Annotated in this window: 50 protein-coding genes (1 of these 50 cut by a window edge); 27 read left to right on the top strand and 23 right to left on the bottom strand. The window is 70.0% G+C overall.

Features of this window, described 5'->3' with window-relative positions; genetic code table 11:
* The 4 genes in view from ACK4JY_RS11250 to ACK4JY_RS11235 are tightly spaced (at most 37 nt apart) and all read left to right on the top strand, a layout consistent with a single transcriptional unit that may run on beyond the window.
* Positions 1-30 carry the end of a threonine/serine dehydratase gene (locus tag ACK4JY_RS11250; RefSeq protein ID WP_409605709.1) on the top strand. Its footprint begins 963 nt before the window's first position, so 30 of the gene's 993 nt are visible here — the last part of the coding sequence; its start codon lies beyond the left edge, outside the window; its stop codon occupies positions 28-30.
* Between the two features lie 13 nt (positions 31-43).
* Positions 44-517 (top strand): MaoC family dehydratase, encoded by a 474-nt coding sequence (locus ACK4JY_RS11245; protein WP_409605707.1) that lies wholly within the window; start codon positions 44-46, stop codon positions 515-517.
* Between the two features lie 37 nt (positions 518-554).
* Complete coding sequence (locus ACK4JY_RS11240; protein ID WP_409605705.1) at positions 555-815, top strand: type II toxin-antitoxin system Phd/YefM family antitoxin; 261 nt, start codon at positions 555-557, stop codon at positions 813-815.
* On the top strand, positions 812-1,195 hold the full coding sequence (locus tag ACK4JY_RS11235) for a type II toxin-antitoxin system VapC family toxin (protein ID WP_409605703.1): 384 nt from the start codon (positions 812-814) through the stop codon (positions 1,193-1,195). Before ACK4JY_RS11240 ends, ACK4JY_RS11235 begins: the two co-directional genes overlap by 4 nt.
* Positions 1,196-1,199: 4 nt before the next feature.
* On the opposite strand, the gene ACK4JY_RS11230 is transcribed toward ACK4JY_RS11235, so the two are convergent.
* Both ACK4JY_RS11230 and ACK4JY_RS11225 read right to left on the bottom strand, forming a co-directional pair.
* A complete protein-coding gene (locus ACK4JY_RS11230; RefSeq protein WP_409605701.1) occupies positions 1,200-2,135 on the bottom strand; it encodes a Gfo/Idh/MocA family protein in 936 nt (311 codons plus the stop codon).
* Between the two features lie 10 nt (positions 2,136-2,145).
* Positions 2,146-3,303, bottom strand: coding sequence for a DegT/DnrJ/EryC1/StrS family aminotransferase (locus tag ACK4JY_RS11225; RefSeq protein WP_409605699.1), 1,158 nt, complete (start codon positions 3,301-3,303; stop codon positions 2,146-2,148).
* A 142-nt stretch (positions 3,304-3,445) separates the two neighbouring features.
* Here ACK4JY_RS11225 and ACK4JY_RS11220 point away from each other — a divergent pair, with 142 nt between their 5' ends.
* Together ACK4JY_RS11220 and ACK4JY_RS11215 are read left to right on the top strand one after the other, a co-directional pair.
* Entirely contained in the window at positions 3,446-3,958 is a 513-nt protein-coding gene (locus tag ACK4JY_RS11220; RefSeq protein ID WP_409605697.1) for a D-glycero-alpha-D-manno-heptose-1,7-bisphosphate 7-phosphatase, read from the top strand.
* Positions 3,959-4,011: 53 nt separating this feature from the next.
* Positions 4,012-4,887 carry an alpha/beta fold hydrolase gene (locus ACK4JY_RS11215; protein ID WP_409605695.1) on the top strand — a complete coding sequence of 292 codons (876 nt, stop codon included), beginning with the start codon at positions 4,012-4,014 and terminating at the stop codon, positions 4,885-4,887.
* Positions 4,888-4,996: 109 nt separating this feature from the next.
* On the opposite strand, the gene ACK4JY_RS11210 is transcribed toward ACK4JY_RS11215, so the two are convergent.
* Positions 4,997-7,054 carry an NAD(+) synthase gene (locus ACK4JY_RS11210; RefSeq protein WP_409605693.1) on the bottom strand — a complete coding sequence of 686 codons (2,058 nt, stop codon included), beginning with the start codon at positions 7,052-7,054 and terminating at the stop codon, positions 4,997-4,999.
* Between the two features lie 206 nt (positions 7,055-7,260).
* Here ACK4JY_RS11210 and ftsY point away from each other — a divergent pair, with 206 nt between their 5' ends.
* From ftsY to ACK4JY_RS11195, 3 genes are all read left to right on the top strand, one after another.
* Positions 7,261-8,196, top strand: coding sequence for a signal recognition particle-docking protein FtsY (gene ftsY, locus ACK4JY_RS11205; RefSeq protein WP_409605691.1), 936 nt, complete (start codon positions 7,261-7,263; stop codon positions 8,194-8,196).
* Positions 8,197-8,199: 3 nt separating this feature from the next.
* Entirely contained in the window at positions 8,200-8,901 is a 702-nt protein-coding gene (locus ACK4JY_RS11200; protein WP_409605689.1) for an inner membrane-spanning protein YciB, read from the top strand.
* Between the two features lie 88 nt (positions 8,902-8,989).
* Positions 8,990-9,583: a MarR family winged helix-turn-helix transcriptional regulator gene (locus tag ACK4JY_RS11195; RefSeq protein ID WP_409605687.1), complete on the top strand. Its 594-nt coding sequence runs from the start codon at positions 8,990-8,992 to the stop codon at positions 9,581-9,583.
* Positions 9,584-9,742: 159 nt separating this feature from the next.
* On the opposite strand, the gene ACK4JY_RS11190 is transcribed toward ACK4JY_RS11195, so the two are convergent.
* From ACK4JY_RS11190 to ACK4JY_RS11180, 3 genes are all read right to left on the bottom strand, one after another.
* The gene (locus tag ACK4JY_RS11190) at positions 9,743-11,959 is read right to left on the bottom strand and encodes a prolyl oligopeptidase family serine peptidase (RefSeq protein WP_409605685.1); all 2,217 of its coding nucleotides are present in this window, start codon (positions 11,957-11,959) and stop codon (positions 9,743-9,745) included.
* A gap of 153 nt (positions 11,960-12,112) precedes the next feature.
* Complete coding sequence (locus tag ACK4JY_RS11185; protein WP_409605683.1) at positions 12,113-14,278, bottom strand: prolyl oligopeptidase family serine peptidase; 2,166 nt, start codon at positions 14,276-14,278, stop codon at positions 12,113-12,115.
* Between the two features lie 233 nt (positions 14,279-14,511).
* Positions 14,512-15,333, bottom strand: coding sequence for a potassium channel family protein (locus ACK4JY_RS11180; protein WP_409605681.1), 822 nt, complete (start codon positions 15,331-15,333; stop codon positions 14,512-14,514).
* A 56-nt stretch (positions 15,334-15,389) separates the two neighbouring features.
* Here ACK4JY_RS11180 and dapF point away from each other — a divergent pair, with 56 nt between their 5' ends.
* On the top strand, positions 15,390-16,274 hold the full coding sequence (dapF, locus tag ACK4JY_RS11175; RefSeq protein ID WP_409605679.1) for a diaminopimelate epimerase: 885 nt from the start codon (positions 15,390-15,392) through the stop codon (positions 16,272-16,274).
* Between the two features lie 1,276 nt (positions 16,275-17,550).
* A complete protein-coding gene (locus tag ACK4JY_RS11170; RefSeq protein ID WP_409605677.1) occupies positions 17,551-19,833 on the top strand; it encodes an NADP-dependent malic enzyme in 2,283 nt (760 codons plus the stop codon).
* 28 nt (positions 19,834-19,861) lie between these two features.
* Here ACK4JY_RS11170 and ACK4JY_RS11165 read toward each other — a convergent pair whose 3' ends face one another.
* The 7 genes from ACK4JY_RS11165 to rsmI form a co-directional block, all read right to left on the bottom strand.
* Entirely contained in the window at positions 19,862-21,607 is a 1,746-nt protein-coding gene (locus ACK4JY_RS11165) for an AmpG family muropeptide MFS transporter (RefSeq protein WP_409605675.1), read from the bottom strand.
* 34 nt (positions 21,608-21,641) lie between these two features.
* Positions 21,642-23,189, bottom strand: a complete 1,548-nt coding sequence (locus ACK4JY_RS11160) for a response regulator (protein ID WP_409605673.1) — start codon at positions 23,187-23,189, stop codon at positions 21,642-21,644.
* 81 nt (positions 23,190-23,270) lie between these two features.
* The gene (locus tag ACK4JY_RS11155; RefSeq protein ID WP_409605671.1) at positions 23,271-24,857 is read right to left on the bottom strand and encodes a YifB family Mg chelatase-like AAA ATPase; all 1,587 of its coding nucleotides are present in this window, start codon (positions 24,855-24,857) and stop codon (positions 23,271-23,273) included.
* A 62-nt stretch (positions 24,858-24,919) separates the two neighbouring features.
* Entirely contained in the window at positions 24,920-25,876 is a 957-nt protein-coding gene (gshB, locus tag ACK4JY_RS11150) for a glutathione synthase (protein WP_409605669.1), read from the bottom strand.
* 77 nt (positions 25,877-25,953) lie between these two features.
* Positions 25,954-26,769 (bottom strand): SirB1 family protein, encoded by an 816-nt coding sequence (locus ACK4JY_RS11145; RefSeq protein ID WP_409605667.1) that lies wholly within the window; start codon positions 26,767-26,769, stop codon positions 25,954-25,956.
* Entirely contained in the window at positions 26,759-27,205 is a 447-nt protein-coding gene (locus tag ACK4JY_RS11140; RefSeq protein WP_409605665.1) for a YraN family protein, read from the bottom strand. Before ACK4JY_RS11140 ends, ACK4JY_RS11145 begins: the two co-directional genes overlap by 11 nt.
* Entirely contained in the window at positions 27,202-28,074 is an 873-nt protein-coding gene (gene rsmI / locus ACK4JY_RS11135; RefSeq protein ID WP_409605663.1) for a 16S rRNA (cytidine(1402)-2'-O)-methyltransferase, read from the bottom strand. The genes ACK4JY_RS11140 and rsmI overlap by 4 nt, the downstream gene beginning before the upstream one ends.
* Before the next feature lie 176 nt (positions 28,075-28,250).
* On the opposite strand from rsmI, the gene ACK4JY_RS11130 reads away from it, so the two are divergent.
* On the top strand, positions 28,251-28,406 hold the full coding sequence (locus tag ACK4JY_RS11130) for a hypothetical protein (RefSeq protein WP_409605661.1): 156 nt from the start codon (positions 28,251-28,253) through the stop codon (positions 28,404-28,406).
* Here the strand turns inward: ACK4JY_RS11130 and hemW are convergent.
* Both hemW and rdgB read right to left on the bottom strand, forming a co-directional pair.
* Positions 28,395-29,558 carry a radical SAM family heme chaperone HemW gene (gene hemW / locus ACK4JY_RS11125; RefSeq protein WP_409605659.1) on the bottom strand — a complete coding sequence of 388 codons (1,164 nt, stop codon included), beginning with the start codon at positions 29,556-29,558 and terminating at the stop codon, positions 28,395-28,397. The two genes, ACK4JY_RS11130 and hemW, sit on opposite strands and share 12 nt — an antisense overlap.
* The gene (gene rdgB, locus ACK4JY_RS11120) at positions 29,551-30,153 is read right to left on the bottom strand and encodes an RdgB/HAM1 family non-canonical purine NTP pyrophosphatase (RefSeq protein ID WP_409605657.1); all 603 of its coding nucleotides are present in this window, start codon (positions 30,151-30,153) and stop codon (positions 29,551-29,553) included. The genes hemW and rdgB overlap by 8 nt, the downstream gene beginning before the upstream one ends.
* A 487-nt stretch (positions 30,154-30,640) precedes the next feature.
* Here rdgB and ACK4JY_RS11115 point away from each other — a divergent pair, with 487 nt between their 5' ends.
* The 3 genes from ACK4JY_RS11115 (at position 30,641) to ACK4JY_RS11105 (ending at position 32,077) form a co-directional block, all read left to right on the top strand.
* On the top strand, positions 30,641-31,213 hold the full coding sequence (locus ACK4JY_RS11115; protein WP_409605655.1) for a DUF2975 domain-containing protein: 573 nt from the start codon (positions 30,641-30,643) through the stop codon (positions 31,211-31,213).
* Between the two features lie 61 nt (positions 31,214-31,274).
* Positions 31,275-31,535 (top strand): helix-turn-helix domain-containing protein, encoded by a 261-nt coding sequence (locus ACK4JY_RS11110; protein WP_409605653.1) that lies wholly within the window; start codon positions 31,275-31,277, stop codon positions 31,533-31,535.
* On the top strand, positions 31,532-32,077 hold the full coding sequence (locus tag ACK4JY_RS11105; RefSeq protein ID WP_409605651.1) for a Smr/MutS family protein: 546 nt from the start codon (positions 31,532-31,534) through the stop codon (positions 32,075-32,077). The genes ACK4JY_RS11110 and ACK4JY_RS11105 overlap by 4 nt, the downstream gene beginning before the upstream one ends.
* Here ACK4JY_RS11105 and ACK4JY_RS11100 read toward each other — a convergent pair.
* On the bottom strand, positions 32,074-33,093 hold the full coding sequence (locus ACK4JY_RS11100) for an adenosine kinase (protein ID WP_409605649.1): 1,020 nt from the start codon (positions 33,091-33,093) through the stop codon (positions 32,074-32,076). The two genes, ACK4JY_RS11105 and ACK4JY_RS11100, sit on opposite strands and share 4 nt — an antisense overlap.
* A gap of 131 nt (positions 33,094-33,224) precedes the next feature.
* On the opposite strand from ACK4JY_RS11100, the gene ACK4JY_RS11095 reads away from it, so the two are divergent.
* The gene (locus tag ACK4JY_RS11095) at positions 33,225-33,935 is read left to right on the top strand and encodes a hypothetical protein (RefSeq protein ID WP_409605647.1); all 711 of its coding nucleotides are present in this window, start codon (positions 33,225-33,227) and stop codon (positions 33,933-33,935) included.
* A complete protein-coding gene (locus ACK4JY_RS11090; protein ID WP_409605645.1) occupies positions 33,932-34,801 on the top strand; it encodes a RimK family alpha-L-glutamate ligase in 870 nt (289 codons plus the stop codon). Before ACK4JY_RS11095 ends, ACK4JY_RS11090 begins: the two co-directional genes overlap by 4 nt.
* A 292-nt stretch (positions 34,802-35,093) precedes the next feature.
* Here ACK4JY_RS11090 and nth read toward each other — a convergent pair whose 3' ends face one another.
* Together nth and ACK4JY_RS11080 are read right to left on the bottom strand one after the other, a co-directional pair.
* On the bottom strand, positions 35,094-35,828 hold the full coding sequence (nth, locus tag ACK4JY_RS11085) for an endonuclease III (protein WP_409605643.1): 735 nt from the start codon (positions 35,826-35,828) through the stop codon (positions 35,094-35,096).
* 63 nt (positions 35,829-35,891) lie between these two features.
* Positions 35,892-36,290, bottom strand: coding sequence for a DUF3617 domain-containing protein (locus tag ACK4JY_RS11080; RefSeq protein WP_409605641.1), 399 nt, complete (start codon positions 36,288-36,290; stop codon positions 35,892-35,894).
* 292 nt (positions 36,291-36,582) lie between these two features.
* On the opposite strand from ACK4JY_RS11080, the gene ACK4JY_RS11075 reads away from it, so the two are divergent.
* Positions 36,583-37,332, top strand: a complete 750-nt coding sequence (locus tag ACK4JY_RS11075; RefSeq protein WP_409605639.1) for a creatininase family protein — start codon at positions 36,583-36,585, stop codon at positions 37,330-37,332.
* Positions 37,333-37,359: 27 nt separating this feature from the next.
* Complete coding sequence (locus ACK4JY_RS11070) at positions 37,360-37,863, top strand: phasin (protein WP_409605637.1); 504 nt, start codon at positions 37,360-37,362, stop codon at positions 37,861-37,863.
* Positions 37,864-37,999: 136 nt separating this feature from the next.
* Here ACK4JY_RS11070 and ACK4JY_RS11065 read toward each other — a convergent pair whose 3' ends face one another.
* From ACK4JY_RS11065 to ACK4JY_RS11055, 3 genes are all read right to left on the bottom strand, one after another.
* On the bottom strand, positions 38,000-39,457 hold the full coding sequence (locus ACK4JY_RS11065) for an AMP nucleosidase (protein ID WP_409605635.1): 1,458 nt from the start codon (positions 39,455-39,457) through the stop codon (positions 38,000-38,002).
* A gap of 75 nt (positions 39,458-39,532) precedes the next feature.
* Positions 39,533-40,390: an alpha/beta hydrolase gene (locus ACK4JY_RS11060; protein WP_409605633.1), complete on the bottom strand. Its 858-nt coding sequence runs from the start codon at positions 40,388-40,390 to the stop codon at positions 39,533-39,535.
* Positions 40,391-40,426: 36 nt separating this feature from the next.
* The gene (locus ACK4JY_RS11055; protein ID WP_409605631.1) at positions 40,427-42,454 is read right to left on the bottom strand and encodes an AsmA family protein; all 2,028 of its coding nucleotides are present in this window, start codon (positions 42,452-42,454) and stop codon (positions 40,427-40,429) included.
* Between the two features lie 188 nt (positions 42,455-42,642).
* Here ACK4JY_RS11055 and ACK4JY_RS11050 point away from each other — a divergent pair, with 188 nt between their 5' ends.
* Positions 42,643-42,981, top strand: coding sequence for a hypothetical protein (locus ACK4JY_RS11050; protein ID WP_409605629.1), 339 nt, complete (start codon positions 42,643-42,645; stop codon positions 42,979-42,981).
* An 81-nt stretch (positions 42,982-43,062) separates the two neighbouring features.
* Here ACK4JY_RS11050 and ACK4JY_RS11045 read toward each other — a convergent pair whose 3' ends face one another.
* Positions 43,063-45,177: a prolyl oligopeptidase family serine peptidase gene (locus tag ACK4JY_RS11045; RefSeq protein WP_409605627.1), complete on the bottom strand. Its 2,115-nt coding sequence runs from the start codon at positions 45,175-45,177 to the stop codon at positions 43,063-43,065.
* 127 nt (positions 45,178-45,304) lie between these two features.
* Between ACK4JY_RS11045 and ACK4JY_RS11040 the strand changes: the two genes are divergently transcribed.
* The 7 genes from ACK4JY_RS11040 to trxA all read left to right on the top strand — a co-directional run bounded on the left by ACK4JY_RS11040 (position 45,305) and on the right by trxA (position 55,453).
* A complete protein-coding gene (locus ACK4JY_RS11040; protein ID WP_409605625.1) occupies positions 45,305-46,183 on the top strand; it encodes a GNAT family N-acetyltransferase in 879 nt (292 codons plus the stop codon).
* Between the two features lie 7 nt (positions 46,184-46,190).
* Positions 46,191-46,667 (top strand): tRNA (adenosine(37)-N6)-threonylcarbamoyltransferase complex ATPase subunit type 1 TsaE, encoded by a 477-nt coding sequence (tsaE, locus tag ACK4JY_RS11035; RefSeq protein WP_409605623.1) that lies wholly within the window; start codon positions 46,191-46,193, stop codon positions 46,665-46,667.
* Positions 46,660-47,745, top strand: coding sequence for an N-acetylmuramate/N-acetylglucosamine kinase AmgK (gene amgK / locus ACK4JY_RS11030; RefSeq protein ID WP_409605621.1), 1,086 nt, complete (start codon positions 46,660-46,662; stop codon positions 47,743-47,745). Before tsaE ends, amgK begins: the two co-directional genes overlap by 8 nt.
* Positions 47,742-48,485, top strand: a complete 744-nt coding sequence (murU, locus tag ACK4JY_RS11025) for an N-acetylmuramate alpha-1-phosphate uridylyltransferase MurU (protein WP_409605619.1) — start codon at positions 47,742-47,744, stop codon at positions 48,483-48,485. Before amgK ends, murU begins: the two co-directional genes overlap by 4 nt.
* Positions 48,482-51,556, top strand: a complete 3,075-nt coding sequence (gene addB, locus ACK4JY_RS11020) for a double-strand break repair protein AddB (protein ID WP_409605617.1) — start codon at positions 48,482-48,484, stop codon at positions 51,554-51,556. The genes murU and addB overlap by 4 nt, the downstream gene beginning before the upstream one ends.
* A complete protein-coding gene (gene addA, locus ACK4JY_RS11015; RefSeq protein ID WP_409605615.1) occupies positions 51,553-55,017 on the top strand; it encodes a double-strand break repair helicase AddA in 3,465 nt (1,154 codons plus the stop codon). Before addB ends, addA begins: the two co-directional genes overlap by 4 nt.
* A 100-nt stretch (positions 55,018-55,117) precedes the next feature.
* Positions 55,118-55,453, top strand: a complete 336-nt coding sequence (gene trxA / locus ACK4JY_RS11010) for a thioredoxin (RefSeq protein ID WP_409605613.1) — start codon at positions 55,118-55,120, stop codon at positions 55,451-55,453.
* A 38-nt stretch (positions 55,454-55,491) separates the two neighbouring features.
* Here the strand turns inward: trxA and ACK4JY_RS11005 are convergent.
* Positions 55,492-56,258, bottom strand: a protein-coding gene (locus ACK4JY_RS11005) for an IS5 family transposase (RefSeq protein WP_409605611.1) whose coding sequence is annotated in 2 segments (ribosomal slippage) — positions 55,492-55,910 and positions 55,910-56,258 — 768 coding nt in all. Because the reading frame shifts where the segments join, the coding sequence is not laid out codon by codon here.
* Positions 56,259-56,458 lie beyond the last annotated feature (200 nt).

Below are 56,458 nucleotides of genomic sequence, written 5' to 3'. Positions count from 1 at the left end.
ATCGAAGACCGTTTCACCCCGATCGCCTGAGGAGGCCGACACCATGACCGAACGCCAGGGAACGCCCACCCCCGTCGCCGACCTGCCCGGCCTGGTCGGACAGGAGGTCGGCGTCAGCCGCTGGATCACCGTCGACCAGGCCCGCATCGACGCCTTCGCCGAGGTCACCGAGGATCGCCAGTTCATCCACATCGATCCGGAGGCGGCGAAGGCCACCCCGTTCGGCGGCACCATCGCCCACGGCTTCCTGACCCTCAGCCTGCTGTCGGCCATGACCTACGATGCTGTTCCCCCGTTGGAAGGGGTGGTGATGGGCGTCAACTACGGCTTCGACAAGATCCGTTTCCTCGCCCCGGTCCGCGCCGGCTCGAACGTCCGCGGCCGCTTCAAACTGCTCTCGGTCGAGGACAAGGGCGGCGGCCGCTGGCTGCTGAAACACGAGGTCACCGTCGAGATCGACGGGGCCGACAAGCCGGCCTTGGTGGCGGAATGGCTGGGGATGCAGGTGGTGGGGTGACGTTGAAATGGACCATCGATTGGTCCATATTTCTTCCATGACCCATGTCGCCATCTCTGAAGCCAAGACTCACCTGACCGACCTGGTTCGTCGCGCGGAAGGCGGGGAAGACGTGGTCCTGACGCGCCATGGCAAGGAGGTCGTTCGCCTGGTGCCCGTTCGGCGCCCCGGCAAGCTGCGCGAACATCGGGCGGCGGCGATCCGCGCCGCCCAGGCCCTCGTGGGCGATCTGCCGCCGGACTTCGACGCCGCCCGTAGTCAGGACTTCCTCTATGACGATGAGGGTCTGCCGGCTTGATCGCCGTCGACACCTCGGCCCTGATCGAGGTCCTGGCGCGCCAGCCGCTGGGGCCGCGCTGCATGGATGTGCTGCTGGACAACCGGCTGATCATCTCGGCGGCGACCTTGACGGAAACTCTGATCGTCGGCTCTCGCGAGGAGTTCAGATCGGCGATCCGGCCGTTCCTCGCGGAACTGAACCTCGAAGTGATCCCCGTGGATCAGGTCTTCGCCGAGCGCGCCGCCGACGCCTATCGTCGCTGGGGCAAGGGATTCCACGCCGCCTACCTGAACTATGGCGACAGCTTCAGCTATGCGCTGGCGGAGATGTACGGCTGCCCGTTGCTCTACGTCGGTAACGACTTTGCGCAGACCGATGTGGTCAGCGCATTGGCCTGAGCCGTCACCCCTCCCCCAGACACCGCAGCGCCACCTCGAGATTCCGCAGTCCGTCCTCGCCCGTCACCGCCGGCGGCTCGCCCGTGCGGATCGCGTGGGCGAAGGCTTCGAGCTCCTTCTTCAGCGGCTCGGCGGGCCAGCTGTTGACGGCGCGGGTCTGGTAGGAGCCGTCGGCCTGCTGGCCGAAATATTCGGTGACCTGGCGGGTGATCAGATCGGCGACCACGAACTTGTTCCGCGTCGCCACCTGCAGGGTGCGGACCTTGTAGGGGGTGACCCAGTTGGTGGTGATGTGGGCGATGACCCCGTTGGCCAGCCGGAACTGCAGCAGGGCGGTGTCCTCACGATCGGCGCGGGTGCGGGCCAGCTGCGGCTGGACCTCGACGATCTCGCTGTCGGTCAGGTGGCGGATGATGTCGATGTCGTGCACCGCCAGGTCGATGACCACCCCGACCTCGCCCATGCGCGGCGGGAAGGGGCCGACGCGGGTGATCTGGATCGAGATGATGTCGTCGCCGTCGATGGCCTGCTTGACCGCGCCCACCGCCGGATTGAAGCGCTCGACCTGGCCGACCATCAGCACCCGGTCGTTCGCCTTCGCCGCGTCGATGATGCGCTGGGCGTCGGCGACGGTGGCGGCGATCGGCTTTTCGACCAGCACATGGACCCCCGCCTCCAGCAGGGCGACGCCGAGGTCGGCGTGGTGCCGGTTGGGCGTGGCCACCACGGCGGCCTCGAGGCCCGAGGCGACGAAGGCCTCGGCCGTGGTGAAGGCCGTGGCGTCGTACAGACCGGCGACCCCCTCGGCCGTGGCCGCGTCGGGGTCGAACACGGCGGTCAGCTGGAAGTCGCGGATGTCGGTCAGAACGCGGGCGTGGTTGCGGCCCATGACGCCGACGCCGGCGACGCCGGCCCTGAGCGGGGGAAGGGATTGAGTCATACGCGAACCCTTAGCGGAAGCCGGCGACCGCCGCGATGATCCTGTCCTGGGTCGCCTCGTCGAGGTCGGCGTGCATCGGCAGGCTGATCACCCGGTCCTTGAGCCGCTCGGTCACCGGCAGGCCCTGCGGTCCGCGCGGGTACATGTCATAGGCCGGCTGGAGGTGCAGCGGGATCGGATAATAGACCGCCGTCGGCACGCCCTGTTCCTTCAGATGCGCCGCCAGGCCGTCCCGGTCGTCATGCTCGATGGTGTACTGGGCCCAGTTGGAGACATTGCCGGCGGGCACGTCCGGCACCGCGGCGACATGGGCGCGCAGGCCGTCGTTGTAGCGGGCGGCGATGCGGTTGCGCCATTCGATCTCCTGACCGAACACCTTCAGCTTCTCTATCAGGACGGCGGCCTGGATGGTGTCCAGACGGCTGTTCAGCCCGATGCGCATGTTCAGATATTTGGGATCGTGGTCGAAAGTCTGGCCCTCCAGATCGCGCGCCACCGCCTTGCCGTGCACGCGGAGGGAGTCGATCAGCTGGGCCAGGTCGTCGTCATCGGTCAACACCGCTCCGCCATCGCCGTAACAGCCCAGCGGCTTGGCCGGGAAGAAGCTGGTGGTGGTGATGTCGGCCCATGTCAGCGGATGGTCGCCGTCGATGGTGCAGCCGAAGCCCTGGGCCGAATCGGCGATCAGCTTGAGGCCATGTTTGTCGCAGATCGCCTTGATCGCCGGATAGTCGGCCGGCTGGCCGAACAGGTCGACGGCGATGACCACGCGCGGCTTGAGCCGGCCTTCCTTCAGCGTCGCCTCGATGGTCGCCTCGAGATGGCCGGGATCCATGTTGTAGGTCTTCGCATCGACATCGATGAACACCGGCTCGGCGTCGAACCACGGCACGATCTCGGCCGTGGCGGCGAAGGTGAAGCTGGGCGTGAAGACCGCGTCGCCCCGGCCCACGCCCCAGGCCATCAGCGGCAGGGCCAGGGCGTCGGTGCCGTTGGCGCAGCCCAGCGCGTGTTTCGCCTGACCGAAGGCGGCCAGATCGGCCTCGAACTGGCGCACCTGCGGCCCCATCACCCAGGCGCCGCCGACCACCGCCGCCTGCACCGCCGCCTCGATGGCGCCGTCCAGTCGCAGCCGCTGGGCCTGAAGATCGATGAAGGGGATGGTCATGCCGGACAGTCTCCGTTCGCGCGGTCACGTCGCGCCGGGGCAGGCCTCCCTACCAAATCGTCCGCGGCAACGCCAAATCGGGCGGAGTCACTTCCCGTGACGGCTTGCAACCACTGTGTACGGCGCCGTATGCCCGGGCATCATGACATCCGGCGTTCCCGCCGTCTTCCTCGATCGCGACGGCGTGCTGATCGAGGACGCCGGCTATCCCCATCTGGAAGAGCATTTGCGCCTGCTACCCGGCGCGCCCGAGGCCGTGCGCCGGCTGACCGGCCTCGGCTATCTGTGCGTCATCGTCACCAACCAGCCCGGCGTCGCCCGCGGCCTGTTCACCGAGGCGCAGCTGACGGCGTTCAACGCCCTGCTGGTGCGTCGGCTGGCGGCCAACGGGGCGGTGATCGGGGCGGTCTATGCCTGCCCCTTCCATCCCGAGGCGATCGACGAACGCTATCGCCACCCCGACCATCCCGACCGCAAGCCCAATCCCGGCATGATCCTGCGCGCCATCGCCGAGCACAGCATCGATCCCGCCCGATCCTTCCTGATCAGCGACCAGGCCGCCGGGATCGAGGCGGCGCGCCGCGCCGGCGTCCCCGGCTTCCGCTTCGAGGGCGGAAACCTCGATCATTTCGTCAAAGACCTGCTCGGCCACTGAAGCAATTCGTCCGGTGATGAATTAAGCTCCGGACGCCTTCCCGGAGCCGCCGCATGACCCAGACCTTCGCCGATCGCCGCTGGACCAGTCCCGACGGGCTTTCCCTCTACGCGCGCGACTACGCCGCCGCCGCCGGGCCGGCGAAACTGCCGGTCATCGCCATCCACGGCCTGACCCGCAACTCGGCCGATTTCGGCGCCATCGCCCCGCTGATCGCCCAGAGCGGCCGCCGGGTGCTGGCGCTCGACGTGCGCGGTCGCGGCCTGTCTGACCGCGCCCCCGATCCGATGACCTACCAGCCGCTCAACTACGCCCAGGACGTGCTGGCGCTGATGGAGCAGGCCGGGATCGCCCGCGCCGTATTCCTCGGCACCTCGATGGGCGGGCTGATCACCATGGCCTTGGCGGCGATCCGCCCCAAGGCCGTCGCCGCCGCCATCCTCAACGACATCGGCCCGGAGGTGGCGAAGGAGGGTCTGGCGCGCATCGCCGCCTATTCCGGCCAGCCGGTCGACACCCCCGGCTGGGCCGAGGCCGCCGCCTATGTGAAGCTGCACAACGCCGTCGCCTTCCCGCACTACACCGACGCCGACTGGGACGCCTTCGCCCGCCGCGTCTTCCGCATCGGCACCGAGGGGTCGCCGGTGCTGGACTATGATCCCGACATCGCCGTGCCGATCCGCGCCGCCGGGACCCGGGCCCTGGTCCCCAATCTGTGGCCGATGTTCGGGCGGCTGGCCCGGGCCCGTCCCGTGTTGCTGGTGCGCGGCGAGACCTCCGACCTGCTCAGCGCGGCCATCGCCGCGAAGATGAAGAAGCGCGCGCCGAAGATGGACCATGTCGAGGTCCCCGGCGTCGGCCACGCGCCCATGCTGGACGAGCCCGAGGCCAAGGCGGCGATCTTTCCGTTTCTGGGGGAGGTGGACTGAAGTGATTAGTGGTTAGTGGTTAGTGGTTGCCGCCTCGCCGCCTGCGGAAGGGCGTCGCCGACCGCGCCACCGCACAGGCGCCGGCCAGCCACTAATCACTAACCACTAATCACTCGCCCGGAACATTCCCCTCCAGCTCATCCAGCCACACCCGCGCCGTGGCGTCCGACGGCGCCCGCCAGTCGCCGCGCGGCGACAGCGAGCCGCCGGTGACCACCTTGGGCCCGTTCGGCATGGCCGAACGCTTGAACTGCGAGGTCTGGAAGAAGCGCACCAGAAACTTCCGCAGCCAGTGTTTGATCGTCGCGAGGTCATATTCGACCTTCTCGTCGTCCGGCGTGCCGGCCGGCCAGTGGCCCACCCCGGCATCCTTCCACGCCTGATGCGCCAGATACGCCACCTTCGACGGCTTGAGGCCGAAGCGGGTGACGTAGAACAGGAAGAAGTCGTTCAGCGGATAGGGCCCGACCGTCCCCTGCGTCGACTGGATCACCCCATCCTTCGCCGGCACCAATTCCGGGGAAATCTCGGTGCCGAGGATGTCCCGCAGCACCGGCGCGGCCTCGGCCCCGACCAGCTCGCGGTCGGCGACCCAGCGGATCAGGTGGCGGATCAGCGTCTTCGCCACCCCGCCGTTGACGTTGTAGTGGCTCATATGGTCGCCGACACCATAGGTCGACCAGCCCAGCGCCAGCTCCGACAGGTCGCCGGTGCCCAGCACGAAGGCCCCGTTCTGGTTGGCCAGCCGGAACAGATAGTCGGTGCGCAGCCCCGCCTGGACGTTCTCGAAGGTGATGTCGTGCACCGGCTCGCCCTGGGCGAACGGATGGTCGATCGTCTCCAGCATGGTCAGGGCGGTCGGCCTGATGTCGATCTCGGCGCCCGTGACGCCCAGCGCCTGCATCAGCGCCCAGGCGTTCGACTTGGTCCCGTCCGAGGTGGCGAAGCCCGGCAGGGTGTAGCCGAGGATGCCGGTGCGCGGCAGCCCGAGGCGGTCGAAGGCGCGGCAGGCGACCAGCAGGGCCTGGGTCGAATCCAGCCCGCCCGAGACGCCGATGACGATCCGCTCGCCATTGGTCGCCTTCATCCGCCGCATCAGCCCCTGCACCTGGATGTTGAAGGCCTCGTAGCAGTCCTGGTCCAGCCGGGCGGGGTCGTCGGGCACGAAGGGGAAGCGGTCGAGAGGGCGGATCAGGTCTGCGGCCGGGGCGGCGTCGCGGGCTTCGAACAGGACCCGTTCGAACAGGTATCCGTCCAGCTCGTCGCGGGCGCAGTCGGCGAAGGTGCCGTTGCGCAGCCGGTCCAGGCCGATCCGCTCGACGTCGACATCGGCGACGGTCAGATGGCTTTCCATCGAGAACCGCTCGCCGCTCGCCAGACAGACGCCCAGTTCGTGGATGGTCGCCTGTCCATCCCACGCCAGGTCGGTAGTGCTCTCGCCCCAGCCCGAGGCGGCGAAGACATAGGCCGCCATCGCCCGGGCCGACTGGCTGGCGCACAGCAGGGCCCTTTCATCAGCCTTGCCGATGACGATGTTGGACGCCGACAGGTTCAGCAGGATGCGGGCGCCCGACAGCGCCTGCCGCGTCGAGGGCGGCAGGGGGGCCCAGTAGTCCTCGCAGATTTCGGCTGCGAAGACGAAGCCCGGCCGGTTCGGGGCCTCGAATATCAGATCGGTCCCGAACGGGACCTCCTCCCCGGCCAGCGTCAGGTCGCCGTCCCGGCTCGATACATCGCCGCCCGCCGAGAACCAGCGCTTCTCATAATATTCCCGATAGTTGGGCAGATAGGTCTTGGGCACGATCCCCAGCACACGGCCGTTACCCACCACAACGGCGCAGTTGTAGAGCCGGTCCTCGCGCCGCAACGGGGCCCCGATCACGGCGACGACGCCGCTTTCGGCGGTCAGCGGGGCCAGCCGCCCGATCTGCCGCTCCACCTCGTCCAGCAGTGCGCCCTGCATCATCAGGTCGTCGATGGCGTAGGCGCTGAGGCTCAGCTCCGGAAAGACGATCAGGTCGATGCCCTGTTCGCCCGCCTGCCGGATCAGGGCGATGTGCTCGTCGGCGTTGGCGACCGGGTCGGCGGTGTGCACCACCGGCGTGGCCGCGGCGACGCGGACGAAGCCGTGGGTGGTCGGGCTGTGAAAGGCGTGGGTCTTGGGCATCAAACTTTCCGCTCATCCCCGCGAAGGCGGGGATCCAGTGCTGTCCAGCATGGCACGGTCGGGCCGTGACTTATGCTCATATAGGCCTGAACGGCTCATCCAGAGAACTGGCTCCCCGCCTTCACGGGGATGAGCGGTGATTTGGGGGCCGCGCGAACTTTCTCAGATCGCGTGATTTTGCCCGGCGAACCCGCTAAGCCCGCTGAATGAACGACACGCCGAAAAAGGGCTGGCTATCGCGCCTGAGCGAGGGCCTCTCCCGCTCCTCGAAACAGATGACCGAGCAGGTCGTCGCCACCTTCGTCAGGGAACCGCTCAGCGAGGCCGCGCTCGACGGGCTGGAGGAGCATCTGCTGGAGAGCGATCTCGGCCCGGCCGCGACCGACCGCATCGTCGCCCGCTTCCGCGAGCTGCGCTTCGGCGCCGGCGCCAATGAGCGCGAGGTCAAGGAGGCCCTGGCCGAGGCCGTCGCCGCCGAACTGGTCAATCACGAAGCCCGCTACGAGCCGCTGAACGGGCCGAAGCCATTCGTCACCCTGTTCGTCGGCGTCAACGGCTCGGGCAAGACCACCACCCTGGGCAAGATCGCGTCGGACCTGACCGGTCAGGGGGCGAAGGTGATGATCGTCGCCTGCGACACCTTCCGCGCCGCCGCCCGCGAACAGCTCAAGGTCTGGGCCGAGCGCGCCGGGGCGACCTTCGAGAGCCGCCGCGACGGGGCCGATCCCGCGGGCCTCGCCTTCGACGCCTACACCCGGGCGAAGGCGGAAGGCTATGACGTGGTCCTGATCGACACCGCGGGGCGGCTGCAGAACAAGTCAGCCCTGATGGACGAACTCCTCAAGATCGTGCGGGTGCTGAAGAAGATCGATCCGGAGGCCCCGCACGAGACCCTGCTGGTGCTGGACGCCACCGTCGGCCGCAACGCCCTGGCCCAGGAACAGATCTTCGGCCGCACCGCCTATGTCTCCGGCCTCGTCATGACCAAGCTGGACGGCACGGCCCGCGGCGGCGTTCTGGTGCCCGTCGCCCAGGCCTCCGACGCCCCGATCAAGCTGATCGGCGTCGGCGAGGGCGTCGACGACCTGCAACCCTTCGACGCCCGGGCCTTTTCACGGTCTCTGGTGGGACTTGAGGACTGACGCATGAGTGATCCGACCCCGGAGCCGAAACCCGCGCCCGAGGCGAAGAAGGCGTCGAACCTTCGCCAGCTGGTCGATTTCAGCGGCCTGCTGGCCTTCGGCCTCGCCTTCCTGTTCTTCCGCCTGCGCGGGCTCGAGGGCGACGCCGCCCTCGTCAATGCCACCTGGTTCCTCGTCGCCGGCTCCGCCGTCGGCGTCGCCGTCGGCCTGATCGTCGAGAAGCGGCTGGCGCTGATGCCGCTGCTGGTCGGCGGCTTCGCCCTCGTCTTCGGCCTGCTGACCCTGCTCACCGGCGACGGCCTGTGGGTCAAGGTCAAGGTCTCGGTGCTCAACGCCTCCCTCGCCATCGCCCTGCTGGGCGGACTGGCCATGGGCAAACAGCCGCTGCGGGCCCTGCTCGGCACGGTCATTCCGATCAACGACCGGGCGTGGCGCACCCTGACCTTCCGCTACGGCCTGTTCTTCCTCTCCGTGGCCATCGTCAACGAACTGGTGCGCAGCGAGGCCCTGGTGGGCTGGGCGGCGACGCGGATGGGCCGCGGCGACGTCGACCCGGCCGACGTCTGGGTCAGCTTCCGCGGCGTGCTGTGGATCGCCTCCTCCGTGTTCGGCCTGTCGCAGATCCCCCTGATCATGCGCAACCTGATCTCCACCGATGCGCCGGTCGATCCGATGGCCCCGGCCGAGCCCGACCGGGCCCCCTGATCCGCGACCTTGGCCGCATTCGGATCGTCCGTCGTCAAACCGTAAAACGCGGCTGCTAGCTATGCCGGGCAGACGAGGGGATAGGTCGATGGTCAAGTCCGGCAACAAGGCCAAACGCGGCGGTCTCGCCGCCTCGCCCAGCCACCTGATGCACCGCGCCCTGCAGCTGGCGCTCGACATCTACACCGATGAGGCGGGCCCGGACGGTCTGACCCAGCGCCAGTTCGCCGTGCTGGAGGCGGTGTCGCACAAGTCCGGCCTGACCCAGACCGATCTGGTCCGCGCCACCGGCATCGACCGCTCGACCCTGGCCGACCTGGTCTCGCGCATGACCACCAAGGGGCTGCTGGACCGCGAGCGCTCGACCATCGACGCCCGCGCCAAGGCGGTGCGCCTGTCCGAGGCCGGCCAGGCCGCGCTGGACGCCGCCCGCCCCCGCGTCGAGGCCGCCGACAAACGCATCCTCGCCCTGCTGCCCAAGGCCCGGCGCGACAGCTTCCTGATCATGCTGGCGGAACTGGCCGGCGAGGCCGACGCCGCCCCGGTCAAGGCCAAGGCCGACCTCAAGGCCGCCAAGAAGGCCGCCCGCGACGCGAAGAAGGCCGAGAAGCTGGCCAAGAAATCCGCCAAGGCCGAAAAGCCGCCCAAGGCCGCCAAGCTCAAGCTGGTGGAGCCGGCCTGAGTCTTCCTTCTCCCCTTGGGGGAGAAGGTGGCCCGGAGGGCCGGATGAGGGGTAAGCCCGCTCCGGACCGGCTGCCCGTCAGCCTGACCGGACCATCCCCCTCATCCGGACGGCTCCGCCGCCCACCTTCTCCCCCGGAGGAGAGAAGGACGCTGATCCTCAATCCATCAGCTGCTGGCTCAGATACACATAATGCCGCGCCCAGCGCCGCGCGTTGGCGACCGGATCGGCGTCGTTGGAATGCCCGCCCGAGGTCTCTTCATAATACAGGTGGTCGTGCCCCTGCGCCCCCAGCCGCGCCGCGAATTTGCGCGCATGGCCCGGATGCACCCGGTCGTCGCGGGTGTTCGTCGTGATGTAGACGCGCGGATATTCCGCCTCCGGACGCAGCTGCTGATAGGCGGAATAGCGGGCGATGAAGGCCGCTTCCTCGGGAATGCGCGGATCGCCGTATTCGCCGATCCAAGACGCCCCGGCGGGCAGCTCGTGATAGCGCAGCATGTCGATCAGCGGGCTCTCGATCACCGCCGCATTGATCAGCTCCGGATGCTGGGTCATCACCACCGAGGTCAGGACGCCGCCGTTCGAGCGGCCATAGATGCCGGTCCGGCGCGGAGAGCTGATCCCGCGCCGGTGCAGGTCGCGCGCCACCGCGGCGAAGTCGTCGAACGCCAGCTGGCGGTTCTCCTTCAGCACCGACTGGTGCCACTCCGGCCCGAACTCGCCGCCGCCGCGGATATTGGCCTGGACGAAGACCCCGCCGTTCTCGAGCCAGAGTTTGCCCATCTCGGGCTTGTAGGCGGGCGGGAAGCTGACCTGAAAGCCGCCGTAGCCGAACAGGATCGCCGGCGCCGACCCGTCCATCGCCATCTCGCGCGGCCGGGTGACGAAATAGGGAATCTTCGTCCCGTCGGACGACGTCGCCTCGAACTGCTCGACCACATGGGTCGAGGCGTCGAACTTGGCCGGGGCGGCGCGCAGCGCGGCGATCGAGCCGGCGTCGACATTGGCGAGGCTGAGGGTCGGCGGCGTCAGGAAGCCTTGGGTCGAGACGAAGACCTCGCCGCGCGATTTTGAGCTGTCGCCCAGACCGACGGCGCTGTTGGCCGGGACGGCGATAGCGGTCGCGCCCCAGCCGCCGGGGCCCGGATCGAAGCGTTTCAAGGTCCCGACGACATTGTCCGACACCACCGCCAGTATGCTGTCCGGCATCACCCGCACGCTGTCGATGGACTGCCGCTCGCCCGGCGCGAACACCACCTCGACGCCGCCCACATCCGCCTCGGAGAGCCCGTCCAGGTCGGCTGTGACCAGCGCTCCGGCCGGCAGGGCGGCGCCGGAGACGATCCAGGCCTCATCCAGCGAGAGGACCAGCCGGTCGCCCATGGTCCCCTGGACCCCGACCCGCTCGGGCAGGTTCAGCCGGACCGTCTCGCCATCGACCCAGCGCCAGGTCTCGGCGCGGAAGGTGTCGAGCGGCCGATGGAACAGCACCGCCTCGATCCGTCCGTCCTTGTCGCGATAGACCGCCGGGCTGACCCCATACCCCCCGTCCCCGATGTCGCCGCGATAGACCTCCGTCGCCTGCGCCAGGGTCTGGCCGCGCTGGAGCGACTTGACGATGAAGGGGTAGCCGCTCTCGGTCAGCGTGCCCTCCCCGAAGTCCGTGGCCACCAGCAGCGTGTCCCGGTCCAGCCATTCCAGCCGGTGCTTGCCCTCGGGCAGGACGAAGCCGCCGTCGACGAACGATTTCGAGGGAATGTCGAACTCGCGCACCACGACCGCGTCCTTGCCGCCGTCGGACAGGCTGATCAGGCAGCGGGTCTCGTCGGGCGCGAGGCAGTCGGCCCCCTTCCACACCCAGTCCCGGCCCTCGGCCTTCGCCAGGGCGTCGATGTCCAGCAGCGTCTCCCACCGGGTCGCGTCCGAGCGATAGGACTCCAGCGTCGTCCGCCGCCACAGCCCCTTGGGATTGGCCGCGTCCTGCCAGAAATTCCCGATCCCCTCGCCGAGGAAGGACGGCCCCGGAATCCGGTCGGTCGCCGACAGGATGTCGAACGCCTGCTGCCGGAACCGCTCATACCGGGGGTCGCTCTCCAGCGCCGCCAGCGCCTTGCGGTTGGACTCCGCCACGAAAGCCATGGCCTCGGCGCCCTCGACCTGTTCCAGCGCCAGATGGTCGTCGGCGGCGCGCACGCCGGCCGGGGTCAGATCGGTCGGCAGATGCGGCGGGGCAGCGGCGACCGGCGTCGTCGGCTCCAGCGGCCCCTGCACCCGATCCGGCGCGAGGCCGTAGAGGGCGTCCTCCGTGGGCCCTGACGCGCAGGCGGCCAGCAACAGGGCCGGGATCGAAACGGACAGGATGAGGTGACGCATTTTCAGCTCCGCACTTCAAAATCATTCCTCCCCGCAGGGGGAGGGGGACCAGCCGAAGGCCGGTGGACGGGGCTCGCAGGGCGGCGGCGGGAGGGCCCCTCCACCGCGCTGCGCGCGGTTCCCCTCCCCCGTGGGGGGAGGAATGGTTCGGCCCTACTCCGGCGCCGCCGCCGGCTCATCCATCAGCCGCCGCGTCAGATAGGTGTATTCCAGCGCGATCCGCCGCGCCGTCTCGCGCAGGTTCGCCCCCGCCGCGTGACCGCCGTCGGTGTTCTCGTAGAACAGCACCGGATAGCCCAGATCCTCGAGCCGCGCCGCCGCCTTGCGCGCATGCCCCGGATGCACCCGGTCGTCCTTGGTCGAGGTGTGGATGAAGACCTCGGGATAGGGCTGGCCCGCCTCGAGCCGTTGATAGGGCGAATAGGCCTCGATCCACGCCCGCTCTTCCGCCACGTCCGGATTGCCGTATTCGGCCATCCACGAGGCCCCGGCCAGCAGCTTGTGGAAACGCAGCATGTCGAACAGCGGCACCTGGATCACCGCCGCGTTGATCAGGTCCGGCCGCTGGGTCAGCATCGCCCCCATGAACAGCCCGCCCTGCGAGCCGCCCATGACCCCCAGCCGCGGCTGCGAGGTGATGTCGCGCGCGATCAGGTCCTGCGCCACCGCCTGGAAGTCCTCGTGCGCCCGCTGGCGGTTCTGCTGCAGCGCCGCCTGGTGCCAGCGCGGCCCGAACTCGCCGCCGCCGCGCGTATTGGCGATGACATAGACCCCGCCCCGCTCCAGCCACAGCTTGCCGACCGTCGGCGAATAGCCGGGCAGCAGCGACGACTGGAAGCCGCCATAGCCGTACAGCAGGGTCGGGTTCGATCCGTCCATCGGCATGTCGCCCTTGTGAACGACGAAATAGGGAATCCGCGTCCCGTCGGCCGAGGTCGCCTCGAACTGTTCGACGACCATGCCCGTGGCGTCGAACTTGGCCGGCAGCGACTTGACCACCTCGGCAGAGCCGGCCGCCGCGTCGGCCAGATACAGGCTGGACGGGTTCAGATAGCCGGCGACGCTGACGAACACCCGGTCGTCGCGCTCGCTGGCCGAACCGACGCCGACGGTGACGTTCTGCGGCAGGTCCAGCCGGCTGCGGCTCCAGTCGCCGGGCTCATAGACATAGACCGAGCCGCGCACGTTCTCGTACAGGGCCACGACCAGTTTGTTGCGGGTGCTGGAGATGCCTTCCACGGCCTCGCGCTCGCCCGGCCGGATGACCAGCTGCGCCGGCGTCGCCGGATCGGCCAGCCAGCGGGCGAGGTCCCAGGCGATGACGTCGCCGGTCTTCCAGTCCTGCCCCGACGGCGCGGTCCAGTCCTGATCGGTGGTCACCACCAGCTGGCCGCGCACCAGGGCGTTGATGCTGGACTTGGCCGGCAGCGCCAGCTTCGTCGTCACGCCATCGGCGCCGAGAAGGTGCGTCTCGCCTTCGTAGAAGCTGACGCCGCGATTGATCAGCGTCGCCTGGATGACCCCGTCGGCGTCGCGCAGCGTGTAGGCCGAGACCGAGACGTCGGTCGGCTGGCCGGTGAACACCGTCGTCGCCTGGTCAAGCGTCTGGCCCCGCTTCAGCTGTTTGACGATCATCGGATAGCCCGAGCTGGTCAGGCTGCCCGGACCGAAGTCGCGCGAGATCAGCAGGGTGTCCCGGTCGATCCACGTCGCGTCGCCCTTGGACTCCGGCAGGGTGAAGCCGTCGGCGACGAAGGTCTTCGTCGCCCGGTCGAACTCGCGCACCGTCACCGCGTCCTTGCCGCCGTCCGACAGATTGACGAGGCAGCGGGTCTCTTCCGGCGGCAGGCAGGACGCGCCCTTCCAGACCCAGTTCTTGCCCTCGGCCGTCGACAGGGCGTCGATGTCCAGCACCGTCTCCCACTGCGGCTCGGCCTCGCCATAGCTGTCCAGGGTCGTCGTCCGCCACAGGCCGCGCACATGCTCGGCGTCCTGCCAGAAATTGTCGATCGTGCCGTCGCGGTTGAAGCCCGGGGCCGGGATGCGGTCGCGCGACTGGACGATCTCCAGCGCCTGTTGATGCAGGGCCTCGAAGCGGGGATCGCCGCGCAGCACGCCCAGCGAATGGTCATTGTGCTGCTCGACCCAGGCCATGGCCCGCTCGCCGTCGATCTCCTCCAGCCACAGATACGGGTCGGTCGCGTCCGAGCTGGCGAAGGCGCCGGGCGCGGACGTCGGGGTCGTGGGGCTCTGGGCCATGGCGGCGCTCGAAAGGGCGGTGGAGGCGAAAAGCGCGGCGAGCGCGGCGGTGCGGATCATTCTGGACAGGTCCCCGACAGTTGGTCGGGCGGCACCTTACCGGCCGCCGGGCCTGTCACAAGCGGAAGGGGCGACAGGTTACGGCTTTGTCATCCTGGCGGGTGCGAGCGCGAGTGGCGAGTGGCTAGTGGCTAGTGGCTGGCCAGCGCCGGGGAGTCCGCACTGGCGGCGCCGCCCTTCCGCCGTCAGGGACGCGGCAATCACTAGCCACTAATCACTAGCCACTAGCCACTTCACCTCTGCCCCTCATCCGGAATGCACAACAGATTCCCGCACGCCTTGCAGTGGACCGCGTCCGGGTCGTGCACCAGCAGGCCGCACTGGTCGCAGGGGAAACGCACCTTGTTCGGCCGCAGCAGGGTCTGACCCAGCCGCACGAACAGGGTCACCCCCACCAGCATGATGACGATGGAGACGATCCGCCCCCAGGCCCCGGGCAGCAGGATGTCGCCATAGCCGGTCGTGGTCAGGCTGGTGACGGTGAAATACAGGGCGTCGATATAGCCGGAGATGCCCTCATAGCGGCCCATGAAGCTGGTGTAGACGAAGCCCGTGGCGACGAAGATGAAGGTCACCAGCGCCACGATCGCCTTGGTGATCTCCTCGACCCGCGTATCGTCATAGCGCCGGCCGATGGTGCGCCAGAAGAAGTCGGAATTGATCAGCGTCCACAGCCTCAGCACCCGCAGGAAGCCGAGGTTGAACAGCCAGGCGGGGAACAACAGGGTCGCGAGCACGAACAGGTCGACCCAGACGATCGGCTTCTTCAGCCAGTCCCGCACGTCGGAATAGGCCCAGGCCCGCGCCGCCAAGTCGGCGGCCAGCAGGGCGGCGATGACATAGTCGATGATATAGAAGACCAGGGCGTCGGCCTTGAGCAGCGGCGCGGCGACGAAGAAGACGATGATGATCAGGTCGATGACCAGCACCGCCATCCGGAACCGGACCGCCGTGACCGACGAGCCGTGATACAGCGCCCGCAGCCGCGCCCGCAGGCGCAGGCCCCCGTTCCGGTCTTCGGGTTCGGCGGGGGCGGGGCGGGTCCGACTCATCATCCAGCGATAACGCGCCTCGCTCGCGCAAGGAACCGGCAACCTCTATATCGGTCGCCATGACACGCCCCTTCGTCCGCATGAACGGCGCCGGCAACGACTTCGTCGTCGTCAATGCGCTGGAGACGCCGTTCGCCCCGACGCCCGATCAGGCGCGGGCCATCGCCGACCGCGAGACGGGTCAGGGCTGCGACCAGCTGATCGCCATCGAGCCCTCCCCGACCGCCGACGCCTTCATGCGGGTGTGGAACGCCGACGGCGGCCAGGTCGAGACCTGCGGCAACGCCCTGCGCTGCGTCGGCTGGCTGCTGATGCAGTCGACCGGCAAGGATTCGGTGGTCATCGACACCCTCGCCGGGCCGACGACGGCGAGCCGGGCGGGGGACCCAGGCCGCGTCGGGTCGGGAGGTCCCGAAGGGCCGACGACCGCGGCCCAGACAAAATTCGTGACGGTCGACATGGGCGCGCCCGGCCTCGACTGGACCGAGGTGCCGCTGGCCGAGGAGATGGACACCCGCGGCATCGAGCTTCAGGTCGGGCCGATCGACGCGCCGGTCCTGCACACCCCCGGCGCGGTCTCGATGGGCAATCCGCATGTGGTCTTCTTCACCGACCGCCAGGACGACGCCTTCGTGCGCGGCTCCGGCTCTCTGGTCGAGCACCATCCGTTGTTCCCGCAAGGCGTCAACGTCGGCTTCGCCCAGGTCCTCGCCCCGGACCGCATCCGCCTGCGCGTGTGGGAGCGCGGCGCCGGCCTGACGAAGGCCTGCGGCACCGGCGCCTGCGCCGCCCTGGTGGCCACGGCCCGCCGCGGCCTGACCGGCCGCCACGCCGTCATCGAGGCCGACGGCGGCGAGCTGACGATCGACTGGGACGAGGCCTCCGGCCACGTCTTCATGACCGGCCCGGTGGAGATCGAGGGGACGGGAGTGCTGGCGGTCTGAACTCCCGTTCACCTCCCCATCGGCGAAGGCCGATGGGGAGGACAGACCGCGAAGCGGTCAGGAGGGGGCGGCTCCGGCCGATGTTGGTTCGCGCCGGACTCACTCACCACCTGCGCCGCCCCCACCTGATCGTCGCTGGCGCGCCGATCTCGTCGTCCGGCCGCCTCCGGCGACCGGTCCTCCACCCCATTGGCCTTCGCGAATGGAGAGGTGAGGGCCATGACAGTGTTCACCTCCCCATCGGCGAAGGCCGATGGGGAGGACAGATCGCGAAGCGATCAGGAGGGGGCGGCTCCGTCAGATGTTGGTTCGCGCCGGACTCCCTGACCGCCGGCGCCGCCCCCCTCCTGATCGTCGCTGGCGCGCCGATCTGTCCTCCCCATTCGCCTTCGCGAATGGAGAGGTGACCCCGTGGCAGCGTTCACCTCCCCATCGGCGAAGGCCGATGGGGAGGACAGATCGCGTAGCGATCAGGAGGGGGCGGCTCCGTCAGATGTTGGTTCGCGCCGGACTCCCTGACCGCCGGCGCCGCCCCCTCCTGATCGTCGCTGGCGCGCCGATCTGTCCTCCCCATTCGCCTTCGCGAATGGAGAGGTGACCCCGTGACGCTGTGCTTACATTCCGCGAAATTATAGTCTAGTTATCAAAATATTCCCCAGCACAATCAGCCACATAACCTTTTCTCAAACCGTTTTGTCTGTACTAGGGCCGGCCTCCCTTACAATGCCCTTCATCCCGTCGCGGGGGAGGGCGTCTGGCGCCAGGGCCAACCGCGTGCGGCGGGTGTGATCGTTGCGGGACGCCGGGCGTCGCCTTCACGGGCGCGCACGGCGGAACTGGACCATCCTGCGGGACGGGTTGCTCCCCCCTGCGGCATGGAAAGGGACTGTCCTCCGGTTTGAAACGGAGGAGCCCAGGGGCCTTGGCCGCTCCTGCCCGCCCGGGCTTAGTTTCGAAAGGGCCTAAAGGGTGAAGGCCGCGGGGCCGAAAATTGGCAAGACCCGCACCGCCCTGAGATGCCCGCCCTGAAGCGCTCGGAAGCCACGATCACGGCGGAGCGCAGGCGTTCAGCCGAAAACACATCACGGTCCCCGTAACGCGAAAGCAGGGGACCACATCGGTTCCGGGCCGAACGCCCGCGCTCCGCCGTCCTCCCCAACCGTTTGGCGACAAGCGGCGCAGAGTCGTGCCCGCTTGTCCCCCCGCCGGTTGTCCCCTTGCCTCCCACGGCCTAGGAACAACCCCGACCCGACCCCTGCGGAAACCTTCGCCGACCATGCCCGACCTGACCGACAAACAGACCTTCTCCGACGAGGACGCGCTGGAATTCCACCGCACCCCGACGCCGGGGAAGATCTCCATGGCCCCGACCAAGCCGATGGCGACCCAGCGCGACCTGTCGCTGGCCTATTCGCCGGGCGTGGCCGTGCCGGTCCTCGCCATCGCCGCCGATATCGACAAGGCCTATGACTATACGTCCAAGGGCAATCTGGTCGCCGTCATCTCCAACGGCACCGCCATCCTCGGCCTCGGCGACCTCGGCCACATGGCCTCCAAGCCGGTGATGGAGGGCAAATGCGTCCTCTTCAAACGCTTCGCCGACGTCGACAGCTTCGACGTCGAGGTCAAGACCACCGACCCGGACGAGTTCGTCACCGTGGTCAAGAACATCGGCGACACCTGGGGCGGCATCAATCTGGAGGACATCAAGTCCCCCGAGTGCTTCGAGATCGAGGCGCAGCTGCAGGATCTGCTGGACATCCCGGTCTTTCACGACGACCAGCACGGCACGGCCATCATCTCGACCGCCGCCCTGATCAACGCCGCCCATATCGCCGGCAAGAAGCTGGAGGATCTGCGGGTCGTCCTGTCGGGCGCCGGCGCCGCCGGCCTGAGCTCGATCGCCCTGATGAAGGCCGCCGGCGTCCGGCTCGAAAACACCATCATCTGCGATCGCCAGGGCGTCATCTATCACGGCCGCGACAACGTCTCCCAGTGGCAGGCCGCCCACGCCGTCGACACCCCGCTGCGCACCCTGGCCGAGGCCATGGTCGGCGCCGACGTGGTGCTGGGCCTGTCGGCCAAGGGCGCCATCACGAAGGAGATGGTCGCCTCCATGGCGCCCGATCCGATCATCTTCGCCATGGCCAACCCCGACCCGGAGATCACCCCGGAAGACGTGGCCTCGGTCCGCTCCGACGCCATCATGGCCACCGGCCGGTCGGACTACGTCAACCAGGTCAACAACGTCCTCGGCTTCCCCTACATCTTCCGCGGCGCCCTCGACGTGCGCGCCCGTCGCGTCAATCACGAGATGAAGATCGCCTGCGCCCGGGCCCTGGCCGCCCTCGCCCGCGAGGACGTGCCGGACGAGGTCGCCGCCGCCTATCGCGGCCGCAAGCTGAAATTCGGCCGCGACTACATCATCCCGACGCCCTTCGACCCGCGCCTGATCTGGTACATCCCGCCCTTCGTCGCCCAGGCGGCGATGGACACCGGCGTGGCCCGCAAGCCGATCGAGGACATGGACGCCTACCGCACCGAGTTGCGCTCGCGGCTCGATCCGTCCGCCGCCCTGATGCAGAACATCTCGGGCGCCGTGCGCGCCGCCCCCAACAAGCGGGTGGTGTTCGCCGAGGGCGAGGAAACCGCCGTGATCCGCGCGGCCTGGGGCTTCAAACAGGCCGAGCTGGGCACGCCGATCCTGCTGGGCCGCGAGGATCTGATCCGTCAGAACGCCGCCGAGGCCGGTCTCAACTTCGACGAAATGGCTATCGAGATCGTCAACGCCCGCGTCAGCGAACACAATGACGACTACACCGACTGGCTGTACGCCCGGCTGCAACGGCGCGGCTATCTGCGCCGCGACGTGCAGCGGATGATCAACCAGGACCGCAACTATTTCGGCGCCGCCCTCGTCGCCCGCGGTCAGGCCGACGCCATGGTCACCGGCGTCACCCGCAATTTCAACATGGTGCTGAAGGAGGTCCGCCGCGTCCTCGACGTCAAAGAGCGGATGATCGGGCTGTCGATCCTGCTGGCCAAGGGCCGCACCCTGTTCGTCGCCGACACCTCGATCCACGAACTGCCGAACGCCGAGGAGCTGGCCGAGATCGCCATCCAGGCCGCCGCCACCGTGCGCAATCTGGGCAAGACGCCGCGCGTCGCCTTCCTCAGCTATTCGACCTTCGGCAACCCCCCGGGCGACCGCGGCGAGAAGGTGCGCGAGGCCATCCGCATCCTCGACCAGCGCGGCGTCGATTTCGAGTACGAGGGCGAGATGCCGCCCGAACTGGCGCTCGATCCCGAGGCCCGCTCGGCCTATCCCTTCATGCGCCTGACCGGCCACGCCAACGTCCTGGTCATGCCGGCGATCCATTCCGCCGTCATCTCGACGCGGCTGGTGCAGCAGCTGGGCGGCGCGACGGTCATCGGCCCGCTGCTGGTCGGGCTCGAGAAGTCGGTCCAGATCGTCTCGCTCGGCGCCTCGGTCAGCGAAATCATCACCGCCGCCACCTTCGCCGCCTATGACGAGGGGGCGATCGGCGAGGAGGGGTGATCTGTCGGGTCTTTGACATTGTAGACGATCAGGACGGCTGGGCCTCGGTCGCCTCGATCTCGGCTTCCGCCTTCTGACGCGCCTGCAACCCGGTCTGCTTGCGCGCCACGATGAAGGCGAGGACCACGGCGAAGACGCCGATCACGGTCGAGTAGAGGAAGAAGACGACATAGCCCGCCCCCAGCGCCGCCGGCGTCACCCCGCTGGCCGCCGCGCCCTCGACCAGCGACCCTGCCGGCAAGTCGCCGAACAGGCCTCTGAGGGAGCCGAACAGGCCGCCGCCTTCGGCGGCGCGGGCCGATCCCTCGACGATCCGCCCCGACTGCGAGGCGATCAGCTTCCCGGGCAGGCCGTAAAGGGAGCTGAACAGCGCGTACTGGGTCGCCGTGAACCCGAGCGACGTCAGGCTGGACATGTAGGCGATCAGCGCGGTGCCGGCGAAACCGGTCGCGGCATTGTCGATGCCGATGGCGACGAACAGGGCGCCGAGGTCCGGGCCCTGAACCGCCAGCCAGGCGAACACCAGATTTGACAGCGGGCTCATGAAGGCCCCGATGACCATGGTGCGGATCAGCCCCAGCTTGGCCACAGCCCACCCGGCGAGAAAGACGCCGAAGGTCGTGGCGAAGACGCCGAACACCTTGCGCACCTCGGCCACTTCGGTCTTGTCGAAGCCGAGGTCGAGGTAGAACGGGTTCATGATGTTGAGCACGAAATCAGCGAGGCGGTAGACGCAGATCAGGGCCAGGATCAGCGTCGCCACCCCGGCGAAGCGGCGGTAGAAATCCTTCAGCGGCTCGCCGAACGATCCGGCCAGATAGGCCCCCGGGCGGGTCGGCGCCCGCGGGATCGGCCAGCAAGCCAGCACCAGCAGCGCCAGCCCGCCGAAGGTCGCGGCGACCTGGATATAGACCCCTTCCGGCTTGGCCGCCCAGACGGCCTTCAGCGCCTCGGCGCCGGCCTCGGACAGGCCCACCAGACGCAGACCGCCCGCCAGCATGTCGGCCGCGCCGGTCAGGCCCGAGCCGATGATCAGGGCCGCGACGATGATGATCACCAGTCTGACGATCCACTCCAGCACCTCGAGCGGCGGGCGCGACGGCACGTCGCCGACCGGGATGGCCCGGATGGCGTGAGCCTTCTCCCGCGGTGCGAACAGGGCGGCGGCGATGCCGATGCCCATCAACGCCGCCATCACGGCGTAGGAGACATTCCAGTTGTAGAGGTCGGCGAGGATCAGGGGCAGGGCCCCGGCCAGGATCTGGGCGAAGCGGTAGCCCAGCTGGTAGGCCGCCGCCATGGCGCCGTGGCGGGTGTCGTCGGCGACCTCGATCCGCCATGCATCGATGACGATGTCCTGGGTGGCGCCGAACACGCCGGTCATCACCGCGAACAGCGCCACCGACCCCAAAGAGCTGGACGGGTTCTGGCCCGAGATCGACCAGAGGCCAAACACGACCATCGCCTGGGTCACCACCATCCACGATCGACGATGGCCCAGCCATTTGGTCAGCACCGGAATCGTCGTCCGGTCGACCAGCGGGGCCCAGATGAATTTGAGCGTATAGCTCAGGGTCGCCAGACCGAAGAAGCCGATGACTTCCAGCGACAGGCCGTCCTCGCGGAGCCACGCCGACAGGGTGTCGAAGATGAGCAGGAACGGCAGGCCGGCCGAAAAGCCGAGCAGCAGCATGATGAACACGCGCCGCTCGCCATAGACGGCGAGACCTCCGAGCCCTCGCGCAGGTTTGGCGGGCGGTGTGCTGTCGGTCATGGGCGTCTCTCGTGCGACGCCCCCCGGCGTCCGTCTATGCGACGGCGACCTTGGCGCGGTCCGCGCTCTTCGTCCAGCGGGCCAGTGAGGCGCGCAGGGCGTCCAGCTCCAGCGGCTTGACCAGATGATCGTCCATCCCCGCCTCCAGACAGGCGCGGCGGTCCTCGGCGAAGGCGTTGGCGGTCAGGGCCACGATCGGCGTCTCGTCGCCGCGGGCGCGGATGGCGCGGGCGGCGCTGGGCCCGTCCATGCCCGGCATCCGCATATCCATGAAGACCAGGTCATAGCGGGCCCGCTTCAGCGCATCCAGCGCCTCATGGCCGCTGGCGGCGGTCTCGACCGCGCAGCCCTCGCGCTTCAGCAGGGTCGAGGCCAGCAGGGCGCCGACCGGATTGTCCTCGACCAGCAGCACGCGGATGCCCGAAAACCGGGTCAGGGCGACGCGGTCGTCCTCGGGCGGCGGCGGCGGCGGTCCGGGCTGCATCGTCAACTGGGCGCCCGAGGCGGCCAGCACCCGCTCGGCCACGGAGGCGCGTCGCAGCGGCTTGATCAGATAGCCGTGGAAGCCGGCCGAGCGGTAGCGGGCGATCAGGTCGCGTTCCGACGGCTTCAGCAGCACGATGGCGCGGCCGTGCCCCGACCGGGGCACGAGGCCATGACCGGCCGGGCGGGCGGCGGGGGCGGTCAGCACCACCGGCGCCTTGTCGGCGATCGAGCCGCCCGAGGCCTCGACCTGGGCGACGGCGGCGGCGCGCACGAACGGATCCGGACTGACCACCGCGACGGTTTGGCCGGTCAACGACCGTGAGCCGCGCTCGGGCGCGTCCTTGACCGCCGGGAAGGCGGCCTCGAAGCGGAAGCGGGCGCCGGGGCCGTCGGGGCGATCGCCGACGCTGACCGCGCCGCCCATGGCGTGGGCCAGCTTGCGCACCACCGCCAGCCCCAGACCGGCGCCACCGAAGCGGCTGGCGTCGGTGGCGTCGACGTGGCCGAACTCCTCGAAGATGCGGCCGCGAGCCTCGACCGGCACGCCCGGCCCGGTGTCGTCGACGATGAAGGCCAGCCTCGGCGCCTTCACCGAGCCGCCCGAACGCTCGACCGAGATGCGGACGCCGCCAGTCTCGACGAATTTAACCGCATTGCCAGCCAGGTTGAACAGCACCTGCCGCAGCCGGCCCTCGTCGGCCATGATGTCGACAGCCTCGGGCGCGACCGACCAGGCGATCTCCAGCCCCTTGTCGTGCGCCTTCGGGCTCAGCAGTTCGGCGACCCCGCGCACCAGAGCCTCCAAATCGACCGGTGAGGAGTCGAACTCCAGCCGGTCGGCCTCGAGCCGGGCGTAGTCGAGCAGGTCATTGACCAGACCCAGCAGGTGTTCGGCGGAGGACCGGGCGGCCTCGGCATAGGCCCTCTGGGCGCCGTCCAGCCGCGTCCGCGACAACAGGCCCAGCATGCCGATGACGCCGTTCAGCGGCGTGCGCATCTCGTGGCTCATCAGGCGGAGGAACTGATGCTCGGCGCCCTCGGGGACAGGGCCCTCAGCGGGGGTCGTTTCCGGAACCGCCTTCGTCTTGCGCGTCATCGTCGTTCCCTCTGGAAGGGCGATCATGGCGCACGAGGTCTTAAGGCTGTTTCAAGCGGGTCGGTTAAGGAAGTCTGGCCGTCACCAGGCCGGGGTCTCACTGCGCTGACCGGCCTGCCGGTCGAAATCTGCATGGGCCCCGATGGTCGAGCGGCGGTGCACCAAGGCCTCGGCGATATGCCGGCGCAGCACCCCGTCGCAACCGTCGAGGTCGGCGATGGTGCGGGCCAACCGCAGGGTGCGCGTCCAGCCCCGGGCGGTCAGGCCGCCGGCCTCCCCGGCCCGCATCAGCAAAGCGCGCCCGGCCTCGTCCGGGGTGGCGAAGCGATCCAGGGTCTCGCCCGAGGCGCGGGCGTTGACGGCCTGGTCACGGGCCGTGTCGGGGTCGATGCCGGCCGCGCGCAAGCGATCCTCCTGCAGGGCCCGGGCGGCGAACACCCGGGCCGAGGCCTCGGCCGTACCCTCGGCCGGGGGTGGCAGGGCCATGTCGGACGCGGTGACCGGCGGCGTCTCCACCGTCAGGTCGATGCGGTCGAACATCGGACCGGAGATGCGGTTCTGATAGTCGCGCTGGCAGCGCGGGGCCTTGCCGCACGCGCCCTTGCCGCCGCCGCCGAGGCCGCAACGGCACGGGTTCATCGCCGCCACCAGCTGGAACCGGGCCGGATAGCGGACGTGGGCGTTGGCCCGGGCGACCACGATCTCGCCGGTCTCGAGCGGCTGACGCAGGGAGTCGAGGGCCTGGGCGCTGTACTCGGGCAGTTCGTCGAGGAACAGCACGCCATTGTGCGCCAGCGAGGCCTCGCCCGGCTTGGCCCTCAGGCCGCCGCCGGTCAGGGCCGCCATGGAGGCCGAGTGGTGCGGCGAGCGGAACGGCCGGTCGCGGGTCAGGGCCCCGCGCTCGATCAGCCCCGCCACCGACCAGACCATCGAGGTCTCGAGCAACTCCTTGGGCGTCAGCGGCGGCAGCAGGCCCGGCAGGCGAGCGGCCATCATCGACTTGCCCGAGCCGGGCGGGCCGACGAACAGCAGATTGTGCCCGCCAGCCGCGGCGATCTCCAGCGCCCGCTTGGCGCTTTCCTGTCCCTTGACCTCGCGCAGGTCCGGCACGCGCTCGCCGGAGCGCATCGCCCCGGGCTCGGGCCGGCGCAACACCTGGACGCCCCTGAAGTGATTGACCAGGCCGATCAGCGAGCGCGGCGCGAGCACCGCCACCTCGCCTGCCCACGCCGCCTCGGGCCCGTTGGCCTCGGGGCAGATCAGCCCCAGACCCATGGCGTCGACCGCCACGGCGGCCGGCAGGGTCCCGCCGACCGGCGCGATCTGCCCGTCCAGCCCCAGCTCGCCGACGGCGGCCCAGCCGGCAAGGGCGTCGGCCGGGATGACCCCCATCGAGGCCAGCAGAGCGAGGGCGATCGGCAGGTCGAAATGGCTGCCTTCCTTGGGCAGGTCGGCCGGGGCGAGATTGGCGATGATCCGCTTGGACGGCATGGCCAGGCCGATGCCGGCGAAGGCCCCGCGCACCCGTTCCCGGCTCTCGGCCACCGCCTTGTCGGCGAGGCCGACGATGGTGAAGGACGGCTGGTCACTGGACAGCTGCTGGACCTGGACGTCGACGCGCCGGGCGTCGACGCCCTCGAACGCCACCGTGACGACGCTGGCCACCATCGACCCCTCCCGCTATCCGCGAGAGAACGAACCATGAACCGACAACTTTTGCAAGAGCGTCGTTATCCGGCGGCGGTCACCGCCCGCTTGCGCTCAATCACGTCCCACATCAACGCCGCCGCATCGACGCCGGTGAACCGCTTCAGCTGCTGCGCGCCGGTCGGCGAGGTGACGTTGATCTCTGTCAGCCAGTCGCCGATCACGTCGATACCGACGAAGATGAGGCCGCGCCGCTTCAGCTCGGGGCCGATGGCGGCGCAGATTTCACGGTCCCGCTCGGTCAGTTCGACCGGCGCCGCGGTGCCGCCGACGTGCAGGTTCGAACGCACCGCGCCCTCGGCCGGCACGCGGTTGATCGCCCCGACCGGCTCGCCGTCGACCAGCAGGATGCGCTTGTCGCCCTTCGACACCGCGGGGAGGAATTTCTGGATCACCAGCGGGTCGCGCGAACCGACGGCGTGGATCTCGACCAGGGCCTCGAGGTTGGGGTCGTCGGCCTTCAGCCGCACCACGCCCGAGCCGCCGGCGCCGTGCAGCGGCTTGAGCACGACATCGCCGTGGCGACGGTGGAAGTCGGCGAGGGCGACCACGTCCGAACTGATCAGCGTCGGCGGGGTCAGGCCGGGGAAGCGGGTGACCAGCAGCTTCTCGGGCGCCGAGCGCACCTCGGCCGGGTCGTTCACCACCAGTGTCCCGGGATGCACCAGTTCGAGCAGATAGGTGGCGGTGACATAGGCCATGTCGAACGGCGGGTCCTGCCGCATCAGGATGACGTCGACATCCCCGGCCAGGTCCAGCTTGATCTCATCGCCAAAGCTGACGTGGTCGCCGGCGTTGCGACGCAGGGTGATGGGCCGGGCGCGGCAGAACAGCCGCCCGTCCTCCAGCGCCAGGGTCCGGAAGTCATAGACCCACACCGGATAGCCCCGGTTCTGGGCCTCCAGGGCTTGCAGGAAGGTGGTGTCGGATTCGATGTCGACCGCCTCGATGGGGTCCATCTGGATCGCGACTCTGAGCATGCCTTGTCCTTCCGCGTGGGGGAGCCTTGGCTAATGGGCAGTGGCGCGGGCCAGCGCAAGCCTGCGGGGCGGACCGCCTAGTTCAGCTGCAGCCGCACCCGGTCGACCGAAATCCGGCGATGCGCCTCGGTCGGATCGTCCAGAGAGCGGGCGCGCGACAGGGCTTCGAGCGCCCCGGCGAGCGCCCCCTGTTTCTCGCGCGCGGCGGCGACGTCCAGCCACGGACGGTGGTCCTCGGGATCGAGCAGGGCGCGGCGCAGGGCCGAGCGTTCGGCGCCCTCGAAATCCTGGGCGCGGATGGCGCGGCTGAACAGCACGTTCTGCAGCCGGACGAGGGCTTGCCGGTCGCTGACGGGGGCCATCAGCACATCGAGGCGGTCCGCCACGTGCGGGGTCAGCCCGGCCCGCAGCGCCCGCCGGGTCAGTTCGGAGGGCAGCACCAGCCGGCCCTGGCTGAACGGATCCAGCGCCACCGGCCCCTCGGACGTCTCGACCCGCAGCAGGAAATGGCCCGGGAAGTCGACGCCCTGGGCCTTCACCCCGGCCCGCCGCGCCGCGTCCAGATAGAAGATGGCCAGGGTCGCCGACAGGCCGCGCCGGCGCTCGGCCACATCGATGACATCGGTGTTGCCGGGGTGGTCATAGTTCAGAAGGTCGCCGTTCAACCTCAGATCGGAGGCCATGGTCTCGGCCAGGGCCTCGTCGGGCCCCTCGCCGCTGACGCGCTCCGCCAGTCGTTCGGCCGCGTTATTGGCCAGGGTCCGCGCCGGTTCGGGGTCGCGGAACGGATAGTCATGGATGGCGCAGGCGATCGCCGCCTCGAGCAGGGGAAAGTCCCCGTCGCCGGCCTGGCCCGCCTCCGTCAGCACGCTTTCGGCATCGTCACGAGTCACGCCCGCTCCCTCCCGAACGGCCAATGCCGCGACGATGGCGCGGAAGTCGGCCCGGGGCCAGCGCCACCATGTCGATCCGCAGCAGATGCCCGGCCAAGCTGGGTCTTTGGCGCAACACCGCCCGACCGGCGGCCAGCAGCCGGTCGTACTGTTTCGCCGTGAGGGCGGTGAGCGCGAGTTCGAGGGTGGCGCGGTGTTTGACCTCGACCACCGCCAGAGTGCGACCGCGCCGGGCGAGGATGTCGATCTCCCCGGCCCGGGTCTTCAGCCGGAACCCCAGCACCTGATAGCCGCGGCTCATCAGCAGGGCTGCGGCGATCCATTCGGACCGATGACCCAGCCGATGCGACAGGGCCCCGAGCGCCACCCGCCAGCCGCGCTTGGCCACCACGACCCTCGGCGCCTTCACGCGGGCCGGGGGCGGGGCCCGGGTCACCGGCCCTGCAGCTCCAGCGCCCGCCTGTACAGCGGCTTGCGCGGCAGGTTCAGCGCCTTCGACACCTCGGCCGCCGCCTCGCCGGGCGGCAACCGGGTCATGGCCTCGGCCAAGGCCGCGTCGGCGTCGGCCTCCGAGGCCGCCTCCGCCTCGCCCGGGCCGATCACGACGACGATTTCGCCCTTCGGACCCTGACAGCGCGGATCGACGGCCAGTTCGGCCAGCGTGCCGCGCACGCACTCCTCGTACATCTTGGTCAGCTCGCGGGCGACCGCGGCGGGGCGCGGTCCCAGCACGGCGGCCATGTCGGCGAGGCTGTCGGCGAGGCGGGGGCCGCTTTCGAAGAAGACCAGAGTCTGGCGGCCGGTGCGCAGCTCCTCCAGCGCCGTCCGCCGCGCGCCAGACTTCGGCGGCAGGAAGCCGGCGAACAGCACCCGGTCCGCCGGCAGGCCGGCGATGCAAAGCGCCGCCAGCAGGCTGGACGCGCCCGGGATCGGATGGACCGGCAGGCCCTCGGCGATCACCGCCCGGGCGACGACGAAACCGGGATCGCTGACCAGCGGCGTGCCGGCGTCGGACACCAGCGCCACCACCGCCCCCTCGCGCAGCCGCGCGATGGCCAGCTCCGCCGCCCGAGCCGAGGCGTGGTCGTCGCACCGCTCCAGCTTCGCCTTGAGCCCATAGGCCGACAGAAGCTTGCCGGTCACGCGGGTATCCTCGGCCAGCACCAGATCGGCGGCGGCCAGCACGTCCAGCGCCCGCAGCGTCATGTCGCGCAGATTTCCGATCGGCGTCGCCACCAGATAGAGGCCGGACGCGACCGGGCGCGGCGGCGGGGCGGTCGGGGGAAAGGCGGACGGATCGGGCATCGGCGGGACCGTGCCAGCCGGGCGGGGCGCACTCAAGGCCGGATGGCGCACGCCGGCGCCGCCGGGTCCCGGAACCCGGCGCCCCCGCTGGGTGTTCAGCGGCCATGTCAGACAAGACGCCGAATCCCCAAGATCCCCGCCAAGGCCCCCTGGACCCCGCAGCCGGGGACGGCGTCGTGATCGTCAAGGACCCGCCGAACGCCGAGATGCAGATGACGCCGGACGAGGCCGACATATCCGGCATCCGCATGCTCGACGCGGCGGAGGAGGCTCGCAAGCCGCGACATGCCCGCAACGCCAAACCGGAAATCCCCCCGGCCTCAGACCAGTAGGGCCTTCAGCACGCTGTCCAACACGGGGCGACCTCTCGCGGTGGCGATGATCCGTCCCCCCTTTGGCTGAAGGAAACCGCCGTCGATCAGCTCGGCGAGCGGCCCTTGTTCAACGGACCGGTCCAGCGTCGACAGATCCGCGACCCCGGCGCCCTCCACGGTGCGCAGACCCAGCAGCACACGCTCTTCGGCCGCCGCGCCCGGGTCTTGCCCCACCCGCTCGACCCAGGGAGCCCCCGCCTCCACGCCGGCGATATAGGTCGCGATCCCCCGGTGGGCGACCGTCGCCGTGCGCACGCCTTCCAGCGTCAGGCGCCCATGCGCGCCCGGGCCGACGCCGACATAGTCGTCGCCGCGCCAGACATGGAGGTTGTGGGTCGACCGCGCCGCCACGCCCCGGGCGTGGTTGGACACTTCATAGGCCTCAAACCCCGCCGTCTCGAGCACCGCCTGGGTGGTCTCGTACAGGGCGGCGCCGGCGTCTTCGTCGGGCGGCGTCCAGACGCCCCGCGCCACGGCCCGGCCGAAGGCGGTCGCCGGCTCTATGGTCAGCTGATAGGGCGAGATGTGCTCGAAGCCGAGCTCCAGCGCCTCGGTCAGCTCGGCGGTCCAGCCCCGGACCGTCTGGCCCGGGCGGGCGTAGATCAGGTCGATCGACAGGCGGCCGAACGCCCGACCCGCCACGGAGACGGCCCGGCGCGCCTCGTCCGCCGAATGGTTGCGACCGAGGAAGGCCAGCGCCGCATCGTCGAGCGCTTGCACCCCCATCGACAGCCGGTTGACCCCGGCGGCGGCGAGGGCCGCGAACCGGTCGGCCTCGGCGTCGGTGGGGTTTGCCTCGAGCGAAATCTCTACCGGACCGGCGACCGGGAACAGGGCGTGCGCCCGCTCGATCACCGCCGCCACCGCCCCGGGAGCCATCAGCGACGGGGTGCCGCCGCCGAAGAAGATCGACGCCAGCCGACGGGGCCCCGTCAGCGCCGCCTGCGCCTCCATGTCCCGGAGGATTGCCTCGACCAGCGCCGCCTGCTCCTGGCCCCGCCCCCGGTCGCGCACGACGTTGAAGTCGCAATAGGGGCAGATCCGGGCGCAATAGGGCCAGTGGACGTAGAGGGCGACGTCCGTCCCGGGATCGGGGACCGGGTCAGTCAATCAGCGCCGCCTTGAGCTTTTCGAACGCCCGGGCGCGGTGGCTGATCGAATCCTTCAGCTTCGGATCCAGTTCGCCGAAGGTCTGGTCATAGCCGTCGGGGATGAAGATCGGGTCGTAGCCGAAACCGCGGTCGCCCCGAGGCGGGAAGGTCAGCCGGCCCTCGACCCGGCCCTCGACCACCACCGCCGGCCCGTCCGGCCAGGCCACCGCCAGGGCGGAGGTGAACCACGCCCGGCGATCGTCCGAGCCGATCTCCTCCAAACGTTCCTCGACCTTGCGCATGGCGAGGGCGAAATCCTTCTCCGGCCCGGCCCAGCGGGCGGAAAATATGCCGGGCGCGCCGTCCAACGCCGCCACCGACAGGCCGGAGTCGTCGGCGAGGGCGACCTCCCCCGACCGGTCGGCCGCATGCCGCGCCTTGAGCAGGGCGTTGCCGACGAAGGTGGTCTCGGTCTCCTCCGGCTCGGGCAGACCGAGCGCGGCCGCCGTGACCACCACGTAATGTCCGCCCAGCAGGGCCTCGATTTCCGGCACCTTGCCCGGATTATGGGTCGCCGCCAGCAGCCGCATCCCCTTGATAAGTCTCAGCTTCATACCGATCACGCGCCCTGTAATGATCTATTGCCAAAGTTTAATATCGTTAAACGATATGTAACATGACTTACCGCAACGCACGGTCTATCTATTATCTCAAGAACGGAGGTCGCAACGTTCCCCGATACGCGCCAGACCGGCAAGATCGATGCAGCGGTACAACGAACAAGGGGCAAAAAGGCCCTCACTCAGGATCAAGAGAGAACGATAATGAACACCATGAACGCTTCCTACTTCCTCGAAAAGGTCGGCCACGGCATCCTTAACGCCTTCCTGCTCGCCGCCCTGCCGACCGCCCTGGTCACCACGCTCGTCCAAGCCCTGTGATACAGCCCTGGCCTACGGTCGCCGAGGCGACCCGGCCAACAGAATGTCTCACCGGAGCTTTGACGATCCGCATGACAAACGCGATGAATAAGACCGCGCGTGGGTTCGCCGGACCCCGCGCGGCAGTCGCGCCTGGACCTCCGGCCTGAACGAGGCCCTCATGCGATTCCCGAAGACGCCCTCGCTCGGGATCCGCGCGCCCTCCCTTCCCCGTCTGAATCTGGTCTCGATCTCGAGCGTGGCCGGCACCGCCTGCGCCGTCGCCTTCTGGGTCCTGACCATCGGCGCCCTGCTGATCCCCGCCGCCGTGATCGGTCTGAAGCTGCTGTCGCCCGACGCCATGCTGACCGCCGGCGAGGGCGCGGACGCCATCCAGTTCTCCCTGCCGTGGGCCTATGTGCTGCTCGTGGCCACCGCGGCCTTCGCCTATCTCGCCATTTCGGCGCTGATCTTCCGGCTGCTGATCCGCATCGTCGCGACCCTGCGCGTCGGCGATCCCTTCCATCCATTGAACGTCCGCCGGCTGCACCAGATCGGCGCCGCCTTCGCCTCGGTCACGCTCGGCGTCTGGGCCGGCCAGTTCCTCGTCGCCCGCTTCGTGCGCGGGGCCATGCCGGAGCCCAGCCTGTTCGACCTGATCACCCCCTCGTTCGCGGTCATTATCATCGTCGTCATCGCCGAGGTCTTCCGCGAGGGCGCGCGGCTGCGTCGCGAATCCGAGTTGACCGTCTGATGGCCGCGCGCTCACCAGATCCCACCCTTTTCGACACCCCGCGCGGCGGGTAGGAACACCCATGGCCATCCGCGTACAGCTTGACCGCATCCTGCTCGAACGGCGCATGTCGCTGACCGAGCTGGCCGACCGCGTCGGCGTCACCTTGGCCAATCTGTCGATCCTCAAGACCGGCAAGGCGCGCGCCATCCGCTTCACCACCCTGGACGCCCTGTGCCGCGAGCTGAACTGCCAGCCGGGCGACCTGCTGGTGCAGACGCCGGGCCCGCAGGACGCCGGCGCCGACGAGGACGCCGACGGGACCGCCGCCGGCGCGACATGAGCCGGCGCGACGACCTGAGCCCCGAGGACCGCCGCATCTGGGCGCGGGTCGCGGGCTCGGTGACGCCGGCTAAACCGAAGAAGGCCGTCCGCATCATTCCGGGGGCCGGCGTGACCGATCCCCCGGCCGCGCCCCTGCCGAAGGGGCCGGTGAAGGCGCGGAGCGTCCCGGTCCACTACACCCCGCCCGTCGCCGCCCCGGCCCGCCCGCGCGGCCATCCCGAGGCGCTGGAGCCGCGCCGGCAGCGCCGGCTGTCGCGCGAGCGCGATCCGATCGAGGCGCGGATCGACCTGCACGGCTATGGCCGCTTCCAGGCCCAGGACGCCCTGACCGCCTTCCTGATCGGAGCCCAGGCGCGCGGCTATCGCTCGGTGCTGGTGATCACCGGTCAGGGGCGGCGCGGCGGCAGCGGCGTGATCCGCGCCTCGGTGCATGAATGGCTGCAGGCCCCGGCCCTGCGCGGCGTGGTCTCGGGCTTCGCCGCGGCCGCCCGCCATCACGGCGGCGACGGTGCCCTGTATGTCACGATCCGGCGGCTCTAGAGGCGCAGCCCCGCCTCTTTCGCCAACACCTCCAGCGATGTCATCGGGCGCGGGCCCCAGTGGGCGATGACCTCGGCCGCCGCCAGCGAGCCGAGCTTGCCGGCGTCCTCCAGCGGCAGGCCGCGGGCGAGGCCGAGCAGGAAGCCGGCGGCGTACTGGTCGCCGGCGCCGGTGGTGTCGACCACCTTTTCGACCGGGCAGGCGGCGACCTCGACGCGTTCGGCGCCCCCCTTGCCGAACACCACCGAGCCGGCGGCGCCGCGGGTGACGGCGGCGATGTCGACAATGCGGCCCAGATGGGCGGCGGCGGCGTCAAAGTCTTCGGTCTCGAACAGGGCGGCGAGCTCGGCCTCGTTGGCGAGGACGATGTCGGCCGAGGCCTCGATGAAGGCCAGCAGTTCGGCCCGCCAGCGGTGCACCACGAAACTGTCCGACAAGGTGATGGCGACCTTGCGCCCGGCGGCGTGGGCGGCGGCGGCGGCGGCCTCGAAGGCGGCGCGGGCCGGGGCCGGATCGAACAGATAGCCCTCCAGATAGACGATGGCCGAGGCCCCGATCAGATCGGCGTCAATGTCGGCGACCGACAGCTGGTTGGCGGCGCCGAGGAAGGTGCACATGGTGCGCTGGCCGTCGGGGGTGACGTTGATCATGCAGACGCCGGTGGCGAGGCCCGAGGCGGCGCCGTCGGCCAGCGGCGGGGTCTCGAAATGGACCCCGACGGCGCGGATGTCGTGGGTGAAGACCCCGCCCAGCTGGTCGTCGGCGACCTTGCCGATATAGGCCGCGCGGCCGCCGAACGACCCGACGCCGGCGACCGTATTGCCGGCCGAGCCGCCCGAGGCCTCGACCCCGGCCTGCATCGCCGCATAGAGGGCGGCGCTGCGGTCGGCGTCGACCAGCTGCATCGAGCCGGCGGTCAGGCCTTCGGCCTCGAGGAACGAGGGATCGCACGGGGCGAGGACGTCGACGATGGCGTTGCCGACGGCGCAGACGTCATAGGTGGGGTTCTGGGTCATGGGCGTGGCCATAGCGGGCGGGGGCCGCGAAGACCAGTGCGGCAGGACCCCGGCGGCAACCTTGCGGAAGGTTCACTTGAGCGACGCGCCGGGCGGGAGCAGATGGACGGACCGCCGCGCTGGAGACCGCCATGCTGAGCCTTCTGTTCGCCCTCGCCCCCGCCCTGTTGCAGGACCCGGCCGCCGTCCCCGACGGGACGCGACTGGCGGAAGGGGGAACCTGTTACACCCTGAGCATGACGCGCGGCGAGGTCACCCGTCCGATCGGGGTCACCTGGCAAAGCGTCGCGCGGACGACGCGGGACGGTCGGCCGGTGCTGGACATCGTCGTGCACCAGTCGGTCAACGGCGGCGCCTTCGACATGCGCGACGAGTTCGTGCTCGACGCCGCGACCCTGCGGCCGATTTCGCTGACGAACCGTCGCAAGGGCGAGGTGCATGTGCGCGCCGCCTATGGCGCGGACCGCATCACCGGCGAGCGAACCGAAGAGGGGGGCGCCGTCACGCCGATCGACGTGCCGGTCGAGGGCCCGGTGTGGGAAGGCAATCTGTTCGGCCTGACCTTCGCCGCCCTGCCGCTGGCCGACGGCGCGACGTTCAGCCTGCCGTACTGGCAGTACGACAAGGGCTTCGGCCGATTCTCGGTCCGGGTGACCGGTTCCGAAACCGTCGAAACCCCTTCGGGCGCGGTCGAGGCCTGGGTGGTCGAGGCGGCCCCCGGCGAGGGCCCACCCATCAAATATCTGATCGGCAAGGCGGATCATCGCGAACTGGCCTACCGCGCCGCGCAAGGGTCGCAGACCCTCGGCGGCGACTGCTCGGGGCTGGAGCCGACGCCGTGAGCCGAGTCGCGGTCCTGACTCCCGACCCCGCCGACCCTTCCTACGCCAGCCAGTGGCCGGGCGTGCTGGAGCGGCTGGCCGGGGCGCTGGCCGGCGTGGGGATCACCGCCGAGCCGACGCCATGGACCGATCATGTCGAGGACGCCTCGGGCCTGACCGGCTATCCGCTGGTCCTGCCGCTGATCGTCTGGGGCTATCACCGCGACCATGAGCGATGGATGCGGGCCTGCGCCACATGGGCCGAGGCCCGGATGCGGATGCTCAATCCGGCCGAAGTGATCGCGTGGAATTCCGACAAATCCTATCTCGGCCGGCTGGCCGACCACGGCGTGGCCCTCCCCGAGACCGTCTGGGTCGAGGGCGTCACCCAGGCCGACGTCGACGCCGCCTTCGACCGGTTTGGGACCGATGTGATCGTCGTCAAGCCGCGGGTGTCCGGCGGGGCGTGGAAGACGCTGCGGCTGTCGCGCGGCGAGGCGCTGGCCGGCCCCCCCGAGGGCCCGGCGATGATCCAGCCCTATCTGCCGTCGATCGAGACCGACGGGGAGACTTCCCTGCTGTGGTTCGGCGGCCGGCTCAGCCACGTCGTCAACAAGCGGCCGGTCGCCGGTGATTTCCGCATCCAGGTCCAGTTCGGCGGCCAGTACGTCCTGCTGCCCGAACCGCCGCCGGCCGCCCTGGCGCTGGCGCAAAAGACCCTCGCCGCCATCGACGAGGACCTGTTGTACGCCCGCATCGACATGGCCCGGGGCGCGGACGGCGAGTGGCTGCTGATGGAGGCCGAGCTGATCGAGCCGGATTTCTATCTCGACTCGGCACCCGAGGGCGGGCGGCGCTTCGCGGAGGCGGTGAAGGCGCGGCTCTGATCGCCGGAAAAGTGTCCGGTGGTCGGCGAAAATTCGTGGGACACTTTCGGACACTTCGGAGATTTCGCCTTCCCTCCTCGCACCGGGACGCAGTGTATGCCGGCCCGCCCCTGCGGCGGGTACTGGACGCTGGGGGCGCGGTCAGGGTCAGGAATTTCAACGGGATAGGCCGAAAGATTGTGGAGGCTGAGGGCGGATTGTCAGCACCGGGCGGCGGCTTGCGCCGACTGAAACAGCCGACCCTCATCCGACGGGGCTTCGCCCCGCCACCTTCTCCCATCGGGAGAAGGAATTAACCGGCCTCGCCCAGCGCCCGCAGGCCCGCGCGCGAAGGGCACAGGTCGCTGATCACGCAGGCCGAGCATTTGGGCCGGCGGGCGGTGCAGGTGTAGCGGCCGTGCAGGATCAACCAGTGGTGCGCCTTGGGCAGCCAGGCCTCCGGGACGATCCGGTGCAGCTGGGCCTCGACCTTGTCGGGCGTGCCGGCGTTGGCGAGGCCGAGCCGGTGCGAGACGCGGAAGACATGGGTGTCGACGGCGATGGCCGGCTCGATCCCCAGTTCGTTCAGCACCACGCTGGCGGTCTTGCGGCCGACGCCGGGCAGGGCTTGCAGCGCGTCGCGGTTCAGCGGCACCTCGCCGCCATGCTGCTCCAGCACGATGCGGCTCAGGGCGATCACATTGCGGGCCTTGCCGCGATACAGGCCGATCGAGGCGATGTAGGGGACTAGCCCCTCCTCGCCCAGCGCCAGCATCTTCGCCGGGGTGTCGGCGACGGCGAACAGCCGGTCGGTGGCCTTGTTGACCGAGACGTCGGTGGCCTGGGCCGACAGGGCGACCGCGACGACCAGCGTATAGGGGCTGGAGAAATTCAGCTCGGTCTTCGGCTCAGGCATGGTCCGGGCCAGCCGATCGAAGATGGCCTCGACCCGGTCCTCGTCGGGCGGCCAGCCGAGCACGGGCACCATGGCCCCGGTCATCACGGCGGGGCGTTTGGAGGCGGCTTTCGGGGACTTGGGTCTGGCCATGGAGTGTGGTCGGGCCAAGGTCAGGTTTCGGACGCGACGGTCAAGTCCGCCGACCGCCGGCGATCAGCATTTGCCGATCCGCTTCGCCTTCACCTCGTGCCGCAGGATGTGCCCGAAGAGCGGCATGTCGACGGTCAGGCCGACGGTGGTAACGGCATAGCGCCCGGCGACCGGCTCTTCGTGGGCGGAAAAGCTGTAGTACTCGGGGCATTGCAGCGCGCCGCTGATCTGACCGTCAGCGATGACGATCCTGTCGGCCTCGCAGCTGTCGCGCGCGATCAGCTCAAGCACGATCTCGCGGGTCGGGTCGTCCTGCCTCGAGCGGAGGCAGCGCTTCGTGACGGATCGATTGATCCGGCCTCCGTTCGGCGCACCGGTCGTGCTCGTGATCTCCCATTCGCCGGGCTGGACGGGTCCCGCCGTTTCGCCGCCGCATCCCGTCAACGCCAGGACGGACAGCAAGGTGAACGGTATCCCAAGCCTGAACATGATCCGCCCCCCGGTCTTCAGCGCATCTGAGCCGAAGGACCTTTAGATAGTCCTAGTCATCCTTCGCCGGGTCGAGTCCCAGCGAGGCTGCCGCGCGGCCGCGATCCCGGCGGCGCCCGGGCCGATCACGGCGACATCGACGGAAGACGGCGGCGCGGGGATGATGCCTGTTTCGGCGCAGCGAAGGGCGGCCGCCAGACGGCGAGGCTTGGCGGGTGGGACATGACCGGTCTAAGGACGCGGCGTCCTGCTGCGGAGCGCCCCCATGCTGATCCACCTGTCGTCCTGGCCCGAGATCGACGCGCGGCTGAAGACCGTCAAGACGGTGGTGGTTCCGATCGGCTCGAACGAGCAGCACGGGCCGACCGGCCTGCTGGGCACCGACTGGCTGTGTCCCGAGATCATCGCCCACGCGGCCGAGAAGAGCGACGAACAGCTGGTCGTGGCCCCGACCTTCAACATCGGCATGGCCCAGCATCACCTCGCCTTCGCCGGCACCATCAGCCTGCGGCCGACCACCTTCATGGCGGCGATCACCGACTGGGTGTCGTCGCTGAACCGGCATGGTTTCGAGCGGATCTATTTCCTCAACGGCCACGGCGGCAATGTCGCCACCATCGAGGCGACCTTCGCCGAGATCTATGCGGAGTGGAGCTTCGTCGAAGAGCAGCCGCCCTTCGTGCTGAAGCTGCGCAACTGGTGGGACCTGCCCGGCGTCATGGGGCTGTGCAACCGCCTGTTCCCGGTCGGCCACGGCATGCACGCCACCCCGTCGGAGATCGCCGTGACCCAGGCCGCCTATCCCGAGCGGATCAAGACCGCCGCCCTCGACCCGAAGATCGCGCCGGTCGGGCCGATCCGTGACGCGCTCGACTATCGCGCCCGCTTCCCCGACGGGCGGATCGGCTCCGACCCGCTGCTGGCCAGTCCGGAGAAGGGTCAGGAGATCATCGACGCGGCCGTGCCGGCGCTGTTGAAGGACGTCGCCGACTTCGCGAACGAGGTCTTGCCGTAGCCGCGATTACCGCCCAAGGCTCGGCGCATGACCCAGTTCGATGAAGCCCTCAAGACCGGCCGCCGCCTCAACAGCGACGGGGCCCGCGCCGCCCGCACGGCCCGGTCCAGCGGGGAGATGCTGCAGGCCGCCGGCGATGTGATCACCGCCCGGATGGAGATCATGGCCGCCGGCCTGACCGATCCGCGCAAGATCGACCTGAAGGAACTCTCGCTGATGAGCTCGGAGAAGACCGAGGCCCTGTCGGCCTCGGCCGCCGCCTTGACGCGCACCTTCGGCGATATCGGCGGCCGGGTCGGCTCCAGCCTGATGACCGAGGCCGATCTGGTTGCCAAGGCGGCCACGGCCGTGGCCTCGGCCGCCACGCCGGGGGCGGCGATGCAGGCGCAATACAGCTACGCCCTCGGGTGGTGGAGCCGGGCGGCCAGCCAGATGCTGACCCTCAACAGCGAACTTCTGAAGGGCCAGGCCGACGCCCTGCGGCCGATCCACGCCACCGCCGTGGCCAATGCGAAGCGGCTGAAGAAGTAGGGCGAACGGTCTCCCTCCCCTTCATGGGGAGGGATGTCGGCGCGTCGCGACGACAGGGTGGGGTGCGTCTGGACAATTCCCCACCCGGTCGCTTCGCGACCACCCTCCCCACAAGGGGGAGGGAGAAGGCGGCCCCCTACCGGAACGGCGGCTCGTCGAAGGCGCGCAGCTTGCGCGAATGCAGGCGGCTACCCTCGGCGCGAAGCAGGTCGACGGCCTGGATGCCGATCTGCAGATGCTCCGAGATCGATCCCTCGTAGAAGCGGTTGGCCTGGCCCGGCAGCTTGATCTCGCCGTGTAGCGGCCGGTCCGAGACGCACAGCAGGGTGCCGTAGGGCACGCGGAAGCGGTAGCCCTGGGCGGCGATGGTGGCGCTTTCCATGTCGATGGCCACGGCCCGGCTCTGGTTGAAGCGCTGGGCCGACTTCGAATAGCGCAGCTCCCAATTGCGGTCGTCGGTGGTGACCACCGTGCCGGTGCGCAGGCGCCGCTTGACCTCCTCGCCGGGGGCGCCGGAGACCATTTTGGCGGCGTCATAGAGGGCGCGCTGGACCTCGGCGATCGACGGGATCGGGATGTCGGGCGGCAGCACCGCGTCCAGCACATGGTCGTCGCGCAGATAGGCGTGGGCCAGGACATAGTCGCCGATGATCTGGCTGTCGCGCAGGCCGCCGCAGTGACCGATCATCATCCAGGCGTGGGGACGCGTGACCGCCAGGTGGTCGCAGATGGTCTTGGCGTTGGACGGGCCGACGCCGATGTTGACCAGGGTGATGCCGTTCCAGCCCGGGGCGGTCAGGTGGTAGGCCGGCATCTGATGCTTCTTCCACGCCGCATCCATCACCGCCTGTTCGGGATTGGGCGTGTCGCGGGTGATGATCACCCCGCCGGCGCAGGACAGGGTCTCATACGGGCTGTCCGGATCGGCCAGCTGTTCGCAGGCCCAGCGCACGAATTCGTCGACGTAGCGGTTGTAGTTGGTGAACAGGATGTAGCTCTGCACATCCTCGACCGGGGTGCCGGTGTAGTGGCGCAGCCGGGCGAGGGAGAAGTCGGTGCGCAGGCCGTCGAACTGGGACAGGGGGAAATCCTCCCCCAGATTGAACAGGCCGTCCGAGATCTCGTCGCCGATATGGGCCAGGTCGGTGGTCGGGAAATAGCGCGCCACGGCCGCGGTCTGGCTGCGGTCGAGGGCCACGTCCGAGCCGTCCAGTACATAGGGGAAGGGAATCTCCTGCTCCGACGGGCCGACGTCGAAGGTGGCGCCGTAGTCGGCTTCCAGCAGGCCCAGCTGCTCGGCCAGATAGGGGCGGAACAGGTCGGGGCGGGTGATGGTGGTGGAATAGACGCCGGGCCGCGACAGGCGGGCGTAGGCGCGGCTGGCCATGGTGGCGGGGCGCTCGCCGAACCAGCTGACGCGCAGCCGGGGATAGGAGAACAGGCCGCGGGCGCGGGCCGCGGCGTCCGGCCGCTCGCCGGTGGCGAGAAAGGTCCGCACCGCTTCGCGCAGGTTGCTGACGGCTTCGTCGTAGAGGGTCTGGAGGCGGTCCAGCGCCTCGGGGCCGCTGAGGGCCGATGTGTTCGTGTCTGTCATGGCCTCCGATAACGGAAGATGATGACAATGGCGAGGCTTGGGGCGCGAGGCTTTTGGGGCGGGGCCTGACCCGGGTCAGGCCAGTTCGCGCTGCAGGAAGGCGGTCACGTCCTGAAGCACGGGCGCCTTCTTGCGGAACAGGGGGGAGAAGGTCGCGATCAGATCGGCGTGGTCGAGGCCGGGGTAGAGTTTGGCCTCGCAGCGGCCGCCGGCCGCGGTCATCCGCTGGCACAGGATGGTGGTGTCCTCGGCGTGGACCACCTGGTCGTCGGTTCCATGGCCCAGCCACAGCGGCGGGGCGTCGGGACGGACGAAGGTGACCGGCTGGGTCAGGGTCGGGTCCGGGGCCCGGCCGAAGGCGTTGATCGAGGAGGCGACGTCCAGCGGCAGGAAGTCATAGGGTCCGGCCAGCCCCGCCGCCGCCCGGATCAGCGCCGGGGCCCCGGCGGCGGCCATGTAGCGCCGGTCGAGGGCGATCATCATCGCCAGATGGGCCCCGGCCGAATGGCCGACGACGCCCAGCCGGTGCGGATCGCCGCCATATTCGCCGGCCAGCTGTCCCGCGCGGGCGGTCGCCGCCGCCGCGTCCTCGATGAAGGCGGGAAAACGGACGGTCGGCACGATGCGATAGTCGGGCATGGCGACCACGAAGCCGCGCGCCGCGAGGGCATGGGCGGCCCAGCGATACTGGCCGCGCTCGCCGGAGTCCCAGCCGCCGCCGTAGAAGAAGACCAGCACCGGCCAGGGCCGGTCCGGCGTCCGTGTCGGCGCGAGGATGTCCATGCGCTGGCGCGGGTCGTCGCCATAGGCCACGCCCGTGGCGAGGCGGCGGACGCCGCTGTCGCGCGGGCCGAGGGCGTTCAGGGCGCCGAGCGGCGAACAGGCGGCGGCCAGCACGGCCGCGGCGGGGGCGAGAAGTCCTCTACGGGTCATGACGTAGAATACGCACGAACGGGCGGCCTGGCCCAATCATCGCGCCGAGGAGATCAGGGCGCCGCAGTTCGCGTCTTCGGCCAGACCCGGATCGACGAAGGCGACGAGGGCCGCGAAGGGGTTGACCAAGGCCGCCAGCAGCCCGCCGGCGCCGGCCTGGGCCAGCACCGCGCCGCGGTCGACATCGACCTGCGGACCGGTCAGCGGCCCCTGCACGGTGATCGGCGCCCAAAGGCGGACCAGCCGGGCCTCCTTGGTCTCGCCGTCGATGCGCAGGTTCAGGGTCTCGCCGCCGAGATCGATCGTGCCGCTGCCCGAGGCGAGCACCGGGGTGGTGTCGATGACGAAGGTTCGCGCGGTCGCCGTGCCGCCGCTGACCGTGAAATCGGCCACGGCGCAGCGGATCTCGGCGGTCGAATCGTCATCGCTGAGCAGTTTGGACAGGCCGGCCGTGACATTGACCCCCATCAGTTCGGCGAAGGCGGCGCGCATCCGGCCCTGGGGCACGACGAGGCTGAGCGTGCCCTTTGAACTGGCGGCGAAGTCGTGGACCGAGGCCCCGGGCCCCTCAAGCCGCGCCCGGCCCAGGGCCGCGCCCGTCACCGTCGCCACGCCGTCGCGGGCGGGGATGATCGATTCCAGCGGATAGCCGCGCAGGCGGAAGTCGATGGCGCTGTAGGGCCGGTCGCGGGTGGCGTTGATCTTCGCCGTGCCGTTGAGCTCGCCGCGGTTGAAGGTGAAGGCCACCGGGTCGAGGTTGAGAATGCCAGTCTTGAGGTCAGCGCCGATGTCGACCTTCCTGACGTCGAGGTCGTTGCGCTTCACACGCGCCGCCCGGTAGCGCAGCGTGCCGTCCATCACCCGCAGGCGGTCGACGTCGAGCGGGGCATCGGGCAACAATCGGCCGGGCGCGCCCGAGGTGACCACCGTGTCGCCAGAGACAATCCGCGGCTCGGCGCCCAGCACCGCCATCAGATCGTCGATGTCGAGCTGGCGCGAGCTGAGTTCGGCGTCGACCCGGAGCCGGTCGTCGACCCGGTCCACCACCATGTCGCCGGACAGGTCGGACGATCCGACGCGGCCGTCGAAATCGGCGAAGGTGTATTTGGCCTCGTCCCGCGTCAGCTTCCCGGCCAGCTGGTAGGGCGGGGTGTTGGGCGTGGCTATGCCGGTCAGCAGATAGATGTCGGCCAGGTCGCGTCCCTGCAACTTCAGATCGGCGTTGAAATGTCCGAGGTCGAACGGGCGGGTGATCGAGCCGTCGGCGATCAGCCGCGAACCGACGCCGGCGATCTCGCCATGGAATTCATAGGGCCGGTTGCGGCGGATGTTGATGAAGGGGCCGCCGCGGACCTCGACGGTCAGGGGCGTGCCATTGACCGTGCCCTCGCCGTCCAGATGGAAGCCGGCGCGTTCGTCCGAGCCCTCCCGGGCGTTGATCGTGGCCTCCAGCTTGATGCCGCGACCCTGCTCGTCGAAGGACAGTCGGCCGTCCTCGATCAGCAGCCGGTTGATCGGCGGAATTTTCATCGGCCCCGTGTCGGGCTTGTCCGGATTGAGCTGCCAGCTCTGCCGCCCGTCTTCGGTCGAGATCAGCACGGCGCGCGGGCGGGTGATGGCCAGCAACGGCATTTCCACCTGACCGGCCAGCAAGGGGCCGAGTCGCACGGCGGCGCGCAGGCTTTCGACCGTCAGCGTGTCCTGCTCCCGCGCCCAGTCGGGGCCGCCGATCCGCAGGCCGCGGACATGGGCCGACGGCGTCCAGCTGAACAGATTGACGTCGAGATCGCCGTTGAGCTGAATTTCCCGGTCGTATTCGGCCGAGGCCCAGCGGCCGATTGGTCCGCGCAGCATGTTCCAGTCGAACAGGATCAGGAACAGCACCACCGCGGCGACCAGCAGCAGGGTGACCGAGGCGGCGACCTTTTCCGGCAGCCCCGGTCGGCGCGCGGCGGCGTAGACGGGATCATTGGCCACGACCCAGTCGCGCCAGCCGCGCATGCGCGCGCCGGCCGGGACCAGGGCGCGCTCGCGCACGACCAGCCAATGACGATGATCTTTCAAAGGGTTGGACAAGCCGGCGCTCTCCGTCGAGCCGTGACAACGCGCGAGAACGGGGAAGGCTCAAAACAAGCGTCACGGCCCGTTTGTAAAATTTCATACTTCGATCTGTCGTATAATCTTTACATTGTCGGGAAGGCGCGCATTATTCGCTCCGCGCCCTGAACATATTTCGGGCAATGGAGGTTCGAATGCGTACCCGCCGTCCCCTTGTCGCCGCCGCCCTGATGGCCGGCATGGCCGTCTCAACCGCCGCCGTGGCCCAGTCGCCCGGCCAGGCGCGAAGCCCGGCGCCCGACCAGCGGTCGGCCCGCGCCGTGCTCATCTGTGACAGCGACGCCGCCAGCCGCCGCGCCTTTGCACGCGAATACGGCGCCACGCCGGTCTTCATCACCGCGCGCGAAGCCGTAGGCGTGCGTCCGTCCGAACCGGCCTGGAGCGCCCCGCGCTGCATGACCGAGGTCGAGCACGGCAAGTTGCGCGACGCGAGCCGCCAACAATCCCGGGCGCCAGCCGCGCCGCAGTCCTGATCCGAAGGCCTGACAACGGGCCGGAACGAAAAAGGCGCGCTCCCGGTCCCGGGAGCGCGCCTTCGTGTCAGTATGACGTGATCAGTCGACCGGCTTCAGCTGTTTGTCGAGCCAGCCGAACACCTCGGTATGCCACTGCGCGCTGTTGGCCGGCTTCAGCACCCAGTGGTTCTCGTCCGGGAAGACCACCAGCCGGCTCTCGATCCCGCGCCGCTGCAAGGCGGTGAAAGTGGACAGGCTCTGGGCCGTCGGGATGCGGAAATCGAGATCGCCCTGGATCACCAGCATCGGGTCGCGCCAGTTTTGCACGTGGTTGGCGGGGTTGAATTCCTGGTAGCCGCGCGGGTTCTCCCACGGCGTGCCGCCATATTCCCATTCGGTGAACCACAGCTCCTCGGTCGAATAACCCATGCCGAAGGTGTCGAAGACGCCGTCGTGGTTGACGAGGCAGTCGAACTCGCCGGCCCAGGCGCCAGCGATCCAGTTGATCATATAGCCGCCGTACGAGGCGCCGAGGGCGCAGGCCTTGTCACCGTCGAGGAAGCTGTAGCGCTGCTGCGCGGCGGCCCAGCCCTTCTGCAGATCCTCCAGCGGGCGATCGCCCCAGTGCCGGCTGATCGAGTCGGTGAAGGCTTGGCCGTAGCCGGTCGAGCCGTGGAAATCGATCATCACCACCGCATAGCCGGCCCCGGCGTAGGTCGAGGGGTTCCAGCGGTACGACCAGCTGTTGCCGAACGAGCCCTGCGGCCCGCCGTGGATCAGGAAGGCGACCGGATATTTTCGGCCCTCGACATGGTTCGCCGGCTTGATGACGTAGCCGTGCACCGTCTCGCCGTTCCAACCCGGGAAGTTGAACTGCTCGGCCTCGCCGAAGGCCTTGTCGTCCAGCTGCGGGTTCACATCGGTGATGCGGCGCGGCATTTCGCGTCCGCGGAAGGTCTTGACGAACAGCTCGCTGGGCCGGGTCAGGCTGTCCTGGGCGAAGACGAAGCCGGACGGGGTCTGCTGGAAGGCCGAGACATGGCCCTCGCCGGTGATCGGCACGACCGAGCCGCTGGTCACGCCGATGGCGAACAGCCGCGTCTGACCGACGTCGCCGGCCGTGGTGTAGAGGGTGGCGCCGTCGGCCGACCACTGCAGGCTGTCGGCCGAGCGGTCCCAGTTGGCGGCGATCTGGCGCACCCGGCCAGACGCCACGTCGCGCAGAAAGATGGCGTATTTGTCGGCCTCGAAGCCCGGCCGGGCCATGGCGCGGTAGGCCAGGGTGCGGCCGTCTGGCGAGAACACCGGGCCGGTATCCCAGGCGTCATTGTCGTCGGTCAGATTCTCGAACGTGCCGTCGCCGCTCAGGCCGTTGCTGCGCCAGAGGTCGAAATTGGTGCTCCACGGTTCGCTCTGGCCGGCCAGCCGGGCCGAGAAGACCACGGCGTCGCCTTCGGGCGTGAAGGTGAATTCGCTCTCGTCGCCAAACGGCTTGGAGGGCGTGTCGCCGTCGAAGCCCTTCGTCACCCAGACCGGTTTGCCCGAGCCGTCCGTGTTGACGACGAACAGATGGTTCTGGGTCCCGTCGTTCCACGTATCCCAGTGGCGCACGAACATCCGGTCATAGACCTGGCCGGTGCTCTTGCGATCGGCTTCGGCCTTCCGGCGGTCGACAGTGCAGGCGAGGTCGGCGCAGGACGGGAAGACCGCCAGTGAGACGACCACCTTGCCGGCGTCGCGGCTTAGCCGGTAGGCGTTGACGTCGACCGGCAGGTCGGTGACCTGCACCGGCCCGGTCCCGTCGGCGGCGGCGCGCCAGACCTGACTCGAGCCCGAACGGCCCGACAGGAAATACAGCTTGCCATCGGAGCCCCAGCGCGCGGTGTTGGCGCCGCCCTCGCTGATCGCCAGCCGCCGGCCCGCGCCGTCCGCGGCCTGCAGATCGAGGATGTAGAGCGAGCCGGAGCGACGGTTGGCCTCCACATCGGTGGTGGTCACAGAATAGACCACCCAGCGGCCGTCCGGCGACACCTGCGGATCGCCCAGGCGGTTGGCGCGGATCATGTCCTGCCAGGTGAAGGGCTCGGCGGCCTGGGCCGGCGCGGCGGTCGCGGGGGCGGACGCGGCGGGCGTATCCGCCAGGGCGGGCAGGGCGGCGCCGGCGAGCAGGGCGGCGGCGCTGAGGCCGATCAGGAGGCGGGTCACGGACGTCATACGCGGGTGTCCTCGGCGTTGCATGGATTTCATGGCGCGAAGGGGTGGCGCCGCGCGGGTCGCGCGTCAATGCCGGCCCCTGTCTCCCGGCTTGCGGAGCGCTCCGCAACCGGCGACAACCGCGCCAATGACCGCGACCGCCCTGACCTCGCCCGGAGCGTCCGCCCCCCGCCACGAGGGGCCGCACATCTGCGACGTGCTGATCGCCGAGCGCGCGCCACGCCTGACCGGATCGCCGGTCTGGCCGCTGGTCCGGCCGTTTCTCTACCGGCTGTTGAACTATCATCACGCCGTGCGCATGGCCGATGCGGTCAGGCCGCTGTCCGGGGCCGAGGCGCTCGACTATGTCAGCGACCTGCTGGACCTGAAGGTCGCGGCGATGAATCCGGAGCGGATTCCGGCGACGGGGCGCTGCATCATCGTCGCCAACCATCCGACCGGCATCGCCGACGGCATCGCCGTCTTCGACGCCATCCGGGCGCGGCGCGGCGACGCCGTCTTCTTCGCCAACGCCGACGCCGTGCGGGTCTCGCCGCGGCTGGGCGAGGCGGTCATCCCGGTCGAATGGGTGGTCGAGAAGCGGACGCGCGACAAGACCCGGGCCACCCTGCAGGCGGCGAAGGCGGCGTTCGAGGCCGAACGCTGCCTGGTGATGTTCCCGGCCGGGCGGCTTGCGCGGGTGGCGAAGGACGGGTCGGTGACCGATCCCGAATGGGCCCCGACCGCGGCGTCCCTGGCGCGCAAATACGGCGCTCCGATCATACCGATCCATCTGGCCGGGCCGCACTCGCGGCTGTTCCACTGGTTCAACCGGATCTCGCCCGAGCTGCGCGACATCACCCTGTTTCACGAGTTGTTGAACAAGAAGCGCCAGCGGTATTTCCTCAAGGTCGGCAAGCCGGTTCCGCCGGGCCGCGTCGATATCGACGCCGGACGCGCGACCTACGCCCTCAAGGCCTTCACCGAACGGGTTCTGCCGAGCCAGCCGGACGCGGATTTTGCCTGAGGCGGGCGTGACCCTGGCGCTGGAAGACGCCGCCGCGACGGCGCGGCTGGGCGCGGCGATCGCCCCGCTGCTGGCGCCGGGCGAGACGGTGCTGCTGTACGGGCCGCTGGGCATGGGCAAGTCGACCCTGGCGCGCGGCCTGATCCGGGCCCTCCTCGCGCTCTCGGCCCGGCCCGACGAGGACGTGCCGTCGCCGACCTTCACCCTGGTCCAGTTCTATCAGAGCGATCCGCCGGTGGCCCATTTCGACCTGTATCGCCTGACCCGCCCGGAAGAGGCGGTCGAGATCGGCCTCGACGAGGCGCTGGACGAGGGCTGCGCCGTAATCGAATGGCCCGAACGGCTGGGCGACGATCCCTCGGTCTGGCTCGGCCCCGACCGACTCACCGTAGTGTTGGCCGAACTGGCCGCCGGCTCTGGCCGGGTGGCGACCGTCTCCGGCGCCGGGGGGTGGGAGAGCAAGCTGAAGAACCTCCATGTCTGACCGCGAACACCAGCGTCTTGATTTCCTCCGGTCGGCCGGCCTCGCCGACGCCGTCCGCGCCCCCCTGCCCGGCGATGCCTCGACGCGGCGTTATGAGCGGCTGACGACCCGCGCCGGCACGACGCTGATGCTGATGGATCAGGCGGCCTCGGCCGAGAGCCCGCCGGCCGACCCGTCGTGGACGCCCGAGCAGCGCCGGGCCTCGGGCTGGAACGCCACCGCCCGACTGTCGGCGGGGCGGATCGAGGCCTTCGCCGCGGTCGCCGCCCACCTGCGCTCGCTCGGCCTGTCGGCGCCCGAGATCGTCGCCATCGACGCCGCCGCCGGCCTCGCCGTGCTTGAGGATTTCGGCGACGACCTGTTCGCCCGGGTGATCGAGGCGGGCGAGGCCGAGGAACTGTTGTATCTCGCCGCCGTCGAGGCCCTCGCCGCCCTGCACGAGGCCGGAACGCCGGAGGTGCTGGCGGGCGCGGCCGGGGACTGGCCGCTGCAGACCTATGACGCCGTGGCGCTGAAAGGCGGGGCGGACCTGTTCGTCGAATGGATGCCGAAGCTGGAGCCACGGCTGCAGTTCTCCGACGAGGCGTTGGCCGAATGGGATGACGCGTGGACGCCCATCGTCCAGTACGCTGAGCGCCACGCGTCGGTGGTGGCGCACCGGGACTATCACGCCGAGAACCTGATCTGGTTGCCGGACCGGGCCGGCGCGGCGCGGGTCGGCATGATTGATTTCCAGGACGCGGTGCGGGCGCACCCCTCGTGGGACCTGCATTCCCTGCTGCAGGACGCCCGGCGCGACGTGTCGCCGGTGCTGGAAGACAAGGCGCTCGACCACTATTTCCGCCTGCGGCCGACGATCGACCGGGCGGCGTTCATGCAGACCTACGTCGCGCTCGCCGCCCTGAACGAGGCGAGGATTCTGGGCGTCTTCGCCCGGCTCGTGGTGCGGGACGGCAAGCCCCGCTACCGCGCTTTCATGCCCCGCATGTGGGACCACCTCGAACGCAATCTGCCGCTCGTGGGACAGGCGGTCCAGACGTGGTTCGACCGCCACGTCCCGGCGGAGCTTCGCCGATGAGCGCGCCGACGACCGCCATGGTGCTGGCCGCCGGCCTCGGCACCCGAATGCGGCCGCTGACCGACGACCGGCCCAAGGCGCTGGTCGAGGTGGCGGGCCGGCCGCTGATCGATCACGTGCTGGACCGGCTGGCCGAGGTCGGGGTCGGGCGGGCGGTGGTCAACGTCCACTGGTTCGCCGACCGGCTGGAGCGCCATCTGGTCGCGCGCGGGCGTGGGCCGGACATCGTCATTTCCGACGAGCGGGACGAACTGCTGGAAACCGGCGGCGGACTGAAGAAGGCCGCGCCGCTGCTGGACCCCGATCCGGTGTTCGTAGCCAATATCGACAGCGTCTGGACCGACCGCGGCCGCGAGGGGAATTCAGCGCTGAATCAACTCGCGCGCCTGTGGAATCCGTCAATCATGGATGCGGCCCTGTTGCTGGCGCGACGCGAGGGCTCGATCGGCTTCGAAGGCTCGGGCGATGTCTTCCTCGGCGAAGACGGTCGCCTGACCTTCCGCGGCGACGCCCCCGAAGCCCCGTTCGCCTATATGGGCGTCCACATCTGCCGCCCGGACTATGTCGCCGACGGGCCGGAAGGGCCGTTCTCGCTGAGCGGATACTGGCGCCGGTCCGCCGCCGCTGGGCGGCTGTACGGCTGCGTGCTGGACGGCGACTGGATGCACGTCGGCGATCCGCTGGCGCGGGACGAGGCCGAGGCGAGACTGGCCCAATCGAGACTGGCCGGGACCGGGTGACCGCCCGCTTCGACCCGTTCGCGCCGCAAGGACCCCGCTGGTACGCGATCGAGGCGCGGCGGCCGTTCCTCGAGGATCTGGCCGCGGGGGTGCTCGACTGGCTCGGCGAACACCCGCCGGAGGCCCTGTCCGACGCCGTCATCCTGCTGCCCAACCGCCGCGCCGCCCGCGCCTTCACCAGCGCCCTGACGACGCTGTCCGGCGACCGGCCGGTGCTGTTGCCGCAGGTCCGGCCGCTGGGCGACCTCGAGGAGGACGAACCGCCGTTCGCGCCCGGCGAACTGGGCCTCGACCTGCCGCCGGCCATCGCCCCCCTGACCCGCCGGTTCGAGATGGCGCGGATGATCGTCGAGGATTTTCGTCCCGGCCTCGCCCCGCTCCGGGCGCTGGAGATGGCCGATGCCCTGGGCGGCTTTCTCGACTCCTGCCAGCTGGAGGAGGTCGAGGACCTCGCGCGCGTGGCGACCCTGGTCGAGGGCGACCTGGCCGAGCACTGGCAGGAGTCGGCGCGTTTCCTCGGTCTCGCCGTCGAGGCCTGGCCGAAGCGGCTGGCGGCGATGGGGCTGGTCGATCCGGCGTGGCGCCGCGCCCGGCTGCTGCGGCTGCTGGCCGACGCCTGGAGCGAACGGCCGCCGACCCAACCGGTCATCGCCGCCGGCTCGACCGGCACCGCTCCGGCCGCCGCCGATGTGCTCGCCGCCGTCGCTCGTGCGCCGCGGGGCTGCGTCGTCCTGCCAGGGCTCGACCGCGACCTCGCCGCCGGCGTCTGGTCCCAGCTGGGGGACAATGAGCAGCATCCGCAGAACGCCCTGTGGCGTCTGCTGAACCGGCACGAGATCGAGCGCGGGGCCGTGCGGCCGTGGTTCGAGCCAGCGTCCGATCCCGCCGCCGGGACACGCGGCCGCGCCCGGCAGCGGCTCCTCAATGAGGCCCTGCGGCCGGCCGAGGCCACGGACGACTGGCGCGCCCTGATCCGCGACCTGCGGGCCGACGCCTTCAGGGGTCAGTCGGGCGACCCGATCGCCCAAGGCCTGGAGGGGCTGTCGGTGATCACGGTCCGGGCCGAGGAGGACGCCGCCGCCACCCTCGCCCTGATGATGCGCGAGACGCTGGAGACGCCGGGCAAGACCTGCGCCCTCGTCACCCCCGACCTGGCGCTGGGCCGGCGCGTCGCCGCGCGGCTGGAGCGCTGGAACGTGGTCGCCGACAGCTCTTCGGGCCAGCCGCTGTCGCGCATGCTGGCGGGCCGGCTGGTCGACCTCGCCGCCCGCTTCCTCCATCAACCGCTCGACCCGCACGCCCTGCTGGGACTGCTCAAACACCCGCTGGTCCGCCTCGACCTCGACGGCGTGGACCCGGCGACGGCAATCAGGGCGCTGGAGGAACACGCCCTGCGCGGACCGCGCCTGCGCGACTGGGCCCGGGCCCGCCGCGCCCTGCTCAAGGCGGGCGAACCGCGCGACGACGGCCGGCCGCGGTCGGCGGGCGCGGTCGAGCGGGTCGCCGCCCCGCGCGCCCTGCTGGACCGGCTGGAGCGGCTGTCCGACGCGGCCCGGGCGCCCTTCGTCCCCGATGCGCCGCTGGACGCCGCCGCCCGCGCCCTGACCGGGCTGGTCGAGGCCCTGGCGGGCCACGACGTCTGGGCCGGGCCGGATGGCGAGGCCGCCGCCGCCCTTCTGGCGGGATTGATCGAGGGCGGAGCCTCGCTGGGCGCGGTCTCGCGCGCCGACTTCGCCGAACTGGTCCGCACCCTGCTGGGCGAGGAGACGGTGCGCACCGGCGGGGCCAACCAGCCGCGCCTGCGCATTCTCGGGGCTATCGAGGCGCGGCTGGTGCGCGCCGACCGGATGATCCTCGCCGGGCTGGAGGAGGGCGTCTGGCCCAACGCCGCCCCGACGGACCCCTTCCTGTCGCGGCCGATGCGCAAGGCCCTGAGCCTCCCGCCGCCCGAACGGCGTCTCGGCCAGACCGCCCAGGACTTCGTCCAGGCCGCCTGCGCCGACGAGGCCATACTGGTCCATTCCGAACGCCGCGGCGGTCAGCCGGCGGTCAAGTCGCGCTGGCTTTGGCGGCTGGAAATGCTGACCCGCGGGGCCCACGCCGAGGACACTCCGGTCGAACTGGAGCGGCCGTCAATCCAGCTTGATCAGGCCCGGGCGCTGGACGCCCCGGCCCGCTCCACGCCCGACTACGCCCGCCGTCCGGCACCGCGGCCGCCCGTCGAACGCCGCCCGCGCGAACTGCCGGTCACCGGCGTCGAACGCTGGGTGCGCGACCCTTACGCCATCTACGCCCGCTATGTCCTGAACCTGAGACAGATGGACCGCCCCGGCCAGTCGGCCGAGGCGATGGCGCGGGGCAACGCCGTGCACAAGGCGGTCGAGCGGCTGACCCTGTCCTGGCCCGAGACCCTGCCCGACGACTGCGCCGACCAGCTGGAGACCCTGTTGCTGGAGGAGCTGGGCCACCACGGCTTCGAGGACGCGGCCATGGCGCGCGAGACGCCGCTGGCCCGCAACTGCGCCCGCTGGCTGTCCGCCTGGGAGGCCGAGCGCCGCGCCCGCGGCGTCGAGATCCGGGTTGAGGAGAAGGTCGAGATGCTGATCCCCGCCCCGGCCGGACCCTTCAAATTGACCGCCAAGGCCGACCGCATCGAGCTGTCAGCCACGGGGGCGGCGGTGCTCGACTTCAAGACCGGCCAGATCCCGTCGGCGAAACAGGTCAAGTCCGGCTTCTCACCGCAACTGACCCTGACGGGAGCGATCCTCGCCGAGGCGGGGCTGGGGGACGTCGGCCCGATTCCGCCCGAAGAGCTGACCTATGTCCGGGTGGTGGGACGCAAGGTTCCGGGTCAGGCGGTGCGCGCGCTCGGCGAGGAGGCCGTGGCCCTGTCGGAGGCGGCGTTGGCCGGGCTGGAGACCCGCATCGCCCGCTTCGACGACGCCGACACCCCCTATCTGTCGTGGGTGGCGCCGCAGTTCATGGGCTCGTTCGGCGGAAACTACGACCACCTCGCCCGGGTCTGGGAATGGCATGTGGTCGGCGGCGAAGACGGCGGAGACGTCGAATGAGCGCCCGCATCCTGCCCGACCCGCACCAGATCGCCGCCGCGGATCCGCGCCGCTCGGTGTTCGTCACCGCCAACGCCGGCTCGGGCAAGACCTCGACGCTGGTCGACCGCGTGGCCCGGCTGCTGCTCGAGGAGGTCCAGCCCGGCGAGATCCTGTGCGTCACCTACACAAAGGCCGCGGCCGCCGAGATGCAGGCGCGGCTGTTCGACCGGCTCGGCGAATGGGCGGTGATGAGCGACGACGGCCTGGCCCGGTCGCTGGCCGACCTCGACACCCGCGATCCCGACACCCTGACTCCCGCCGACCTGTCCAAGGCCCGCCGCCTGTTCGCCAAGGCGCTGGAGACCCCGGGCGGGCTGAAGATCCAGACCATCCACGCCTTCTGCGAAAAGCTGCTGCGCCGCTTCCCGCTGGAGGCCGACGTAACCCCCGGCTTCACCGTGCTGGAGAATGAAGCGGCCCTGGCTCTGTCGCACGAGGCCCGCGAAGAGCTGGCTCGGCACGCCTTGGCCGACACCGACGGCCCGATTGGACAGGCCTACAGCCACTTTGCCGTTGAGCTGGATTGGGGCGCCTTCCAGTCGCTTCTGGCGATGGTCGAGGCCGACCGCGCCAAGCTGACCGACTACACGGCCCGCGTCGCCGACGGCCGCGCTCCCGGGCCGCACAAGCTGGCCGGGGCCCACCCGGACGAGACGCCGGAGTCGATCGAGGCCGACTTCATGCGCTGGCTCGACCGCGGCCAGTGGCTGGAGACCGCCGCCGCCATGGCCACCGGCTCAACCAACGACCAGAAATGCGCCGACCGGATGCGCGCCGCGGCATGGACCTTCGCCGGCCTCGGCGAGGTCTTCCTGACCGGCGGCGAGCCGCGCAAAGCCATGGCCACGGCCAAGGCCCCGCCGGCCGCGGGCGCTGCGCTCGCCGACCTTCAGCTCAAATACCTTTCGGCGCTGGAGACGATGCGCAAGGCGCGGGTCGCCGCCGACACCGTCCATGTCCTGACCCTGGCCGAGGCCCACGCCCACCTCTACGACCAGGCCAAGGCGGCCAGGGGGGCGCTCGACTTCGGCGACCTGGTGGCCCGCACCGTCGATCTGCTGACCGAAAAGGCCTCGGCCGCCTGGGTGCTATACAAGCTGGACGGCGGCATCGAGCATGTGCTCGTCGACGAAGCCCAGGACACAGCGCCGCAGCAATGGGACATCCTGCGCGCCCTGACTGAAGGTTTTTTCGCCGGCGAGGGCAGCCAGCGTTTCACCCCCATTCCGGCCTCGGGACAAAGGCTCGACCGCACCGTCTTCGCCGTTGGTGACGAGAAACAATCGATCTACTCCTTCCAGGGCGCCCGGCCCGAGCGGCTGCGACAGGAGTCGCAGCGCTACGACGCCCTCGTCACTGGATCGGGCGCCCGGTTCGAAGGTGTTGAGCTGTCGACCTCTTTCCGCTCGACGCCCGAGGTCCTCAATTTCGTCGACGCCGTGTTCGAGGGCCCCGAACGCACCGCCGCCCTCGTCGGCGAGCAGATCGCCGCCATCCCGCCGCACCTCGCCAGGCGCGAGGGCCAACAGGGCAGCATCGACCTGTGGCCCCTGTTCGAGGACATCAAGCCGCCCGAGCCCGACGTCTGGGACCCGGTCGATCAGGAGCCCGGCACGAGCGGCCGCAAACAGCTGGCCGCCCGACTCGCCGCGGAGATCCGGCGTCAGGTCGAGACCGGCGCGGCGGTGTACGACCGCAAGTCGCGCGAACAGCGACCCCGCGGCTATGGCGACTTCCTCATTCTGGTGCGCAGGCGCGACGCCACCTTCGAAGAGATCATCCGCGCCCTGAAGACCGCCGGCGTGCCGGTGGCGGGCGCCGACCGGCTCAAGCTGTCATCGCACATCGTCTTCGACGATCTGATCGCCCTCGCCCGGTTCGCCCTGTTCCCCGACGACGACCTCAGCCTCGCCGGCGTGCTGCGCAGCCCGTTCTGCGATGTCGACGAGGACAGTCTGTTCGCCCTCGCCGGCGGCAAGGACCGCAAGAAGCTGTGGCGCGAGCTGCGCGAACGGGCGGCGGAGCGGGCGGAGTGGTCCCATGCGCGGGACCTGCTGGCCTTCGTCCTCGACAGCCGCGACCGCGACCCGTTCGCCTTCTTCTCGGGCCTGCTCAACCGCGTTGACGCCGCGGGGCTGTCGGGCCGGGCCCGCGTCCTGCGCCGGCTGGGCCGCGAGGCGGAGGAGGCGATCGACGAGACGCTCAACCAGGTGCTGGCGGCCGAGGACCGGGGCGGCGTCGACCTCGAGACCTGCCTCGCCCTGCTCGAGGCCGCCGATGTCGAGGTCAAGCGCGAGATGGAGGGGGCCCGCAACGAGGTCCGGGTCATGACCGTCCACGGCGCCAAGGGGCTTGAGGCCCCGATCGTCATCCTGCCGGACACAACCTCGCGCGCCAAGGCGCAGGGCCCCACCCTGATGCCGGTGACGCTGGGGGACGGCTCGGAGGCCTGGCTGATGTGCCCGGGCTCGTCGAAGGAGGACTGCGAGGCTTCAAAGGCCGCGCGCGAGGCGCGGCAGGCGCGCACCGACGCCGAGACCCTGCGCCTGCTCTATGTCGCCCTGACGCGCGCCCGCGACCGGCTGATCCTGCTCGGCCGCGCCTGCGGCAATTCGAAACAGGGCTATGACGACGGCAGCTGGTGGTCGGTTCTGGCGGAAACCTTCGACCGGCTCGGCGACGCGGTCCGCGAGATCGACGGCGGGGTGCGACGGTTCGGCGCCGATCCGGCCCGGCTCGCGCCCGGCCTTGCCGACGCCGCGACGGGGACCCTCCTGCCGGCCTGGGCCCTCTCGCCGCCGGTCCACGACCGCGCCGCCCGCTATGTCGCGCCGTCGCAGATGGAGGGGGCTGTGCGCATTCCCGCCCCCTCGCCGCTGGCCGTCGCCGGGCCGGGCGCGCCGCTCGGACGGTTCCGGCGCGGCGATCTGATCCACCGGCTGCTGGAGCGCCTGCCCGAAATCGACCCGGCCGACCGGGCGTCCGCCGCCGTCCGCCTGCTGTCCCGCGAACGCGACTTGGGTGACGGCCAGCGATCGGAGATGATCGCCGCCGCCTTCTCGGTGCTGGACGACGCCCGCTTCGCCCCGGTGTTCGGCCCCGGCTCGCGGGCCGAGATCGCCCTGTCCGGCGGCGCGCCGGAGCTGCCGCCGGGCGTCGCCGTCTCGGGCCGGATCGACCGGTTGGTGATCACGCCGGAGCGGGTGCTGGTCGTCGACTACAAGACCAACCGTCCGGCCCCGGACCGGATCGAGGACGCCGACCCGGCGTATGTGATGCAGCTGGCGGTCTATGTCGCGGTGCTGAGGCGTCTGTACCCCGACCGGCCGGTCGAGGCGGCCCTGGTCTGGACCGACGGGCCGAAGCTGATGCCGGTACCGCAGGCGATGATGGATGCGGCGCTCGGAACTACGCGTTGATTTGATCGCCGACGCGCCCCACATCGGTGCCCAAGGGCCGGAATCATCGCAGGATGGCCGGCTGAAGCAAACCGCGCCGCCCCGGCGCCAAGGAGAGCCCATGGCCACCGTCAAGGTCACCGACGACAGCTTCGACGCCGACGTCCTGAAATCGTCCACCCCCGTGCTGGTCGACTTCTGGGCCGAGTGGTGCGGCCCCTGCAAACAGATTGGCCCGGCGCTGGAGCAGATCGCCGACGAACTGTCCGGTCAGGTGGTCATCGCCAAGGTCAATATCGACGACAGCCCGATGATCCCGTCGAAGCTGGGCGTGAAGGGCATTCCGACGCTGATGCTGTTCAAGGACGGCCAGATGGCCTCGATGAAGGTCGGCGCCATGCCCAAGGGCAAGATCGTCGAATGGCTGGCCGAGGCCGGTATCAGCGCGGCCGCCTGAAGCAGGAGCTGGGGCCAGGGGCTAGGACGAATCGACATTCAGCGCATCCAGACCATGGCGGCGGCCAGTTGGACGAAGCTGAGGAAGTGGGCGGCCAGTCTGTCGTAACGGGTGGCGAGGCGGCGGAAATGCTTGAGCTTTGCGAAGCACCGCTCGATGCGGTTGCGCAGGCGATAGAGGGCGCGGTCGTGCGGGATCGGGGTCTTGCGTGAGCGGGTCGACGGGATGACGGCCTCGGCGCCGATCCCGGCGAGGTGGTCGCGCAGGGCCATGGAATCGTAGGCGCGATCGGCCATGACGGCGGTCGGGCGGAAGCCGTCGATCAGGGCAGGAGCGGCCTGGACGTCGCTGGACTGGCCCGGCGCGAGCAGGAGGCGGACGGGCCGGCCAAGGCTGTCGCAGGCCATGTGGATCTTGGTCGTCAGTCCACCTCGGGAACGCCCCACAGCCGGATCGAGGCCCCCCTTTTTGGGCCGGAGCCCCGACCGGTCGTCGCCTGCTGGTGCGCCCGCACCAAGGTGGAATCGAGCATCAGATACTGGTTGTCCCGGTCCTTGATCAGGTCGGCGAACACCCGCTCCCAGACGCCGGCCCGCGACCAGCGGCTGAACCGCTGGTGCGCTGTCTTCCACTTGCCGTAGCGCTCCGGCAGGTCGCGCCAGTGCGCGCCCGACCTCAGAACCCACAGCACCCCGTTCACGAAGAGCCGGTTGTCCGAGCCGGTCCGGCCCGGATCGCCCGCCTTGCCCGGCAGCAGCGCCGCAATCCGCTCCCACTGCGCATCGCTCAGTTCGTACCGGCTCACACCCATCCCGACCTCCGCAAAAGCGGAGACCTATGAATCACGCATTCAGGCCGACGTGAATCCCTGAATGTCGATTGGACCTAGGTTCTGAACCCATAAAGCTTGCGGTGACCCGGTCTCGCTGATTCAAGGATTCCGGAAGGAGCCTTGGCATGGCGCGATACGATCTGAGCGAGGTGGAGTGGCGGCTGATCGAGCCG

Origin of the sequence: Brevundimonas sp., assembly GCF_046295595.1 — a bacterium.
GTDB lineage: Bacteria > Pseudomonadota > Alphaproteobacteria > Caulobacterales > Caulobacteraceae > Brevundimonas.
The sequence above is the reverse complement of the archived record's forward strand: the minus strand, read 5'-3'. Positions and strand labels throughout refer to the sequence as shown.

Bases quoted from the DNA above. Each gene is read 5' to 3' on its own strand.
- ACK4JY_RS11245 (WP_409605707.1), top strand. From the start codon at position 44: ATGACCGAACGCCAGGGAACGCCCACCCCCGTCGCCGACCTGCCCGGC.
- ACK4JY_RS11240 (WP_409605705.1), top strand. From the start codon at position 555: ATGACCCATGTCGCCATCTCTGAAGCCAAGACTCACCTGACCGACCTG.
- ACK4JY_RS11230 (WP_409605701.1), bottom strand. From the start codon at position 2,135: ATGACTCAATCCCTTCCCCCGCTCAGGGCCGGCGTCGCCGGCGTCGGC.
- ACK4JY_RS11225 (WP_409605699.1), bottom strand. From the start codon at position 3,303: ATGACCATCCCCTTCATCGATCTTCAGGCCCAGCGGCTGCGACTGGAC.
- ACK4JY_RS11220 (WP_409605697.1), top strand. From the start codon at position 3,446: ATGACATCCGGCGTTCCCGCCGTCTTCCTCGATCGCGACGGCGTGCTG.
- ACK4JY_RS11215 (WP_409605695.1), top strand. From the start codon at position 4,012: ATGACCCAGACCTTCGCCGATCGCCGCTGGACCAGTCCCGACGGGCTT.
- ACK4JY_RS11210 (WP_409605693.1), bottom strand. From the start codon at position 7,054: ATGCCCAAGACCCACGCCTTTCACAGCCCGACCACCCACGGCTTCGTC.
- ftsY (WP_409605691.1), top strand. From the start codon at position 7,261: ATGAACGACACGCCGAAAAAGGGCTGGCTATCGCGCCTGAGCGAGGGC.
- ACK4JY_RS11200 (WP_409605689.1), top strand. From the start codon at position 8,200: ATGAGTGATCCGACCCCGGAGCCGAAACCCGCGCCCGAGGCGAAGAAG.
- ACK4JY_RS11195 (WP_409605687.1), top strand. From the start codon at position 8,990: ATGGTCAAGTCCGGCAACAAGGCCAAACGCGGCGGTCTCGCCGCCTCG.
- ACK4JY_RS11190 (WP_409605685.1), bottom strand. From the start codon at position 11,959: ATGCGTCACCTCATCCTGTCCGTTTCGATCCCGGCCCTGTTGCTGGCC.
- ACK4JY_RS11185 (WP_409605683.1), bottom strand. From the start codon at position 14,278: ATGATCCGCACCGCCGCGCTCGCCGCGCTTTTCGCCTCCACCGCCCTT.
- ACK4JY_RS11180 (WP_409605681.1), bottom strand. From the start codon at position 15,333: ATGATGAGTCGGACCCGCCCCGCCCCCGCCGAACCCGAAGACCGGAAC.
- dapF (WP_409605679.1), top strand. From the start codon at position 15,390: ATGACACGCCCCTTCGTCCGCATGAACGGCGCCGGCAACGACTTCGTC.
- ACK4JY_RS11170 (WP_409605677.1), top strand. From the start codon at position 17,551: ATGCCCGACCTGACCGACAAACAGACCTTCTCCGACGAGGACGCGCTG.
- ACK4JY_RS11165 (WP_409605675.1), bottom strand. From the start codon at position 21,607: ATGACCGACAGCACACCGCCCGCCAAACCTGCGCGAGGGCTCGGAGGT.
- ACK4JY_RS11160 (WP_409605673.1), bottom strand. From the start codon at position 23,189: ATGACGCGCAAGACGAAGGCGGTTCCGGAAACGACCCCCGCTGAGGGC.
- ACK4JY_RS11155 (WP_409605671.1), bottom strand. From the start codon at position 24,857: ATGGTGGCCAGCGTCGTCACGGTGGCGTTCGAGGGCGTCGACGCCCGG.
- gshB (WP_409605669.1), bottom strand. From the start codon at position 25,876: ATGCTCAGAGTCGCGATCCAGATGGACCCCATCGAGGCGGTCGACATC.
- rsmI (WP_409605663.1), bottom strand. From the start codon at position 28,074: ATGCCCGATCCGTCCGCCTTTCCCCCGACCGCCCCGCCGCCGCGCCCG.
- rdgB (WP_409605657.1), bottom strand. From the start codon at position 30,153: ATGAAGCTGAGACTTATCAAGGGGATGCGGCTGCTGGCGGCGACCCAT.
- ACK4JY_RS11115 (WP_409605655.1), top strand. From the start codon at position 30,641: ATGCGATTCCCGAAGACGCCCTCGCTCGGGATCCGCGCGCCCTCCCTT.
- ACK4JY_RS11110 (WP_409605653.1), top strand. From the start codon at position 31,275: ATGGCCATCCGCGTACAGCTTGACCGCATCCTGCTCGAACGGCGCATG.
- ACK4JY_RS11105 (WP_409605651.1), top strand. From the start codon at position 31,532: ATGAGCCGGCGCGACGACCTGAGCCCCGAGGACCGCCGCATCTGGGCG.
- ACK4JY_RS11100 (WP_409605649.1), bottom strand. From the start codon at position 33,093: ATGACCCAGAACCCCACCTATGACGTCTGCGCCGTCGGCAACGCCATC.
- ACK4JY_RS11095 (WP_409605647.1), top strand. From the start codon at position 33,225: ATGCTGAGCCTTCTGTTCGCCCTCGCCCCCGCCCTGTTGCAGGACCCG.
- nth (WP_409605643.1), bottom strand. From the start codon at position 35,828: ATGGCCAGACCCAAGTCCCCGAAAGCCGCCTCCAAACGCCCCGCCGTG.
- ACK4JY_RS11075 (WP_409605639.1), top strand. From the start codon at position 36,583: ATGCTGATCCACCTGTCGTCCTGGCCCGAGATCGACGCGCGGCTGAAG.
- ACK4JY_RS11070 (WP_409605637.1), top strand. From the start codon at position 37,360: ATGACCCAGTTCGATGAAGCCCTCAAGACCGGCCGCCGCCTCAACAGC.
- ACK4JY_RS11065 (WP_409605635.1), bottom strand. From the start codon at position 39,457: ATGACAGACACGAACACATCGGCCCTCAGCGGCCCCGAGGCGCTGGAC.
- ACK4JY_RS11060 (WP_409605633.1), bottom strand. From the start codon at position 40,390: ATGACCCGTAGAGGACTTCTCGCCCCCGCCGCGGCCGTGCTGGCCGCC.
- ACK4JY_RS11050 (WP_409605629.1), top strand. From the start codon at position 42,643: ATGCGTACCCGCCGTCCCCTTGTCGCCGCCGCCCTGATGGCCGGCATG.
- ACK4JY_RS11045 (WP_409605627.1), bottom strand. From the start codon at position 45,177: ATGACGTCCGTGACCCGCCTCCTGATCGGCCTCAGCGCCGCCGCCCTG.
- ACK4JY_RS11040 (WP_409605625.1), top strand. From the start codon at position 45,305: ATGACCGCGACCGCCCTGACCTCGCCCGGAGCGTCCGCCCCCCGCCAC.
- amgK (WP_409605621.1), top strand. From the start codon at position 46,660: ATGTCTGACCGCGAACACCAGCGTCTTGATTTCCTCCGGTCGGCCGGC.
- murU (WP_409605619.1), top strand. From the start codon at position 47,742: ATGAGCGCGCCGACGACCGCCATGGTGCTGGCCGCCGGCCTCGGCACC.
- addA (WP_409605615.1), top strand. From the start codon at position 51,553: ATGAGCGCCCGCATCCTGCCCGACCCGCACCAGATCGCCGCCGCGGAT.
- trxA (WP_409605613.1), top strand. From the start codon at position 55,118: ATGGCCACCGTCAAGGTCACCGACGACAGCTTCGACGCCGACGTCCTG.